60 protein-coding genes (1 of these 60 only partly in view) are annotated in these 56637 nt (G+C 69.7%); 47 read left to right on the top strand and 13 right to left on the bottom strand.

The features are described from left to right. The 16 genes from ACSQ11_RS18055 to ACSQ11_RS17980 all read left to right on the top strand — a co-directional run. On the top strand, positions 1–1073 hold the 3' end of the coding sequence (locus ACSQ11_RS18055) for a LysM peptidoglycan-binding domain-containing protein (protein WP_436008114.1). 2176 nt of this gene lie to the left of the window's left edge; 1073 of the gene's 3249 nt are visible here — the last part of the coding sequence; its start codon lies off the left edge, out of view; it ends in the stop codon at positions 1071–1073. A 611-nt stretch (positions 1074–1684) separates the two neighbouring features. Continuing rightward, on the top strand, positions 1685–2491 hold the full coding sequence (locus ACSQ11_RS18050; protein WP_436008112.1) for a hypothetical protein: 807 nt from the start codon (positions 1685–1687) through the stop codon (positions 2489–2491). A 49-nt stretch (positions 2492–2540) separates the two neighbouring features. Next, positions 2541–2738 carry a hypothetical protein gene (locus ACSQ11_RS18045; RefSeq protein WP_436008110.1) on the top strand — a complete coding sequence of 66 codons (198 nt, stop codon included), beginning with the start codon at positions 2541–2543 and terminating at the stop codon, positions 2736–2738. After that, positions 2735–3577, top strand: coding sequence for a hypothetical protein (locus tag ACSQ11_RS18040; RefSeq protein WP_436008108.1), 843 nt, complete (start codon positions 2735–2737; stop codon positions 3575–3577). The genes ACSQ11_RS18045 and ACSQ11_RS18040 overlap by 4 nt, the downstream gene beginning before the upstream one ends. After that, entirely contained in the window at positions 3574–3867 is a 294-nt protein-coding gene (locus ACSQ11_RS18035) for a hypothetical protein (RefSeq protein WP_436008106.1), read from the top strand. Before ACSQ11_RS18040 ends, ACSQ11_RS18035 begins: the two co-directional genes overlap by 4 nt. Further along, positions 3867–4700: a hypothetical protein gene (locus ACSQ11_RS18030; RefSeq protein ID WP_436008104.1), complete on the top strand. Its 834-nt coding sequence runs from the start codon at positions 3867–3869 to the stop codon at positions 4698–4700. Before ACSQ11_RS18035 ends, ACSQ11_RS18030 begins: the two co-directional genes overlap by 1 nt. 4 nt (positions 4701–4704) lie before the next feature. Further along, complete coding sequence (locus ACSQ11_RS18025; protein ID WP_436008102.1) at positions 4705–6174, top strand: hypothetical protein; 1470 nt, start codon at positions 4705–4707, stop codon at positions 6172–6174. A gap of 32 nt (positions 6175–6206) precedes the next feature. Further along, the gene (locus ACSQ11_RS18020; protein WP_436008100.1) at positions 6207–7712 is read left to right on the top strand and encodes an SCO6880 family protein; all 1506 of its coding nucleotides are present in this window, start codon (positions 6207–6209) and stop codon (positions 7710–7712) included. Between the two features lie 288 nt (positions 7713–8000). Beyond that, positions 8001–9248, top strand: a complete 1248-nt coding sequence (locus ACSQ11_RS18015) for an ATP-binding protein (protein WP_436008098.1) — start codon at positions 8001–8003, stop codon at positions 9246–9248. Positions 9249–9262: 14 nt separating this feature from the next. Beyond that, on the top strand, positions 9263–10834 hold the full coding sequence (locus tag ACSQ11_RS18010) for a peptidoglycan DD-metalloendopeptidase family protein (RefSeq protein ID WP_436008096.1): 1572 nt from the start codon (positions 9263–9265) through the stop codon (positions 10832–10834). A gap of 193 nt (positions 10835–11027) precedes the next feature. Then, positions 11028–11561 carry a TetR/AcrR family transcriptional regulator gene (locus ACSQ11_RS18005; RefSeq protein WP_436008094.1) on the top strand — a complete coding sequence of 178 codons (534 nt, stop codon included), beginning with the start codon at positions 11028–11030 and terminating at the stop codon, positions 11559–11561. Continuing rightward, positions 11558–11923: a DMT family transporter gene (locus tag ACSQ11_RS18000; protein ID WP_436008092.1), complete on the top strand. Its 366-nt coding sequence runs from the start codon at positions 11558–11560 to the stop codon at positions 11921–11923. The genes ACSQ11_RS18005 and ACSQ11_RS18000 overlap by 4 nt, the downstream gene beginning before the upstream one ends. Next, a complete protein-coding gene (locus ACSQ11_RS17995) occupies positions 11923–12243 on the top strand; it encodes a DMT family transporter (protein WP_436008134.1) in 321 nt (106 codons plus the stop codon). Before ACSQ11_RS18000 ends, ACSQ11_RS17995 begins: the two co-directional genes overlap by 1 nt. 284 nt (positions 12244–12527) lie before the next feature. Next, on the top strand, positions 12528–12977 hold the full coding sequence (locus tag ACSQ11_RS17990) for a hypothetical protein (RefSeq protein ID WP_436008090.1): 450 nt from the start codon (positions 12528–12530) through the stop codon (positions 12975–12977). 117 nt (positions 12978–13094) lie between these two features. After that, positions 13095–14459: a type IV secretory system conjugative DNA transfer family protein gene (locus ACSQ11_RS17985; protein WP_436008088.1), complete on the top strand. Its 1365-nt coding sequence runs from the start codon at positions 13095–13097 to the stop codon at positions 14457–14459. Positions 14460–14475: 16 nt separating this feature from the next. Beyond that, positions 14476–15129: a hypothetical protein gene (locus tag ACSQ11_RS17980; RefSeq protein ID WP_436008086.1), complete on the top strand. Its 654-nt coding sequence runs from the start codon at positions 14476–14478 to the stop codon at positions 15127–15129. 19 nt (positions 15130–15148) lie between these two features. Here ACSQ11_RS17980 and ACSQ11_RS17975 read toward each other — a convergent pair whose 3' ends face one another. Together ACSQ11_RS17975 and mobF are read right to left on the bottom strand one after the other, a co-directional pair. Continuing rightward, positions 15149–15811, bottom strand: coding sequence for a hypothetical protein (locus tag ACSQ11_RS17975; RefSeq protein ID WP_436008084.1), 663 nt, complete (start codon positions 15809–15811; stop codon positions 15149–15151). Between the two features lie 67 nt (positions 15812–15878). Further along, a complete protein-coding gene (gene mobF, locus ACSQ11_RS17970) occupies positions 15879–21701 on the bottom strand; it encodes a MobF family relaxase (RefSeq protein WP_436008082.1) in 5823 nt (1940 codons plus the stop codon). A gap of 217 nt (positions 21702–21918) precedes the next feature. On the opposite strand from mobF, the gene ACSQ11_RS17965 reads away from it, so the two are divergent. Both ACSQ11_RS17965 and ACSQ11_RS17960 read left to right on the top strand, forming a co-directional pair. Next, a complete protein-coding gene (locus ACSQ11_RS17965) occupies positions 21919–22272 on the top strand; it encodes a hypothetical protein (RefSeq protein WP_436008080.1) in 354 nt (117 codons plus the stop codon). Between the two features lie 10 nt (positions 22273–22282). After that, positions 22283–22783 (top strand): hypothetical protein, encoded by a 501-nt coding sequence (locus ACSQ11_RS17960; RefSeq protein ID WP_436008078.1) that lies wholly within the window; start codon positions 22283–22285, stop codon positions 22781–22783. 73 nt (positions 22784–22856) lie between these two features. On the opposite strand, the gene ACSQ11_RS17955 is transcribed toward ACSQ11_RS17960, so the two are convergent. Both ACSQ11_RS17955 and ACSQ11_RS17950 read right to left on the bottom strand, forming a co-directional pair. Beyond that, positions 22857–23861 carry a DUF932 domain-containing protein gene (locus ACSQ11_RS17955; RefSeq protein ID WP_436008076.1) on the bottom strand — a complete coding sequence of 335 codons (1005 nt, stop codon included), beginning with the start codon at positions 23859–23861 and terminating at the stop codon, positions 22857–22859. Positions 23862–23932: 71 nt separating this feature from the next. Beyond that, a complete protein-coding gene (locus ACSQ11_RS17950; protein ID WP_436008074.1) occupies positions 23933–25540 on the bottom strand; it encodes a ParB/RepB/Spo0J family partition protein in 1608 nt (535 codons plus the stop codon). Positions 25541–25796: 256 nt separating this feature from the next. Here ACSQ11_RS17950 and ACSQ11_RS17945 point away from each other — a divergent pair, with 256 nt between their 5' ends. The 5 genes from ACSQ11_RS17945 (at position 25797) to ACSQ11_RS17925 (ending at position 31825) form a co-directional block, all read left to right on the top strand. Further along, entirely contained in the window at positions 25797–26234 is a 438-nt protein-coding gene (locus ACSQ11_RS17945) for a hypothetical protein (RefSeq protein WP_436008072.1), read from the top strand. 151 nt (positions 26235–26385) lie between these two features. Next, positions 26386–27504, top strand: a complete 1119-nt coding sequence (locus ACSQ11_RS17940) for a hypothetical protein (protein ID WP_436008070.1) — start codon at positions 26386–26388, stop codon at positions 27502–27504. Between the two features lie 34 nt (positions 27505–27538). Continuing rightward, the gene (locus tag ACSQ11_RS17935) at positions 27539–29002 is read left to right on the top strand and encodes a hypothetical protein (RefSeq protein ID WP_436008068.1); all 1464 of its coding nucleotides are present in this window, start codon (positions 27539–27541) and stop codon (positions 29000–29002) included. Continuing rightward, a complete protein-coding gene (locus ACSQ11_RS17930) occupies positions 28995–30902 on the top strand; it encodes a DEAD/DEAH box helicase (protein ID WP_436008066.1) in 1908 nt (635 codons plus the stop codon). The genes ACSQ11_RS17935 and ACSQ11_RS17930 overlap by 8 nt, the downstream gene beginning before the upstream one ends. A gap of 209 nt (positions 30903–31111) precedes the next feature. Beyond that, positions 31112–31825: a protein NO VEIN domain-containing protein gene (locus tag ACSQ11_RS17925; protein ID WP_436008064.1), complete on the top strand. Its 714-nt coding sequence runs from the start codon at positions 31112–31114 to the stop codon at positions 31823–31825. 22 nt (positions 31826–31847) lie between these two features. Here ACSQ11_RS17925 and ACSQ11_RS17920 read toward each other — a convergent pair whose 3' ends face one another. Beyond that, positions 31848–33671 carry a hypothetical protein gene (locus tag ACSQ11_RS17920; protein ID WP_436008062.1) on the bottom strand — a complete coding sequence of 608 codons (1824 nt, stop codon included), beginning with the start codon at positions 33669–33671 and terminating at the stop codon, positions 31848–31850. Positions 33672–34360: 689 nt separating this feature from the next. Further along, entirely contained in the window at positions 34361–34831 is a 471-nt protein-coding gene (locus tag ACSQ11_RS17915) for a hypothetical protein (RefSeq protein ID WP_436008060.1), read from the bottom strand. Positions 34832–35022: 191 nt separating this feature from the next. Between ACSQ11_RS17915 and ACSQ11_RS17910 the strand changes: the two genes are divergently transcribed. The 8 genes from ACSQ11_RS17910 (at position 35023) to ACSQ11_RS17875 (ending at position 39102) form a co-directional block, all read left to right on the top strand. Continuing rightward, the gene (locus tag ACSQ11_RS17910) at positions 35023–35346 is read left to right on the top strand and encodes a GntR family transcriptional regulator (protein ID WP_436008058.1); all 324 of its coding nucleotides are present in this window, start codon (positions 35023–35025) and stop codon (positions 35344–35346) included. After that, entirely contained in the window at positions 35343–35627 is a 285-nt protein-coding gene (locus tag ACSQ11_RS17905; protein ID WP_436008056.1) for a hypothetical protein, read from the top strand. The genes ACSQ11_RS17910 and ACSQ11_RS17905 overlap by 4 nt, the downstream gene beginning before the upstream one ends. Continuing rightward, positions 35624–35974, top strand: a complete 351-nt coding sequence (locus ACSQ11_RS17900) for a hypothetical protein (RefSeq protein WP_436008054.1) — start codon at positions 35624–35626, stop codon at positions 35972–35974. Before ACSQ11_RS17905 ends, ACSQ11_RS17900 begins: the two co-directional genes overlap by 4 nt. 123 nt (positions 35975–36097) lie before the next feature. Further along, the gene (locus ACSQ11_RS17895; protein WP_436008052.1) at positions 36098–36574 is read left to right on the top strand and encodes a hypothetical protein; all 477 of its coding nucleotides are present in this window, start codon (positions 36098–36100) and stop codon (positions 36572–36574) included. 102 nt (positions 36575–36676) lie between these two features. After that, entirely contained in the window at positions 36677–36895 is a 219-nt protein-coding gene (locus ACSQ11_RS17890) for a helix-turn-helix domain-containing protein (protein WP_436008050.1), read from the top strand. A gap of 151 nt (positions 36896–37046) precedes the next feature. Then, complete coding sequence (locus ACSQ11_RS17885; protein WP_436008048.1) at positions 37047–37169, top strand: hypothetical protein; 123 nt, start codon at positions 37047–37049, stop codon at positions 37167–37169. Next, positions 37159–37899: a hypothetical protein gene (locus ACSQ11_RS17880; protein WP_436008046.1), complete on the top strand. Its 741-nt coding sequence runs from the start codon at positions 37159–37161 to the stop codon at positions 37897–37899. The genes ACSQ11_RS17885 and ACSQ11_RS17880 overlap by 11 nt, the downstream gene beginning before the upstream one ends. A 54-nt stretch (positions 37900–37953) precedes the next feature. After that, positions 37954–39102, top strand: coding sequence for an ATP-binding protein (locus tag ACSQ11_RS17875; protein WP_436008044.1), 1149 nt, complete (start codon positions 37954–37956; stop codon positions 39100–39102). 20 nt (positions 39103–39122) lie between these two features. Here ACSQ11_RS17875 and ACSQ11_RS17870 read toward each other — a convergent pair whose 3' ends face one another. Both ACSQ11_RS17870 and ACSQ11_RS17865 read right to left on the bottom strand, forming a co-directional pair. After that, positions 39123–39623, bottom strand: coding sequence for a hypothetical protein (locus tag ACSQ11_RS17870; RefSeq protein ID WP_436008042.1), 501 nt, complete (start codon positions 39621–39623; stop codon positions 39123–39125). Between the two features lie 65 nt (positions 39624–39688). Then, positions 39689–40633 (bottom strand): hypothetical protein, encoded by a 945-nt coding sequence (locus ACSQ11_RS17865; RefSeq protein ID WP_436008040.1) that lies wholly within the window; start codon positions 40631–40633, stop codon positions 39689–39691. 241 nt (positions 40634–40874) lie between these two features. On the opposite strand from ACSQ11_RS17865, the gene ACSQ11_RS17860 reads away from it, so the two are divergent. From ACSQ11_RS17860 to ACSQ11_RS17830, 7 genes are all read left to right on the top strand, one after another. Beyond that, entirely contained in the window at positions 40875–41264 is a 390-nt protein-coding gene (locus ACSQ11_RS17860) for a hypothetical protein (protein ID WP_436008038.1), read from the top strand. Next, a complete protein-coding gene (locus tag ACSQ11_RS17855; protein ID WP_436008036.1) occupies positions 41264–41539 on the top strand; it encodes a hypothetical protein in 276 nt (91 codons plus the stop codon). Before ACSQ11_RS17860 ends, ACSQ11_RS17855 begins: the two co-directional genes overlap by 1 nt. Next, complete coding sequence (locus ACSQ11_RS17850) at positions 41536–42234, top strand: ParB/RepB/Spo0J family partition protein (protein ID WP_436008034.1); 699 nt, start codon at positions 41536–41538, stop codon at positions 42232–42234. Before ACSQ11_RS17855 ends, ACSQ11_RS17850 begins: the two co-directional genes overlap by 4 nt. Positions 42235–42299: 65 nt before the next feature. Then, positions 42300–42503 (top strand): hypothetical protein, encoded by a 204-nt coding sequence (locus ACSQ11_RS17845; RefSeq protein ID WP_436008032.1) that lies wholly within the window; start codon positions 42300–42302, stop codon positions 42501–42503. 135 nt (positions 42504–42638) lie between these two features. Then, positions 42639–43145: a hypothetical protein gene (locus tag ACSQ11_RS17840; protein ID WP_436008030.1), complete on the top strand. Its 507-nt coding sequence runs from the start codon at positions 42639–42641 to the stop codon at positions 43143–43145. A gap of 113 nt (positions 43146–43258) precedes the next feature. Next, on the top strand, positions 43259–43660 hold the full coding sequence (locus tag ACSQ11_RS17835) for a thermonuclease family protein (protein WP_436008028.1): 402 nt from the start codon (positions 43259–43261) through the stop codon (positions 43658–43660). Continuing rightward, positions 43657–43863: a hypothetical protein gene (locus ACSQ11_RS17830; protein ID WP_436008026.1), complete on the top strand. Its 207-nt coding sequence runs from the start codon at positions 43657–43659 to the stop codon at positions 43861–43863. The genes ACSQ11_RS17835 and ACSQ11_RS17830 overlap by 4 nt, the downstream gene beginning before the upstream one ends. An 87-nt stretch (positions 43864–43950) precedes the next feature. Here the strand turns inward: ACSQ11_RS17830 and ACSQ11_RS17825 are convergent, their stop codons facing one another. Continuing rightward, complete coding sequence (locus ACSQ11_RS17825; protein ID WP_436008024.1) at positions 43951–44820, bottom strand: hypothetical protein; 870 nt, start codon at positions 44818–44820, stop codon at positions 43951–43953. Between the two features lie 276 nt (positions 44821–45096). Here ACSQ11_RS17825 and ACSQ11_RS17820 point away from each other — a divergent pair, with 276 nt between their 5' ends. From ACSQ11_RS17820 to ACSQ11_RS17795, 6 genes are all read left to right on the top strand, one after another. Further along, positions 45097–45414, top strand: a complete 318-nt coding sequence (locus tag ACSQ11_RS17820) for a hypothetical protein (protein ID WP_436008022.1) — start codon at positions 45097–45099, stop codon at positions 45412–45414. Further along, a complete protein-coding gene (locus tag ACSQ11_RS17815; protein WP_436008020.1) occupies positions 45411–46901 on the top strand; it encodes a hypothetical protein in 1491 nt (496 codons plus the stop codon). Before ACSQ11_RS17820 ends, ACSQ11_RS17815 begins: the two co-directional genes overlap by 4 nt. A 1202-nt stretch (positions 46902–48103) precedes the next feature. Continuing rightward, the gene (locus ACSQ11_RS17810) at positions 48104–49456 is read left to right on the top strand and encodes a hypothetical protein (protein ID WP_436008018.1); all 1353 of its coding nucleotides are present in this window, start codon (positions 48104–48106) and stop codon (positions 49454–49456) included. A 143-nt stretch (positions 49457–49599) separates the two neighbouring features. After that, on the top strand, positions 49600–50526 hold the full coding sequence (locus ACSQ11_RS17805) for a ParA family protein (protein ID WP_436008016.1): 927 nt from the start codon (positions 49600–49602) through the stop codon (positions 50524–50526). Positions 50527–50878: 352 nt separating this feature from the next. After that, the gene (locus ACSQ11_RS17800; protein WP_436008014.1) at positions 50879–51151 is read left to right on the top strand and encodes a hypothetical protein; all 273 of its coding nucleotides are present in this window, start codon (positions 50879–50881) and stop codon (positions 51149–51151) included. A 68-nt stretch (positions 51152–51219) separates the two neighbouring features. Next, the gene (locus ACSQ11_RS17795) at positions 51220–51657 is read left to right on the top strand and encodes a helix-turn-helix transcriptional regulator (RefSeq protein ID WP_436008132.1); all 438 of its coding nucleotides are present in this window, start codon (positions 51220–51222) and stop codon (positions 51655–51657) included. Between the two features lie 27 nt (positions 51658–51684). Here the strand turns inward: ACSQ11_RS17795 and ACSQ11_RS17790 are convergent, their stop codons facing one another. The 4 genes from ACSQ11_RS17790 to ACSQ11_RS17775 are packed head-to-tail and all read right to left on the bottom strand — an operon-like array spanning position 51685 to position 54292. Continuing rightward, positions 51685–52299 (bottom strand): hypothetical protein, encoded by a 615-nt coding sequence (locus tag ACSQ11_RS17790; RefSeq protein ID WP_436008012.1) that lies wholly within the window; start codon positions 52297–52299, stop codon positions 51685–51687. Beyond that, positions 52286–53386, bottom strand: coding sequence for a DUF6545 domain-containing protein (locus tag ACSQ11_RS17785; protein ID WP_436008010.1), 1101 nt, complete (start codon positions 53384–53386; stop codon positions 52286–52288). Before ACSQ11_RS17785 ends, ACSQ11_RS17790 begins: the two co-directional genes overlap by 14 nt. Then, positions 53383–53826, bottom strand: a complete 444-nt coding sequence (locus ACSQ11_RS17780; protein WP_436008008.1) for an ImmA/IrrE family metallo-endopeptidase — start codon at positions 53824–53826, stop codon at positions 53383–53385. The genes ACSQ11_RS17785 and ACSQ11_RS17780 overlap by 4 nt, the downstream gene beginning before the upstream one ends. 49 nt (positions 53827–53875) lie before the next feature. Beyond that, positions 53876–54292 carry a helix-turn-helix domain-containing protein gene (locus ACSQ11_RS17775; protein WP_436008006.1) on the bottom strand — a complete coding sequence of 139 codons (417 nt, stop codon included), beginning with the start codon at positions 54290–54292 and terminating at the stop codon, positions 53876–53878. 362 nt (positions 54293–54654) lie between these two features. Between ACSQ11_RS17775 and ACSQ11_RS17770 the strand changes: the two genes are divergently transcribed. The 3 genes from ACSQ11_RS17770 to ACSQ11_RS17760 form a co-directional block, all read left to right on the top strand. Then, positions 54655–55236, top strand: a complete 582-nt coding sequence (locus ACSQ11_RS17770) for a hypothetical protein (protein ID WP_436008004.1) — start codon at positions 54655–54657, stop codon at positions 55234–55236. Further along, on the top strand, positions 55230–56159 hold the full coding sequence (locus ACSQ11_RS17765) for a hypothetical protein (protein WP_436008002.1): 930 nt from the start codon (positions 55230–55232) through the stop codon (positions 56157–56159). Before ACSQ11_RS17770 ends, ACSQ11_RS17765 begins: the two co-directional genes overlap by 7 nt. A gap of 130 nt (positions 56160–56289) precedes the next feature. Beyond that, positions 56290–56637: SAF domain-containing protein (locus tag ACSQ11_RS17760; protein WP_436008000.1), on the top strand; the 348-nt coding region annotated here is incomplete at its 3' end.

Here is a 56637-nt window from a genome sequence, read left to right as displayed (position 1 = left end):
TCGCCGACACCCCCATGCCGGTCGACGAGCGCGCGCACGAAGGCTGGCGGGCATGGTCCGACGAGGCCGGGGCACTGCGTGAAGAGCACACCCGCGCCCGGCACGAGCACGCCGACGAGGCTGCAGCCTCGCTGCTCGAGCACGCCGACGAGGACTACCTGCGCACCGGAGCGACCACGTCCGACGACCTCGAGGCGTTGGCCCCCAAGGTTCCCGAGCGGGTTCGCGCCGCCGTGGCCGAGGCGGACCCCACCCTCGACGAGGACCTCGAGCTGTGGTGGTCCCAGGACTGTCCGCTGCCCAGGCTGACCCTGCTGGGCCCGGTGGGAGCACGAACCCGCGGCACCCCGGTCACCAAGCGCAAGCCGTACTACACCGAGATGCTCGCCTTCCTGGCCACACGCGCGCACGGCGCCACCCCGGAGGAGTTGGCCGAGGCCTTCAGCATCACCCCCGCGAAGGCCCGCGACTACGTTCGCATCGTGCGCGACTGGTTGGGCACCAACCCCCGCACGGGCGAGGCCCACCTTCCCGACGCGCGCAAGGCACCCGCAGCGATCGCCCGAGGCGTCGGGGTCTACCAGGTCCTCGACGTGCTGGTCGACGCCGATCTGTTCAGGCGGCTGCGCGTGCGCGGGGAGTCCCGCGGTCCCGCCGGTGTCGACGACCTCCGCGCCGCCCTACGACTGGTCCAAGGCCGGCCCTTCGACCGGCTGCGCGATGGCGGGTGGGCGTTCCTGTCCGAGGGCGACCGGCTCGACCAGCACATGATCTGCGCCGTCGTCGACGTCGCCCACTTGGTCACCACCTACAGCCTCCAGTCCGGCGACACACGCCAGGCCCGGCTGGCCGCTGAGACCGCAGCTCTCGCCGCACCACACGAGGAGATCCCCAGGCTCGATTTGGCTGCCGTCGCCGACGCTGAAGGGCACCCCGGCGAGGCCGACCGGATCCTGCGCGACGAGGTGTGCAACCGCACCGACGACGACGACGCTCCACCGGAACTGTCGGAGCGGACGAAGCAGGTCATCGCCACTCGCGACTGGCACGAGCGGACCCGCAAGGCCAGCTAACCCTTTCCCCCGAAGCCGAGCAGCCCCGGGCCTCCTCCCCCCTAGGCCGGGGCTGCTCCCTTGCCCGGGCCTGGCTTCGACGCGGCTTTACGCCGGGCGGACCAACGACTGGTCCACCCACTGCTGCACGGTGGTCACTCCTCCGCCCGGCTCGTCGACGACGTAGACGACCCATGCCCGCCAGGTCGAGCCAACCCGGCGCCACTCCACCACCAATCCCGGATGTGGGCCGGGTGCCTCTGAGGGGCCCTGCACCCAGCAATGCCGGCGAGCGGACGAGGCGCCGCCGCCGGCGACGGGTCGCTCGGCGAGCGGAACGCCAGCGCGGCGCGGTGGGGGAGGAGGGGTGGGCTGCACACCTCCAGAGTGTGCGCGAAACGGCCGACATTGCGGGCCTCCGGGGCGAGGAACGCATGCGCGCGGGCACCAATCGCAAGGCCTCCGCTCAAAAACTTCGACGAGTTGGGGTACGTCGCATCGCCGCAGGTCAGAGGGTTGTCCCCCGTCCAAGGCCGGACGTACCCCCTCCCGCCCGGCGCCGCACGGTGACAAGGGCGGGGACGACCAGTCGAGACCTTCCTGCCGTGTCCACACGGCGAAAGGAACTCGAGATGAGCGTCGCAACACACCTGGGTCTGGCCGACCCCGACAGCGAGGTCCTGGCCCTGGCCAGGCAGCGATGGCAGCAATGGCAGCTGCGCCACAGCGCCCTCGGTGCCATCGAGGAACTGGACGACCTTCCGTTCTGGCTGCGGGAGGCCGACTGGGACGCAGCCGACCAGGTCCTGCTCGCCCTGGCCGAGCTGTCCGCTCCGGACGGGGGCGACGACGTCGCCGCGACGGGCGTCCTCACGTGGGTGCTGCTGCCCGGAGCCAGCCTGTTGGCGTTCAGGCTCAGCAGGGTCAGCCGGCGGATCGACGAGACCGTCGCGGCCCAACTGTGGGTCGAGGCCAGGACCTTTCCCTGGCAGCGCGGGCACAAGGTGGCCGCCAACATTCTGATGAACACCCGCAAGGGAGTGATGCGCGATCTGGGGATCGGCGACGCAGGGGACCCCACCGGGACGCGAACCATCCCCTTCCCGCCCGCGGCGGAGGTGTGGACCGAGGCGGCCCACTGCGTTCACCCGGGCGGGCCCACGGCCGAGCAGGAGCTGGACGACATCCTCGAGGTCGCGACGAGTCGCGGGGCACTGACCCCGGACGACGGCGACCTGTTGCTGAGCCTCGCCCACGCCGCCGACGTCGCGAACCCCGCCCGGTCCGGGCGCGGGCACGCCGGACTGATGGCCCCCGCCGCCTCGGATGCGGTCGCCGCGGAGCGAGGTGTGTCCTCACGGACGGTGCGCCGCCGCGCCGCCCGGTCGGTGAAGGCCCTTCGCGTCGTCTGCGGCACCCAGCAGCGTGCCTCCGCCTGACATGTCCACCAGCGAGCCTCGACCGGCTTACGGCGACGAGGTGATGACGATGACCGACGAAACGGAGCTCAACCGGCTGATGGCCGTGGCCGGCAGCGAAGGCGAAGCCCTCGCCGCCCTGGCCGGGTGCGTCGACCGACTGAACCAGGTGCACGCCGCACGAGTAGCCCTGGCGCGGCTCGACGCTCCCAGCCTGCGGGCCGCCCTCGAGGCGCGGCGCACCGCGCTCGAGGAGGGGACCCGATGACCACACCCACCGCCCACGCGACGCCCTCGAGGGCCGCGGTGAGCGTCCAAGAGCTCAAGCGGGCATGGCGCTCCGTGCAGGCCGGCGACTTCCGCCCCCGTCAGCGACCCGGAGCCGTGGACGGCCACGAGACCACGCCCCACGGCTGGCACCCCGACGAGCCCGTGCTGCCCGTCGTCGGCTGCGCGGGGTCTGTCGGAGCGACCACGCTGGCGCTGGCCTTGGCCACCCGCGCGCCGGGCGCCACCCGGATCGTCGAGTGCTGCACCGCCACCGCTTCCGGACTGGCACCAGCCTCCACCGCGGAACTGGGCCAGCACGCCACCGGCTGGTCACAAGGAACACGAGGCGACGTCCTCCTCGAGCGCGGCAGCGACATCCTCGTCAGCCCAGACGAAGTGCCCACCCCCACCGACCCCACCGCAGCGCTCACGCTGACCGTCCTCGACGTCGGATGGGAGCTCGGGCAGGTACTGGCCAGCCCCAACTGGCTGGCGGACCAGCTGCTCCACTCCGAGCACGTGGTCGTGGCCACCACGGCCACCATCCCCGGCCTGCGGCGGCTCGAGGGGGCGCTGGCGCTGCTGGCCGGACGTCGAGTCCTGGGTGCCGTGCTCGGCCCCACCAGACGCAAGTGGCCCCGCGGCCTCGAGCACAGCCTCGGCGCCCTGACACGACAACTCGACCAGCGCGGGGACCTGCACCAGGTGCCCCTCGACCGGGCCCTCGCCGTGCGCGGCCTCGACTCCGAGGCACTGCCCGCCCCGCTGCTCACCGCAGCAGACCAAGTCCTCCGCGCCACCGTGGCCGGAGTCACCACGAAGGGAAACCCGTCATGAACGCACTCACCCGCCAGCTCGTCACCCTCCCGCAGGTGTGCCCCGTCGCACCGCCGGGAGCGCAGCGCTACGCCGACCAGCTCATGGGATACGTCCTGTGGGGCACGATCATCCTGTTCGTCCTCGGCGTCGTCATCGGCATCGGCGCCATCGTCGCCGGCCGCATCTTCGGGATGCCGCACGCATCCAAGGCCGGGATCGTCGGCGTCGTCGTCGTCTTCCTCGCGGTGATCGGCTACCTGGTCCTTCCCGGCATCGTTCGCGCCATGACCGGGGCCGGGTGCGTCTGATGACCCGGGCCGGGCAGACCACCGCCGACGGCGGGTGGGGACGCTCCCGACTCCTGGCCACCTTGGCAGCGGGTGTCGCGGCGGCCCTGCTATTCGTGGTCGGCCTCGGCCTCGCGCTCTACTACGGCCTGCGGAGCGGGGACACGCAGCCCACGACACAGCGTGTGGCCACGAAGGTTTCCCCCACCGGCACCGGGCCGGCATACCGCGACCAGGCCGCTGCCGCCCCCATGCTGCAGGTCACCCCGGACGACGCCCGGCAGGGCGTCCCCGCGGCCATCGCCGGCCCGGTCATCGAGGTGCCACCGGCCACCGCGGCGGGGCCGGTGCAGGTGCCGACCGGCTTCCCACACACTCCCGAGGGAGCGGTCGGTCAGCTGGCCGCGATCGAGACGACGGTCCTGCAGGGAATGTCCATCCCCCAGACCAATCAGGTCTATGAGCAGTGGGCTATGGCCGGCGGGTCCGGCGTTGCCGAGTGGGCCCTGACCAAGAACGTCCAGAACTTCCTCGCCAGCGCCGGGCAGGGACAGACCAAGGACCCGACGGTCACCGTCACCGCCACCCCGGCCGCCGCCCAAGTGAAGGCCAGTGACGGAGCCGACTGGGTGCTCGCCTGCGTCCTCCTCGACGTGCGCGCCATCATCACGGCCGAAGCCCGCATCGGATACGGCTACTGCGAACGCATGCAGTGGCAGCCCGCCGGGCAGGGCGGCCGCTGGATGATCGCCCCCGGCGCAGCAGCCGCAGCCGCCCCCTCGACCTGGCCAGGCACCGAGATCGCCTTCAAGGCTGGCTGGCGCACCTGGGTCACCAGCAACGGAGCGGACTAGCGCGATGGACTTCCTCAACCCGTTCACCTACCTCGGCTCGGCAGCCGGCAAGGTCGTGGCCGACGGCTGGACCGCAGCCATGCTCGGACTCTGGAACGCCGGACTCTGGCTGCTCAAGCTCGTCCTCACGCTCGTCGACGCGTTCACCGTCCCCGACCTCAGCGAAGGCGGACCGGGCGCGCAGGTCTACCAGATGACGTTCTGGATCGCCCTGGCCCTCATGCTGCTGCTGACCATGGTCCAGCTGGCCGTGACCGCCGCTCGACGCGATGGCAAGTCCATGGCGCGGGTGCTGGTCGGGACCGGCCAGTTCGTCATGGTCTGGGCCGCCTGGATCGCCCTGGCCGTCCTCGTCGTCGCCGCCTGCGGGGGCCTCACCCGCGCCCTGATGGACAAGCTGCTGCACATCGACAAGTGGGCCCAGTTCGAACCCTTGGGCACCCAGATCTCGACGGAGGACATCAGCGACGGGACCATCGCCACCGTCTTGGGCTTCATGGGGATCTTCCTCGTCTTCGCCGCCATCGGGCACCTGCTGGTCATGCTCACCCGAGCCGGCGCCCTCATGGTCTTGGCCACGACGACCCCGATCGCCGCCGGCGGACTGGTCAGCGACGCCGGACAGAGCTGGTTCTGGAAGAGCCTGCGGTGGTTCATCGCCGCGGCGTTCACACCGGTCGTGATGATCCTCGTGCTCGGCATCGGGGTGCAGATGACGTCCGGGGTCGCCACCGGCATGACCGACGACCTGCAGAAGGCCATCGGGACCGCCGTTCCCGGCGTCATCCTGATCTGCATCGGCTGCTTCAGCCCGCTCGCCCTGTTCAAGCTCCTGGCGTTCGTGGACCCCGGCACCAGTTCCGGGTCCGCCCTGCGGGCCGGCCTCGCCGCCCAAGGAGGCCTCGGCGGCCTGCTCAGCGGCAGTGGCCAGGGCGACGCGGGCTCCTCCGCTGCCTCGACGACCGACGCCAACGGCCGCTCCCAGGCCGAGGCCTCGGGTGAGGACTCCACCAGTGCACGGTTCAACGCCGGCGCGCGTGGACTCATGGGACAGGTGGGGGGCGCGCTCGGGCAGGCCGTCGGCGCCGGCATGGGCGCCATGGAAAGCATCGGGTCCCGGGGTGCCGCCATCGGCGCCGACCTGACCAACCAGATGGGTGTCGGGCACAACAACTACGTCCCTGACTTCAGCAAGACCAAGAGCCAGTCCGGGCGCGGTCAGGGCGGCGGCAACAAGGCCGAGGACGACAACCCCGAGATCAACGGCAGCGGACCAAGCACCAGCCCCGACACCGGTGTTCCGACCCCACCGATCCCGCACCCCCCAACCCCCCAGCTGCCACAGGGCCCGACCCCGGGCGCACCGGGCGGATCCCCAGCAGGCGGATCCGGCCCGGGCGCACCCGGTGCCGCCGCCGGTGGTGAGGCCGGCGGTGCCGCCGCTGCGGGTGCCGTGCCGATCGTCCCGGTCTGACCCAACCCAACCGAACCACAAGGAGAGACGACATGTCAGCCATCTACAGCGACTACAGCCGGGCGAGGATCGGGTGGTTCTTCGGCCTGTCCGGGTGGCAACTGGCGGTGGTCGCGCTGTCGACGATGCCGGTGTTCTGGTCCATTCAGGCCGGGACGTGGATCTCCGCCGGGTTGTTCCTGGCGCTCTGGGTGGCGATCACCCTGGTCACGGTGACCCCGGTCCGGGGCCGATCCACCTTCGGTTGGGTGTCGGCCTCGCTGGCCTTCGCCACGGGCGGGCTCGCCGGGTGGACCCGGTTCCGGTCCAAGGCGGGACGGGGGCAGGCCGACTCGCTCGACGAGGTCGACCTGCCAGGTGCGCTCCATGCCATCCAGGTGCACGACGGCCCGCCGCACGGGGCATCCTTCGCGCGCATCGCGATCATCCAGGACCACAGCGCGCGGACGTGGGCCGTGACCGCGGCCGTCGTGCACCCCGGCATCGGGCTCCAGGAGCTCGAGGACCGGCGTCGCCAGGGCAGGGGCCTGAGCGAACTGCTCGACATGGCGTCGCAGACCGAGCTGATCGACGAGATCCTGCTCCTGGTCCGCACCGTGCCCGAGGACGGCGCGGAACGGGACCAGTGGCTCACGCGTCACCGCCGCTCTACTGGGTCGGCGGGCGTACGTCAGATCAATGACGAACTGCAGCAGACCCTCACCCGGGCCAGCGTGCGCACCGAGGCGTTCGTGACCGTCGTCATCCCGGAGGGTCGGCTCGGCAAGCAGGCCAAGGAGTCCGGCGGCGGCCTCGAGGGACGCGCCCGGGTGATCTACGGCGTGCTCGGCGAGATCGAGGCTCAGCTGCGCGGAGGCATGGGCATGACCAGCGTGAAGTGGCTCACCAGCCCCGAACTCGCGCTGGCGTCCCGGACCGGGTTCGCCCCCGGAGACCGGGCCGGGATCATCGACGCGTTGGGCGCCCGACAGAGCGACCCCGAGGTGAACGCCGACGTCCCGTGGGCGATGGCCGGACCGTCCGGGGCCGACCCGGTAGCCCGGCACTACAGCCACGACGCGTGGAACAGCATCAGCTCCACCCTCAAGCTCCCCGTCAAGGGCGCAGCGATGGGTGCCCTGCTTCCGGTCCTCACCCCAACCGAGCCGGGGGAGCGCCGCTCCTTCCTCGTGGCCTACCCGATCCTGAGCCAGTCCGCTGCGGGTCGCCAAAGCGCCACAAGCGAGTGGGCGGCCGACATCGGCGAGGAGCTGCGCGCCAAGGCCAAGATGAAGCAGAACGCCAAGGCCAGGGACGAGGCCGAGAAGGTGCGACGACTGGACACCAAACTGGCCCGCGGCAACTCCCTGACCCGCCCCTACGCGGTGTGCACGGTCACCGTTCCCAAGACCGCGAGGGTCTCGGAGTTCGGCCGCCGCCTCGACGCCTCCGTCCGCCGGGCCGGGTTCGCGCCGCTGCGCCTTGATCTCGCCCAGGACGTCGCCTTCGCCGCGTCGACAGTGCCCCTAGGGGTCAGCCTCACCCGGAAGGCGGGCTGAGCCATGGGTATGTCAGCCCGCACTCCTGCCGACCGGAACGCCGGCGGGCGCAACGTCTCCCGGCTCCTGGCCGACTTCGGTCACGACCTGCCCTCGGCGCCGACGTCGACGGCGGCCGCGAAAGAGGCCCGACTGTTCCGGCACGCGCCACGGCGCGGACCGCGACGGGCCGGGGCCGGCTGGTCACCGGCCTCCGCTCCCGTCTCGAGCTGGCGCATGACCTCCGATCAGACGCCCGTTCTGTGGCCGTTCATCTCGACCCCAGGCTTGCCACCTACCGGCGCCCAGATGGGGATCGACATGCTTTCCGGCGGCGCGTTCTACGCTGACCCCAACGGCTGGGTCCTCGACGACGACGTCCCGGTCACCAACCCCAACATCTTCAGCTTCGGCAAACCCGGCCGCGGCAAGTCCGCCACCACGAAGGCGTTCTGCCTGCGGATGACCGACTTCGGCTACCGGATCCTGGTCCTGGGCGACCCCAAGGACGAGTACGAAGGGCTCTGCAAGTTCTTCGGGGTCGAACCGTTCGCGATCGGGCCAGGGCTCCCCACCCGCATCAACCCCCTGGCCTTCGGCCCGCTGCTGGCCGGCTGGGATCAGCTGGACGCCACCGAGGCACAAGCGCGCGCCGCCGTCGTCTTCGGGCGGTGGCTGACGCTGGTCCGTGGCCTGGTCGGCAGCCAGCGGATCGGGGACCAGCGGGTGCCATTCGGCCCGAGCGACGAGGTCGTGGTCAAGGCCGCCCTGCAGAAGCTGACGGGCTACACCCTGGGGCAGACCCAACTGACCGAGACGACGATCCCCCAGCTGTGGAACCTGCTCAACAACCCCACCGACGACCTGATCGAGGAGTGCCGGTACGCGGGGGAGCGGCACTTCCTCGACGACACCCGGCTGCTGCGTGACGCCTTGGGCCAGCTCGTCAGCGGCGCACTGGCCGGGCTGTTCGACGACCACACCACCATCGACGTCGACTGGGCCGCCCCCATCCAGTCGCTGAGCCTGTCCCGGCTCGAGCCATTGGGCGACGAAGCGATCGGAATCGCCCTCACCTGCCTCAACTCCTGGGGACGAGGCATGCGGGAAATGGCGGCCTCCGGAGACCTACGCGTGGTCGTGCGCGACGAGTCCTGGAAACAACTGAGGCTGGGTCCCGAGGCGGTCAAGTCCTTCGACGCCGACCTTCGCCTGTCCCGACGAGACGGCGACGTCCAGTTCGCCGTCGCGCACAAGCCGTCGGACCTGCTGTCTGCCGGCGACACCGGCTCCCAGGCGGCCACGATCGCCAAGGACCTGCTGCACCTGGCCGACGTCAAGGTCCTACACGGGCAGGATCTCGGGGTCGCACGCGAGCTGGAGAGCATGCTCGGGCTGGGGCCGATGGCACAGGACCTGGTGACCGGCTGGGCGATGCAGGGCAAGGGCCGGGCCCTGTGGTGCGTGGGCGAGCAGCACTACAAGGTGCAGACCGTCCTCCACCCGGTCGAGCTAAACCTCACCTTCACCAACCAAGCGCTCACCGGCGCGGCCTGACGGGCACGATTGCCGTGAAGAAGATCGCTCTCACCCTCATCCCGGTCCTCGTCCTGGTCCTCGGGCTGCCACTGGCGATCGCCCTGATCGTGATGACGGTAAGTGCGCCAGCGGCGGCCGAGCAGCTGCGCACCATTGCCTGCGGCGGACTCACCCCGGTCACCGGCGCCTGGCGGCCGCCCTTCGCCCAGGCCTACACCGTGGGCCGACGCGGCTTCGGCCAAGAGTTCCACCCGATCTACCACGAGTGGCGAATGCACACCGGCCAGGACCTGGTGTCACAGCCCGGACCGGGCCCCGTCGTGGCCATCGGCGCCGGACGAGTCGCATTCGCCGGCACGAAGGGCGGGTACGGCAACGTCGTCGACGTCCAACACATCGACGACACCACGGGGCAGACCGTGCTGAGCCGCTACGCCCACCTCGCGTCGCTGAGCGTGAGGACTGGAGCCCAGATCGCCAGCGGCCAGCAGCTCGGCGTCGAAGGCTCCACGGGAGCCAGCACCGGCAACCACCTGCACCTCGAGATCCACGTCGCCGGCACGCCCGTCGACCCCGTGGCCTGGATGCTGGCCCACGGCGCCCCACTCAACGGCCAGGCGGTGGCCAGCTGGACCCCCCCGCCGGGAGAGCCGGTCCAAGAGGGCGGCCTCGGCTTCCCGCTGCCACCTGCCGGAACGCCACGGCAGGCATCCCTGATAAACCCCCCGCAGCCCATCCCGGCTGACATCAAGAGCCTCTATGTCGCCGCCGCCGACCGCTACAAGATCCCGTGGACCCTGCTCGCCGGGATCGGCATGGAGGAGACCGCACACGGCCGGAACAACACCACCAGCTCCGCCGGCGCCCAAGGCCTCATGCAGTTCATGCCCGCCACCTGGGCGACGATGGGCGTCGACGGCGATGGGGACGGTCGGGCGGTCATCACCAATGACGCCGACAGCGCCATGTCGGCCGCGAACTACCTCACCAAGTCCGGCGTCGCCAACGGCCCGGCCGGGGTGAGGTCGGCCATCTTCGCCTACAACCACGCCGACTGGTACGTCAACGACGTCCTTTTCTATGCCGCCGCCTACGGTGGCGGCACCGTCCTAGGCAGCACCACCGAGTGCGACCCAGGCCAAGGCAACCCCAACCTGCCGCCGCTGACCAACGACCGACTTCGGGTCGTCCTCACGTGGGCCACCAGTCAGGTCGGCGATCGCTACATCATGGGAGCCAACGGACCCGACGCATGGGACTGTTCCTCATTCACTCAGGCCGCCTACGCACAGATCGGTGTCACGACCCCCAGAACCGCTGGGGCACAACGAGACTGGCTCGCCGCCGGCAACGGATTCCGAGTGGATCCACAACAAGCCAGGCCGGGCGACCTGATCTTCTACGACTCCTACCTGGGCCCAAACACCATCGGCCACGTCGCCATCGTCTTCGACCCCAGCAAGCAGAGCACTGTCGAGGCGATGAACAGTGAACGCGGCGTCACCTACGGCAGCTACGCCGGCAAGGCGGCCACCAAGACGATTTTCCAGATCTGGCGGGTCGGCAACATCTCCGATCAGCCGACCCGGCCGGTCGTCGTCTGATGATGAGAAGAAAGGTTGTCGAGATGCAGTGCATCTTGCAAACAGCTCGACTGTTGCGGCAATAACGCTGCATACGTCACCGGGTTCGCAGTGGGACCGGGTGGCGCAAGCAAGGGGTGTGTCGCCGGTACGTCCGGCTACCGCTCGTATCGAGCGATTTGGCAACCTACCAACCGGTTGGTAGCCTGTAGAGGTGCCGACGACTCGTGAGCAGATCCTCGATGCCACCATCGAGCTACTGCGCGACGGCCGCAACGTCAGCCTGGACGCAGTCGCCGCGGATGTCGGTCTGACAAAGGCCGGTTTGATCCACCACTTCCGGTTCAAGCAGGACCTGATGTTGGGCGTCATCGAACACGTCGCCGACAGGTGGATCGAGGCACTGCAGGCCGAGGTGGGCGACGCTGCTGGGGCATCGGCGACGAGCCGCATCGGTGCCTATGCGCGGCTGGCCTTGCAGCGCCAGCACGACGAGGCCGACATCGCCATGCTGGCCGACACCCGGCTGCGCGGGGCTCTGACCGAGCGCTGGGTCGAGCAGATGCGCCCGTGGATACAACTCGACGACGTTCCGCCGGGTCCCGAGCGCGCGGCGCTGACCACCGTGCGCCTGATCGCGGATGGGGTCTGGTTCGACGACGCCGCGAACGTCTTCCCGGTCGACCTGGCCGACCGGCCCGCCATCCAAGCTCTCATCGACATCCTCTTGGAAAGGTCCCTCCCATGACCCGTTGGTTGTTCTTGGCTGCCGCGATCCTGTCCGAGACGACGGGGTCGCTCTCCCTCAAGGCGGCCACCGAGAATCCCGCCTGGTACGCCTTGGTGGCAGCTGGATTCGTGGCCGCGTTCGCCTGCTTGGCCGGCGCACTCCGCAACGGCATGCCCCTCGGTGTCGGCTACGGCATCTGGGGCGCCAGCGGCGTTGCCCTCACCGCGCTGCTCGCCGCGCTCATCTTCGACGAGCCACTCACCGCGCTCATGCTCGGCGGCATCGCCGCGGTCATCGCTGGAGTGCTCTGCGTCGAGCTCGGCTCCCATAGCGACAATCACCCCGCAGCCAGCGCCGCCCCGGAAGGACCTTCACTGTGATCGCCTACCTCAGCCTCGCCGGCGCGGTCGTCTGCGAAGTCGTCGCCACCCTGTGCCTGCGGATGGCCTCGACCGGCCGGCGGATCTGGTACGCCCCTGTCGCGGTCGGCTACCTGATCGCCTTCGTCATGCTCAGCATCACCCTCAACGAGGGTCTCGGGCTCGGCGTCGCCTACGGCATCTGGGCCGCCGCCGGCGTCGCCCTCACCGCGATCGCCAGCAAGTACCTCTTCGGCGAACCGTTCACCAAGGTCATGGCTGGCGGGATCGCCCTGATCATCGCCGGCGTCCTCATGATCGAACTCGGCGCCGCACACTGACGTGCACGGGGTGGCCCTCGAAGAGATGGGCGAGCAAGCGGTCGCCGCACATCGACACTCAAGCGGCCCTTCATCTAGACACCTTGGCGTCCAGCGGGGACTCTGCACGATCGCCGCCGCGACACCGAGTTGTGCAAAGTAGCCCGGTACAAGCTCGTGCAGTCTTTCCTGCATCCCGACAGATGATGAGTGAGTGAGTGTGTGCAGCACTCGGATTGCTCCCACGAACGTGGCCACCACATGACCCCCGCGCGGCTTTGGGTGAGCAGAAGGGAGCCACCAATATGCAGCGCGCACGCCGAACCAACCCCTACCCGTTCACCTGGGAGATACCCGTCGCGACGGTCGTCGCGGCCGCGCTCCTGCTGATCCTCGGGATCCACGCGGGCCGCGCGGGCGCCAACCTGGTCGCCGGCGCGGGCCTGACCCTGCCGTCCCGGGAGACGCTGTTCACCAGCGTGCCCGCGACCCTGGGAGGTGACGCCGGCGCCGGGCTGTCGTCACCTCCGTCTCAGCTGGCCGGGCCACTCGCGGTTCGAGTGTGGGTATCCCTCGTCGAGGCGGTGCTCCTCACGCTGACCCTGTGGGGGATCAAGGCCGGCATGGACCGGTGGGGGCCCGGCCGAATCCAGGGGATGGCCACCAGGGAGGAAGCCGAGCGGCTCCTCGGACGAAGCCGGCTGCGCAAGTCGGCGGCCGTGGTCCGTCCCGATCTCTACGGGAAGCGACGCTGAATCATGGGACTGCGCACAGGACACTCGTTTCGTCCCGAGCAGGTCGGGTGGCGACTCGGTAGGGGACAGGCGCCACGAGGCGGCGAACTGTGGGTGCCGTGGGACCGGACCGCCGGCGTGATCGGCCCGCAGGGCAGCGGCAAGACGCTCGACCTGCTCATCCCGGCGCTGCTGCGAGCCCCAGGGGCCGCGTTGGTGACGCTCACCAAGGTCGACGACCTGCTGCTCAGCTTCGGCTCTCGGCAGGCACCGGGGCCAGGAGAAAGTGAACCTCGGCCGTGCGTCGTGCTCGATCCCTTCGGTCTGGCTACAGGGTTGCCGGAGCTCGTGTGGGACCCGATCGACGGCTGCGTCGACCCGATGGTCGCCGAGCGACGAGCCAAGGCGTTCACGGCGGGCACCGTCAAGGGTGCCGTCGCAGGAGGGCACGCTGACGACGCAGCCCGCTTCTATGCCGCCGAGGCGGCCAAGGTGATCCAGGCGTACTTCCATGCCGCGGCCCTGACCGGGCGCGACCTCGAGCACGTGCTCAGGTGGGTGGCCAACCCGCTCAGCGCCACCGACCCCACAGAGATCCTGCGGGAACATCCGCACGCCGCCCCGTTCTGGCACGGGCTCTTGCACGGGGCTCTGCATGGCGACGACCGGACCGCCGGCAACACGATCACCACGGTGCAGCAGGCCTTGAGCCTGTTCTTCCAGGAGCCCATCCGCAGACGCTGCGTCCCCGGCTCCGGCCGCCCAGCCACCGACATCAGCGAGGTGATCCGCCGTGGCGGCACGATCTACCTGCTCGGACGAGAAGACCCGTACGCCAGCGCCTCACCACTGATGACGGCCGTCGCCGAGCACGTCCTCGACGCCGCCCTCGTCGCCGCGAACTCCTCGCCGTGGGGACGCTTGTGCCCGCCGATGCTGGCATGCCTCGACGAGCTGCCCTCGACCGCGCCGCTCCCCACGCTGCGCACACGGATGGCCAACGAGCGCGCCTTGGGCATCTCGTTCATCTGGGCCGCGCAGACCCGGCCTCAGCTGTCGGCAATCTTCGGGGACCAGGAGGCGCGCACCCTCCTCGGCCTGACGAACAACCTGATCCTGTTCGGCGGCTCCAAGGACGTGGCATTCAACCAGGAGATCTCCGACCTGCTCGGACCCGTACGGATCTCGCGGACCAGCTGGCAGTCCGGGCAGATGGGCGGGCGCACCACCACCGCCGAAGACATCCCCATCCTCACCGGCGCCGAGGTGCGGCAACTGAAGGAACGCCAGGCGCTGGTGGTGTCGGAGAACGGCAAACCGATGATCGCTCGACTCACCCGATGCATCGACGGTCGAGACGGTCGCGCCCTGCTGAACCAGCAGGAACACGCACGCTCCCAGATCGGTCAGACCCGCAGCTCGACCACCGTCTCCGCAGAGGCCCGCCGCACCGCCGCGCTCGTCGAGGCGCGCCGCCGCGGCCTGTCCAACGACGTGAACTAGAGGGAGGGATCCGCAGATGAAGCCCGTGACCAACGAGAACCCCGGCCCGGGGCCGATGGTGACCGACTTCCCGCACCCGGGCCGCCTCCTCGAGCAGGCATACCGGGAGCTCGACCTGGCCATCAACGGGACCGACGAGCAACGCAAGGCCCTCGGGAACCTCAAGATGCTTCCCCGCCCCTGGGACCCGGACAGCCTCACCCGCGCCCCGCTGCGCCGTGAACTGTGGACCTGGCTCGAGGCGTTCACCAGCTGGCTCAACACCGAGTACGTGTGGGACGTCGCAGGCGTGGTCCCACACTGCTGGCCACAGCACCCCCACTTGGTGCGCGAACTCGCCGTCCTCGCCGACCAACGGCGCCGAGCAGCCCTTTCGCTCGGCAGCGACGCACTGGAGGAGTGGCATCGCTACGCCCTGCCCGCGTTCGTCGAACGCATGCGGCAGCGGGTCAAGAACCACTGCGACGACGGGCACCCGCAGTGGCCCGCCAAGGGCCGCCACTCGCGTCACCTCGCGGAGCCGGCCACCGTACAGCGCGCGGAGGCCTTCGACCGCGACATCGCCGCACACCGGCCCCCTGAGGGCGGTCCGGAGAGTACGGGGCCACGACTTCGAGTCGTCGACGGCCAGACGATCGACACCGGCACCGGCGAGATCGTCGAGGAGTAGACCGCCGTTCGCCAGGGCCTCACCGGACCGGCGCCGGCACTCGCGCGGCCGTCCACCTGAATCGGCCGCCCCGGGACCGTGGGTCGACCAGCGAGAAGTCGTGCCACGAAAGCGAGTACCGCCCGCCCAGCTGACGACGATTCGCCTCGTATCCGTTGCCCCACTCCAAGAGACCCGACAGCACCTGGCCCTCGTGGATCCGGAACGCGGCGTCGTTCCCCTTGCCTTGGCGACCGGGGTCCCACAGGCGCGGCTCATTGGTCAGCATGATCGCGACGCCGGCAACCCTCGAGGTTGCCGCGAACCTCTCAAGCCGATAGATGTCGTGCACGTAGTGAAGGCGTGCCAAGTCGGTCGCGGCGTGGTCCCGTAGGGCGAATGCCTCGTCGACGACAACACCGGCCCAGGCCCGCGTGAAGTACTTGAGCTCGACCGCGGTCGCTGCACCGTCGGGACCCCTCACGAGCAGGTCGAGATACTCCCGCGCCCGACCGCTGCGTGGCTGGGGCACCTCCAGGCGACACTGAGCGGCCGGCTTCAGCTCGGCCAGCGTCTGGGCGAGGGCGAACTGAAAGTCGGCCTCGCTGTGGAAGATTGGCCGGCGCTGCGCGACCTCGGCCATGAGCAGCTCGAGCGGGACGCCGCCCACCAACCGCGGCTGATGGTGGCTCGTGCCCGACATGGGCTCAGGGTGGCACGAGAGCCACGGCGGTCGACACCCCAGACCGTGCCGCCCTCGCCGTGCGAACTCAGCGCCGGGGCGGCCGCGGCCGCTGGCGGGACTTGTCCGTCAGCGCGCCGCGATCCTGCTCCCGTGCGCCGGGGCGGGCCGGGCCCGGCGTTGCTGGCATCGTGGTCGGTGCCACGTCGATCGGCAACGCCGCCACGAGTCGGTAGCGCAGCTCTTGAGCCGGCAGGTCCGTCAGTGGCTCGGCGGCGACGAGGCGGCGCACGGTGGCAGGGACGTCGTGACCATCCTGGTGAGCAAGCTGCATCATGGCGGCGAGGGCCGGCCAGTCGGCCTGGACCGTCAGTCGGGGATCGACCTCGGCCGCCAGAGCCGCCCACCGGCCGGAGGGTGCCCCCTGGGTCGCGGCCGCCATGCGGGCCTTGACGTCAGCGATCGCGTCGAGGCGAGCCCGGGCGGCCGCTCTCGGGTCGCGGTTCCATGCTTGGACACCAGCCGCGAGGCGAGACCGGGCCTGCGCCGAGGGAATGCCCAGCCGTGCGGCGACCCCGTCGATCTGGCCGTTCCAGTCCTCTGCGGGACGGGCCGCCACCACCAGCGCAGCCTCGCGCAGGGCATCCGCGCCGGCCAGATTCCTGAGGCGCTCCTCGAGGAGGACGTCGCCGAGCGGGAGTGCCGTGGACAAGGCCGCCTCGAGGGCGGGGGCCCCGTCGCGGGCGAGCACGTCGGCCGGGTCCAGCCCGTCGGGGAACGCGGCCGAGGCGGGGTCGAGGGCGTGCTGGGTGAGCAGCCAGTAGTCCCGTTCGGCGGCTACTCGCCCGGCCAGGTCCGCGTCTGTGGCGACGATGACGGGTCGGCCTAGATGGGCGGTCTGGCTGGCCTGCTCATCGGTGAGGGACGTGCCCAGCGGGGCGAGTCCGACGTGGCGCCCGCCGGTGGCGATGGTGACTGCCCAGGCGTCGAGAGGCCCCTCGACGAGGACGAGGGTCGCGTCCGCGACGGGCAGCTCGGGCGCGAGGCCGAAGACCTGCGCCCCCTTGTGGAACAAGGGAGTGTCGGCGGTGTTGAGGTACTTCGGTCCCGCGTTGTCGTCGTCGCCCAGGGAAGGGTGGCGGCGGCCCACGAAGCCGAGGACCTCCCCTTGGTGCAGGATCGGCATGACGGCCCGGTCCCGGAACCGGTCGATGAGGCGACCCGTCCGTGCCAGGGTTGCGACGCCGGTCTCGGTCATCTCCTCGTCCGTGACACCGAGTCGTCGCAGGTGGGTGACCAGGCTGACCCACCCGGCGGGGGCATAACCGGGCCGGAGGCCGGGCGTGCTCTCAGGATCGACGCCCAAGCGGTCGGTCAGGTACCCCTGCGCCCAGCTGCCTGGGTAGTGGTCGGAGAAGTAGGCCAGTGCGAGGCGGTTGACCTCGAGCATGCGTGTGGCCGGCACCGGCGCGAAGTCGAGGTCGGCAGCCCTGGTCACCTGCAGCTCAACTTCGGCGTCGCTCGGCGCCAGCGGAGCCATCCCCGATCGCAGGATGGCCTCGAGTTGCAGCTGCCCGTCGATGCTCAGCTCCAGCTCCTCGCCGAGGGCCGGCTCCTCGTCGAACACGTCGTCGAGGACGTCCAACGTCCCACCTCGCGCGGCGAGGTCGGCGTCGACTGGGCCGCGCGCTGAACCCCACGCTTCGGGGGCCATCGGGTGCGGCTCCCCAGGGTCGACGTCCCACAGGTCGGCCGGTGCAGCGTCGTCGGGGTGGGGGAAATCGACGTCCTCATCGGTCGGCGGTGGGTCGGTCAGGACGGACAGGCGCCAGACCATGGCCTGGGCGGGGTCGATGTCGCTGGCGTCGTTGACCGCGAGGCCCATGAGCTGCTCCAGCGGCCACCCGCGCTGGAGCGCGTGGTCGATGGAGCTGACCAGGGCGGGCCACCAGCTGCTGGCCCGCATCTGCTCCACGCCACTGTCACCGATCTTGGCGGCCAGCGCGGGCACCCAGTCGGAAGTGAGGGTGTGCCCTCGGTCGATCTCCTGGGCGACTGCCGGGGCAATGTGCCGGCTGAGACGCCACCACAGCGCCGCGGCCGCATGGTCGTCGGGCAGCGACCCCTGACGCAGCGCGGTCGCCAGCAAGGGTCTGGTGTTCAGGCCGGCGCGGGACATGGCGGCGAGACGTTCGGCCAGCAGCGGGGCGAAGTCGTCGCGGGCCGCCGCGGGGGCGACGTGGTGCAGCAGGTCGCCCCACTCCTGCAGGGCAGGGGTGCGGTCGCCCGCCACGGCCGTGTTCAGTCGTTGCTGCCACCGGGCCGGTGCCTTCTGCAGCTGGGGGGCGCCGGTGGGTCGACGGTCCTCCTCCTCCACCTGCATGGCGGCTCGCCACACGGCGACCTGGCCGAGAGTGGTCGGGTCTGGCCGGGCGGCCCCTTGGCTTGCCCAGGTCGGTGTGGGCGCGGATTCGGCGTCGACCCGGACCTGCTCGGCCAGGTCCGTGACCAAGGCTGCGCGCTGCCGCAGGTAGGGGCCCCAGTGCGAGTGCTCGTCCAGGCCGGTGGGGATGGCCGGGATCCAGGGCAGCGGCCCGCGGCCTGCGTTGCGCAGGCCGGTGTCGTCCAGCCGCCAGTCCAGGACCGCGGCGCGGTCGCCGGCTGTGTCGAGCTCGCGGCCGTCGACGGCCTGCGCCAAGGCGTGTGAGGGGTCGGGTCCGGTGGCGGCGAGCAGGATCAGGTGGGCCCGCAGCGTGGGCCACGCCGCCTCCGTGGTCAGGCCCGGAACGAGGGTCTCGGCCGCACTCTCGAGCCCGTCGAGGGTGGCCTGGTCGAGGAGGTCCTCGGCGGCGACGTACAGCGCGTCGGTGTAGCGGGTCGCGGCCTCGCCGAGCCGGGTGGCCGGTGCCGCGGCTTGGCGGGCCAGGGTGGTCGCCGACAGGGGGGAGTCGTCGCGTGCCAGGACTCGCTCGAGCAAGTCGGTCGCCGTCGGTGGGGTGATGCTGTCTGGACGGATGGCGTTGTGCGGGTCGCCGTCGCTGACGACCTCGAGGTAGACGTGGTTGGCGAGTCGGCCGCGGGTCAGCATCGTGTACAGCTGCTGGCGGGACTCGCCGCCGGTCGCGAGTCCGTGGACCGTGTCGACCGACACGCCCTGGGCGGTGTGGACGGTGGCGGCGTAGCCGAGCTCCGTTGAGGTGGCCACGTAGTCGGCCGGGAGGTCGATCACCCGTCCGCTGCGGGTGTGCTGGACGGTCATGGCCCCTGTGCCGGCGCCTGGCTCGGCGACGCTCATCACCGTCCAACGGTCACCGTTCTTGACCCAGTCCGAAGCGGTGACCCGGAGTCGTCTGTCGTTGGCTCGGGTGATGACGAGGTCGCCGACGGAAGCCTGGTTGCCGTCGGCCAGTGGCACGCTCCTGCCCGGGCACTCGGGCCCGTGGGCCTGCTCGAGACGGTGCGCCCGGGCGCGCTGGTTCAGGTCGGATACCAGGTCGCGTGTGGGCGCGAGCATGATCGCGTCGAGGCCGGCGGCCCGGTCGGCTTCCCAGGCGGTGAAGACGTCTTCGGTCATGGTGGCCAGGTCACCGACGTGGACGCGGCTGTTGTCGAGGTAGAAGCCCAGCGCGTCGGGTTGGCCGTCGCGCAGAGCAAGGGAGGCAGCTCCTTCAGCGGGGTCGGTGAACCGCATGAGCTCGGTCAGACGCAGGGCGCCATGGGTGACGTCGAGGTCACGCAGGACACCGCCGGCGCCGATCGCTGCGAGTTGTTGGTCGTCGCCGATGAGGCGAACGCTGGCGCCGCGTGAGGTGATCCACTCGACGGCAGTGTCGAGGGAGAGGGTGTCGGCCATGCCCGCCTCGTCGATGACCACCAGCGTGTCCGGGCCGATCTGGGCGGCCCAGTCGGGCAGATCCCCCGCGGCGAGGTCGTGGGTGAGCTTGGCGAGTGTGTCGGTGTGCACCGACCCGGCGACGTCGATCTGATCGCGCAGCGCGGCGGCCGCGGCCGCCGAGGGGGCGAGTCCGATGAGGACTCCGCCGCCGTTTTCCCATGCCCTGGCCAGCGCCCTCATGGCAGTGGTCTTTCCCGCTCCGGCCGGGGCGATCGCCAGCTGCAGCCGCGCGCCGGAGGTTGCCATGCCGCGCACCAGAGCGACCTGCCCGGCGTTGAGGGTGACCCCGTTGGCGGCGGACTCCAGAAGGGCGAGGTCGACCGCCTCGACGGAGACCGAGCGGCCGCCCCCGCGGGCCGCCGCGGTGACGATGCGCTGCTCGGCCGCGAGGACACGCGCCGAGGTGTAGTGCTCGGCGCCGTGCACGGTGTAGACGCTCTCGTCGTCGCGTCGACGCAGCTGCGCGGGCTCGGTGACACCGTCCCCGTCGGGGGTGAGGCGCACCGAGTGCTGGCTGAGTGCCTCGTCGACCAGGAGGCCCACGACCCGGTCGACGTCGTCGATCGTCAGGTCCGCAGAGCGTGCCCGGCGCAGTGCTTCGGCCCGCACGTGCCAGACCTGCCAGGTGCTGCGGCGGGCCTCGAGGGTGGTCACGATTTGTTCCGCGGTGGTCTCCATCCACTCCGAATCAACCCGAGTGGCCGCGCCCGCAGGTGGTGCCATGGCCGCCTGGACCATGGAGGCGATCGCGTCCTCGCCGCCGAGAACCTCGAGCGCTTGCTCATGCCACTCCCGCCGCTGCTCGGCCAGGCTGCGCGGCTCCTTCTTCGCCTCCCTGGTCTCCAAGGTGGCCTGCTGCGCCAGTTGGATGGACTCGACCTCGGTGGGTGGGCGTCCGTGGGCGCTCTGGAACTGTTGCGCGAGCACCGCGCGGCGTGCCTCGATGCTGGCCCGGCGGGCCGACCAGCGCTCGTTCAGGCGGGGGTCGACCCCGACCACTTCACGCACCGGGCGCTTACGCGCGTCGTGGTTTGGCCGCTCCTCGAAGCGGAGCCCGACGTCGGCCCGCAGGTGCTTCTCCAGTGAGGTGTTGTACTGCTCGGACGCTGAGACGTTGGCCTTGTACAGCACACGGCCGTCGATGCTGAGCCATCGGCCATCGTCGGTCTGCACCTTGTTCGCGACCGCCACGTGGGTGTGCAGGTCCGGGTCGCCGGCACGGGAGTCGCGGTGGGTGAAAGCGGTGGCGACCATGCCTTGCACGTTGACTTGCCGGACGCCGTTGGTGCCCAATCGGGTGAACAGGGCGTGCTCTTCGAGGAACTGCAGCGCGTCCTTGACCGCGGCCTGGTGTGCGCGTTCGATCCGGGCCGCGGTGGCCGGATCGGCGATCGCCCACAGGGTGCTGACGCTCTTGACCGGCGAGAACGTCAGGTCATACCCGGCCACCGCCGTGGTGCGTGGCCGGGAGTGCTTGGCGATCGTGGCGGCGATCTCCCGGGCGTCGTCCGGGTCGCGTCCGTGCTCGGTGCGGAAGAACTCGACGGCGACTTCAGTCCGGATGCGTGCCCGCTCCTCGACGGAAACGGCTACGTCGCGGACTGCGCGACCACCGACTCCGCGGTCGAGGTTCAGCTCGGCGATGCGCTGGGCGACCTCGAGGCGGAACGCGGACACATCACCGCTGTAGACCTTGTAGGGCACCCCAAGGCGGGTCGCCGCCCGAAGGTCCTGGTCGGTCAGGGCGGGGCCTTGCAGCTCGTCGCGGCGCTGCTGGGCGAGAGGGTGGTGACCCGAGCCGAACAGGGCCTGCATCTGCTCGGCAGTGACGGCGTCCCCGACCGACAGACCCTCAATGCCGGCCATCCCGGAGCCGACCCATTGGCCCGGTGCCTCGCCCTTGGCGGTGTAGTAGCTCGCCAGCCCGGTGTGACCCTTTTCGGTGACGTCCTGAGCCGCGACCTGGCGAGTCAGGTAGTCATACCCGCTCCCGGCCGTGAGCTTATGGATCGACATCGTCACACCAGTAGGAAGCCTCCAGAGGAGGCCCTGATGGTCAGTAGTTGTCGCTTCAACGACCGGGAATGCATGAGGTGTGTGGCACTCGGCGGTTGGGGGTTTCGACGGGGGTACGTCGGTTCTCGGGGGTTGTCGGCGGTCGGGTGTCCACTCGGGGGAGTGGCCGCGGCCTTAGTGGGTGACAGATTCGGAGACTCGGAAGGGGTCGGACGCGATGAGTGAGACGCAGGAGAAGCCAGTCAGGGGCCAGGTGCAGAGTGCGCGACAGGTGGCCCGGCGCGCTGCACTGGATGCGCAGGCCAAGATGCGCGAGCAGCGCGTCGAGCGGGAGAAGCGGCTCAGTGCTCGCGGGGTCGACGTGATGGTCGCGCTCGGGGAGCGGGACGACATGGTGCGACGCTGCGAGCAGCGAGCGGGCGAGGCGCTCCGCGCGATGACCACCGACGAGGGCCTCGGCTTGGACGAGGCCCTGCAGTGGTGTGGCGAGGGGCTGAGCCGTCGGGAGGCGGCGCGGCTGTGCGCGCTGGCGGACGAGGCCGCGCCGGGGCCTGAGGACTCCGGCGACTGAGGCGTGCACCGTGGGTGGTCGGCGGCTGGACGAGGAAGGCCTCGCGCTGCTCGATGGGGCGTTGGGGGATGCGGCCACGGTGGCGCGGCGGGAACGCAAGATTGTCCGCGTCGCGGGCAGTGAGTGCTGGTGGTGGACGGGTGCGATCAGTGGCAAGGGTCATGGCAGGTTCTGGTTCTCGACCGGCCGCGTGATCGTCGCGCACCGCTTCGGCTTCGCGCAGGTGTACGGCGTCGAGGCCTTGGCCGCGACGGAGGTGCTCGGTCACCGGTGCGACAACCCGCTGTGCCAGCGGGTGCACCCCGAGCACGTGGTGGCGTCGACCTACGTCGAGAACCGGCGTGAGTGGGCCATCCGCCGTGCGCTGACGGGTTCGCCACTGGGCGATCCACGAGGCGCACGGCGACGAGCGTTGGAGCTGCGCAACATGGCGCGCGAGGATCCGCAGCTGGTCGCGGCCGATCTGAGACGGCTGCGGCGGATCTTCGGCGAGCAGTTGCCGCTGTGGTGACCTGACCCGGCATTTTGGTCAGGGCACGGAGCGCGGCTCGTGGCCGGGGCGCTCCGGGCCCTGCGCTGGTGGGTTAGGCGGCGGTCAACGCGTCCCAGGCGGCGCGCTTGACGTTGGTCGGCCCCTCGGTCGTGAGCAGCCGCTGGGCGCGGGCGGCGTCGGGCGCGACCTTGGTGCGGACCGGGGCGAAGTGGTCGACGTACTCGACCACCGCTTGGTAGCCGGCCCACGCAGTGCCCCTGATGCCGGCCTGTGTCTCCGCGTCATGGAACAGCCGGCTGAGGGTGGCGAGACGGTCGCCCGATGCCCGGCGGACTCGAGGCGGGGCATCGTCGGAGGCGGTGCCGAACGTGGCGCGGATCAGGTCGAAGAACTGCGCGTCGGTCATCTCCCGCTCGAGGAGGCGGTCTGCCTCGGCTTGGAAGGCCTCGGCGTAGGCGAACGTCAGGCCCAGCGCGTCACGGGCGGCCTGCACAGCGGCCTTGGCGTTGCTGGTGTGGCGGATGCTCCAGCTCGACACGTGGTCGCGCAGGGCGGCGGCCTGTGTGTTGGCGCAGACCACCCGCACCGGGGTGACGACGAGCCGGAAGGCACTCGACCCGTCGTGGCTGTTCAGGGCTGCGATGTTCAGGTCGACGCGGTCCGTGCCACCGACGAACAGGGACTCAGGAAGCCGCATGGTGACGAACACGTGACGGCCCCCGCGCAGCGAACCGGCCGTGTCGAAGACGGCCCCGGACTGGTCGGCCAGCAGGTTGAGGAACTCGGCGTGCTCCTCGTTCTGCAGCGGCCGGTAGCCGGACCCGACTACGCCCAACGCCTCGGGCGCGTGCGTGAAGGGGTTGGTGCGCACCGTGGCGAACGCCGGGACGTCGAGGGTGGTGACGCCGTCCTCGTCCATCACGTTGGCTGTGAGTGGGACCTTGCGGACGTTCCATCCGCCCAGGTGCCCCAGCCGCATCGCCTCCTCGGCGGTGAAGGCGTGACCGGCGACGGTCGTCCCGAGCCGGTGCCACGCGTCCTGCCGGGCGAAGACGGCGGCCGCGCGGTCGCCGTGAGTCTCGATCTGGTGAGTCATGGGGTGGGTCTCCTTGCCGGTTGGTGTGGGTGGGGCGCGGGCTTGCCGGTGGGCAGCCCGCGCCCCGGGGGTCAGGCAGCGGGGGTGGCCGTGTCCGTGTCGACGTCGGCCTCGGCCGTGGGCGCGACGTCGGCCTCGGCCGTGGGCGCGACGTCGACCTCGGCGGCGCTGGCGTCGCCGGTCGGCTCCGTGGTCTCGCCGACAGGGGAGGCGGCGGCTGCCTTGGGGCGGTTGCGGCGGGCGGGCTTGGGCTTGACCAGCCCGGCCGCGCGCTTCTCGACGTCGGACAGGTCGTACCCGTTCGCGGCGATGAACGTCAGGTAGTCGGCCGTCGCGGGCATGACACGTCGCCACGACTGGCGGTCGGTGCCCTTCTCCAGACTCGCGAGCAGTCGGCACAGTGCGATCACCTGGGCGCGGCTCTCGGTCGCCTTCTCGATGAGCGCGGACCAGCCGTTGCCGTAGCCGTAGCCCTCGTGCTTCAGACCGAACCACTCGGCCGCCAACTTCGACCCACCGATGTCGGCCACGACCTCGGCGTGCTCGGTGACCACGCGGGCGATGAAGGCCGACGACCCCTTGGGGGCGGTCTTGCGGGCGGCGAACGTGGCCAGCCAGTCGCGGCGGACCGGCTCGGCGGTGTCCCACGCCTTGTTGGAGTCGATCACGTCCCGGCGCTCCGCTCGGGCCTGCTCGCGCTGCTCGGGGCTCATGTCGGCCGCCTTCGGCTTGGACGAGGCGCTCCCGTGGTTGTACAGGTCGACGTGGCCAGCGCCGCGCCAGTCGGTGCAGACGTACTCGGGTTCGGCCTGCCGGACGCGAACCTCCTTGCCCTTCTCGTTCTTCTCCCAGCCGATGCTGATCCGCAGGTAGGCGGCGTGGCCGGGGCACTTGGCGTGGGTGGCCTTGTTGTAGGCGCGTCCGCCCTCCTTGGCAGCGAGGCGGTGCAGCGCGGCGGTGGTCTTGTCGTCGTAGGACGGGCGGTCGACGACGGGCACGCCCTTGCCGGTCAGCTTCTCGGTCATGGCGGCGATCGCGGCGGCGTCCTCGCGCTCGTCGCGCAGGCGCTGTGCTGCGTGGTCGAACCCGTGGCCCTCCTTGGCGGCGAGCATGAGTGCCTTGACGGCCTCGGCGTCGTCCTCGAACTCGGCGAGGGTCGCGGCCTGATCGAGGGTGAGGTAGTCCCAGCGCTGAGCCGCCTTCTCGGCCAACTCGCTGCCTGCGACGACGAGGGCCGCGTCGACCTCGGCACGGGGGCGGGCGGTGCGCCGCTTGATCTGCGCGGCGGTGAGGCCGAACGCGGCCAGCTGCTTGACGCCCGCGATCCGGTCGGAGGTCGTCATGCCGGTGCGGTGGTCGTTCTCGGCCATCTGGTGCACGATCCGGTCGGCGTCCTCGGGCCGGTCGACGACCACGGCGGGGATGCTCGCCCGCTTGGCCTCGACGGCGGCGAGGGTGCGGCGCTGGCCGCGCAGGACGACGAACTGGCCCTCGTCGTTGTAGTGGCCGATCACGGGCTCCAGCACTCCGAGTTCACGGATGCTTGCCACGAATTCGGCGGTGAGGTGTGCCTCGCTGCGGACGTTGAGGCCGACGACCGCCGTGGCGGGATCGACCTGCACGAGGGTGATCTGCTCGGCGGCCGGGGCCTCCGGGGTGGGTGTGGCGTTGGTGTCCATCGGTGTTGCTCCTTGTCGAATAGAACGAACTGACATGCGCTATTCTCGTCGCGTCCAAGGGCGAGTCGCAGAGCGTGCGGCGAGCCTGTGGACAACGCGCCGTGGGACAGAGGACTGTGGAAATGTGGCCCTTCGTCAGGTGCCGTGTCAGGGCGCTCTGCCCCGTCCTCCACCCGGTCCGGGCCAGGTGGACCGGATGTCGCGAGGGACCGGGAATGACGAGCGGGTGGGTGTTAGGAAATCGAGGAGGAGTGCCGTGGTGGAGACGGTTGGGGAGACGATCTCGACGGGTGCCTATTGGGACCCGGACACCTGGCAACTGGCCCGAGCGGCATACGTGGCGGACCTGGACAACGACCCTGATGCTCCGGGCGCCTTCATCGGCTGGATCCACCGGGCCATCGAGCAGCACGTCGCGCGCGGGGTCCGGGGGCGCGAACGCCTACGGCTCGAGGGGGAGCTGGCGCCTGTCGGCCGCGGCCGGGGCTTCAACCGGCACCACCCGTTGCGCGCTGACACCAGGGCCGCGCTCGAGCTCGCGATCGTCGAGGACCGCCGAGGTTCAGGCGTGCTGCTCAGCCGGTCTGGCTTTCTCCGTGAGGCCGTCCTCGCCGCGATCGACGCCTCGAGGCGCCTTGCAAGTGCCGAACTGGCGCCGATCCCCGGCCGACTGCCCAACCATCCTGTTCGATGACGGTGACGCTCACCCGCAGGAATCCTCCGATCCGTCAGCCCGTGGAGGACACCGAATCGGTGGGTGCCCGGCGGCGGCCTGTGTCCGCGGTTTGATGACCACCCACGGCAAGATTGGCGGCATGGTCCAGGCTGAAAATGAGGGGCGCGAAATGGCACCCGAGCACGAGTCCGCGCTGCTGGCCGCCACCGGGCGAACAGATGTGGTCGACGCGCTGCATTGGATCGCCGAGGGCAGACCGGTATCCGGGGGAGATGGAGCGAGCATCCTTACGGCCGTCGTTGCAGCGGCCGACTCAGGCTTCCGGGGCGCGGATGCTGCGCTCCGGACCGCCGTGAGGTCGGCACTGCGTAGCACGCTCGACACGAGCGCGGACCTCGTCCTGACCGATTCGATTGTGCCTCCGCATCGGTACCAGGCTGTGCTGGCCAACCTTGCTCGCCGAACGCCAAGCGGAACGCTGTCCGACATCACGAGCGCGACCGTGATGGCGGCTCAGGCGGACGACCCGCTAGTCATAGAGACCTTGGGGCTCGCCGCCGGCCTCAGTTGGCGCGATCTTCAGGCGCGCTCCCTAGCGCGCGGCGTCCCGCTCCCAGGCGACTCGCGCGGGGTGTGGAATCCGAGCCAGGTACTCGGGGCCTTTCGCGTCATCGACGACATCATCCGAGCTCGGGTTGAACCGCAACTTACCGGCGCGGTCGCAGCTCGACCCCTTGAGCTCCTACTCGACAGCTCGGAGGGGTGGGATGTGATCGAGAAACTGCGCGTCGACGGAGTCGCCTACGGGACCCTTCTCGCGCAACGCGATGTGGGCAGCGCATGGAGCGCTCACCGAAACCGGAGCAACAACGAGATCAGCAGGCTCATGGTCCGGCGAGTGTTGAGCGCACTCGACGACCACAGCGTCGGCTACTGGTCCACCGAAGGGGACGAGCCCGTAGCGAAGTCATTCCTCGGCGGCCGAGCAGGCGTGGTTGGCAAGCCACCCGGGCAACTCTCCGTCGTCACCCGCCGGTCGGATGGCGGCCCCGGCCTGGCCGTTCTTGTGGCCATCGCAAGAGACGGAGGGACCGCACGGAAGACCGCAGCCACCCTGCTCCAGCTCCCCAAGAGGGTCGCCGTGCCGGCAGTCCTCGTCCTGTTCGGCACCGGATGGGCCGACCGGGGCGAGAGCGACGACCTGGTGCGCGCGTACGGCGGACGCCTATACACAGAGCAAACGCTCGACGGGCTGGCCAGCCTCGCGGCTTGTGTCGGTGCGGACTGAGATGCTGGGACCGAACGTCGCACAGGAGAGGTATATGGGCCAGCCAATCACGACCGCCACTCGGGAGAGCTCTATCCAGGCCGCCGTCGACGCGGCCAAGCAGGCCGTCGCGAGTGGCGGTGGGACGGCCGAAGAGTTGCGGTGGAAGGGAGGCAAACTAGTCCTCCCCGCGGCCACCGTCGACCTGGACGTCGTCCTCCTGAGCCCTCACAGCCACCGGATCAAGGCGCAGCTCCAGTCACTGCCGCAGAGCGAGCAGGATCTCGTCGCCGCCGATCCCTATGGCCCGCAGGCCCAGAGCCTGATCGCCCATCTGCTCCGGGAAACTCCGGGCTTCGAACGCATCAAGAACGCCCTGGCCAACGACGGCCAGCTGTATGCCGGCGTCCTCACGACAGGCGGCGTTCTCGTCAACGCCAATACCCGCGCCGTTGCCCTTCGGGACCTGCGCGAGCAGTACATCAAGGTGGTCATCCTTCCAGCCGACGCCGGCCCGAAGGAGATCACCGAGCTTGAGCTCCAGTTGCAGATGGAGCAGGAGGTCAAGCAGGACTACAGCTTTACCAGCCAGCTGCTCTTCATCGAGGACCTCATCAACAGCGGCAACTACACCACCCTGGAAGTCGGCCGCGCGCTCCGCCCCTCACTGACCACCAGCAAGAAGGACACCAAGGCGGCAGTCGACCTGGTCGAGGGAGAACTTCGCTTGCTCGGCCTCATCCGCGAGATCGTGAGCGCGAGCGGTGGTGTCCTGAACTTCCTGTACTTCGACGATCAGCGACAGGCGCTGATCGAGATCGACCAGGACTACCAGCGCTTGAAGAGCAACAAGCCAGAAGAGGCGGGCCGCGTTCGTGACGCGCAGCTGGCGGCGATGATCGCCGGGGTTGATTACCGCCGGCTCCGAGAGATCGACTCGAACCTCCTCGACAACTACGTGGTTCCGGCGCTCGGCGAGTCCACGACCCTGGCCCCGCACATCGACACCTTGCTCACCGTTGACGGGACGGGCAGGGCACCAGGCGCAACCGCCGCGCCCGCGGGCGTCAGCGAGTTCTTCGGTGACGACGAGGAGGAGGCCACGCCCGGCGTGCCACCCACCGCGACCAACCACAGCAAGCCCAGTCTTTCTGGCGTGTACACGTTGCTGGCCCAGACGAAGCCCGACGAGGACATCACCCTGCTGAGTCCGGGAGCGTCCGACGACGACAGCGTCAGCCTCCCCAGGGTGGTGGTCGCCACGGAGCTGTTCAGCGGCCTGACGACGGCGATCGAGAACAAGAAGCGCGACGCTCGTCAGATCGATGACCTAACGGCTCCGATGGTGCACCTCAAGGAGGCAGCACGAGTCCTGGACAAGGCCGCGAAGGCGTACGCCGACGTCAAGGACCGGGCAGGCTTCAAGCGCCCGGACTTCGAGGCCGCGGTGCAGGAGTACGAGAGGGCGGCCGCGGCCTTCCAGTCCGTCGTGTCGCCGAGCGAGGAATCGGGTGACTGAACAAGCCGTCTCCGCCAGCGCCGCGCCGGTGCCCTCCCTCGGATTGGCTCTGACCGGGAACCCGCCGACAGTGCAAGCCACCCGTCTTGGCGACGTGCCTCAGGGGTTCTGGCTGCAGCTACTGGGCGAGTGGGGTTCCGACGGCGATCGCCCCGGTGAGCGGGTGCTCCTTCCGCTCGAACGGCTGCTGAGCAACATGGCGTGGCTGCGCATGGCCTGCCAGCGCTACGGCGTCGGAATCGTCTCAACCCCGGACCTCGACAGCATCCTGCAGCAGACACGTGCTCAACGACGGTTGTTGCAGTCCGCCCTCGCCACACCGCAGCCGCTGGACCACGCCGCGGTGGCCGGGAGGCTCACAGGGACGCGGTTCTCACGCCAACTCCGCACCTTCCAGATCCGCGATCTCGGACGCCTGCTGGGGCTCGCAAACGGCGCCAACTTCTCTGTGCCAGGAGCAGGCAAGACCACCGTCGCGTACGCCGTCTACGAGAGCGAACGCGCCGCCGGGCGGGTTGAACAGATGCTCGTCGTCGCGCCCCTCTCGGCGTTCGACGCATGGCAGAACGAGGTCGACGACTGCTTTCCCGAGGGACAGCGCCCAGTCGTGGCTCCCCTCGTCGATCAGCCACCGCGCGATGCCGAGGTGCTCGTCGTCAACTACCACCGCCTCGACAGTCGGTACGACACGGTCGCCGAGTGGGTGAGCCGCAAGCCCACCTTGGTCCTCCTCGATGAGGCTCACCGCATGAAGCGCGGATGGGATGGAACGTTCGGCAGCGCGTGTCTGAGCATCGCCTTCCTCGCTGCACGCCGAGACATCCTCACGGGAACGCCGGCCCCGCAGAGTCCGCAGGACCTCATCGCGCTCATGGACTACTTGTGGCCGGGACAGGGCCGAAAGATCCTGCCCACCGACGCGCTCGTGTCGCCGCCTCCGCCGGACGCTGGCGCCTTGGTAGCCGATGCGATCGGACCCCTGTTCGCCCGGACTCGCAAGAGTGAGCTGGGCTTGGACCAGCCAACGATGCGGGTCGTGGAGGTAGGTCTCGATCCCCTTCAGGCAGAGATCTACAACGCTCTGAGGGACCGCTACGTGGGCGCCTTCGACGTCTCCATGACGGATCGCGCCAACTTCGCGAACATGGGCGACATAGTGATGTACCTCCTCGAGGCTGCCACGAACCCCCAACTGCTCACGGCGGGCTCAAGCTCCGAGGACGTCATGACCTTCCGGCACCCGCCGCTCGACGTTCCGCCTGGCAGCGCGCTATGGGATCTGCTGCAGCGGTACAACCAGTACGAAACGCCGGCGAAGTTCCGACAGCTGGCCGAGATGATCGAGGCCAACGCTTCCCAAGGGCGTAAGACGCTGATCTGGAGCAACTTCGTGAGGAATCTCCAGGCGCTCGAGCGGATGCTGGCGGTCTATCAGCCGGCGCTGATCTACGGAGGGATCCCCTCCGAGTTCGCGGACCCCAACGCCACCCGAACCAGGGAAGGGGAACTGGCCCGCTTCAGGACCGATCCCGCATGCGCCGTGCTCCTGGCCAACCCGGCCGCGATGAGCGAGGGCGTCAGTCTGCATCAGGTCTGCCATGACGCCATCTACCTCGACCGAACCTTCAACGCGGGCCAGTATCTCCAGAGCATCGACCGAATCCACCGGCTGGGACTCGCACCCGGGCAGGAAACCCGGATCACGTTCCTGCTCACCACCGGCACCATCGACGAGGTCATCGATTCAAGGATCAGAGAGAAGGCCGAGCGCCTCGGGGAAATGCTCGACGACCCGGACCTCAGCACCATGGCACTGCCGTCTGACGAGGACTACGGACCAGCTCTGGACTCGACAGCCGACATGGTGGCCCTCTTCGCCCACCTCCGCGGGGACCCGTGAACGACGCTGCCCACGAGAACCGACCCGCACGGTCGACGCCGACGGCCTACCAACTTCAGGCTGCGGTCCTGGCAGGCCGCGTCCTAGACCAGGCTGGAAACAGCGAAACCTCCCTAGCCGCCAGCTACGACCAGCTCGCCACGGGGGGCCTCTACCGTTCGCAGGACCTGCAAGCGGGACACGCTCTGCTTCAACGGGCACACCTTGTGATGGTCGACGACACCAGCCACGTGCCTACGCAGACGCTGCTCAGTCTGTGCGGCCTACCCGACGATGTCGCAGCCGAGCTGCTTCTCCAGGAACTGATGGTCGAGGAACCGCCGCTGTGGTTGTACGCGGCGGTCGTCGACGACGAGGTCCGGTGGGAAAACGTCCCCGAGGCCGACCAAGAGGCCCTCCAACAGCTGCTCGAGGATGCGACTCGCCGAGAGGCGCTCCTGATGAGTGTCGGGCGCACCTTGGATGCCGCCCAGCTGGCGGAGCAGGGAGCTCAAGGCGAAGAGTACGTAGTTGAACTCTGCCGGAAGCACCTGTGTGAATTGGATCGGCCCGACCTGGCAACCGCGGTGAACAGGGTCAGCCTTCGCAGCGACGAACTGGGCTATGACGTCACCAGCCCCGACACCACCGGACACCGACACCGCATCGAGGTCAAGACGACCAGCAGCGCATCGGTGGGACGGGTGGAGTTCTTCCTCTCACGTAACGAGGCCACAGTCGGCGCGAGAGACCCGGGCTGGTCTCTCGTGGCCGTACGACGGAACCGTGACGACAGCTTGGAACTCATCGGATGGTGCTCCTCGCTGAGCCTCGTCCAGCATCTCCCACGCGATGTCTCTGGCCAGGGCCGTTGGGCGAGCGTTCGGCTCAGCATCGCCATCACCGATTTTCAGCCTGGGCTCCCGCTGGACGCACACAGCTGAGGTGCGTGCGGTTCCGTTCCGGCTACTTGGTGGCGGTGCCATTCGCTCGGCGGACCCGGCGGGGCTGTAGGAACTCCGCGGAGGAAGCTCCCTCGTAGAACTCCTCCTGCCAGTTGCCGTCCAGGTCACCCACCGCCAAGACGTACTCGGCGATGATGCCGAGGAACTCTTCCTCGGCGGTGTCGCCCACAGCGGGTCGGTACTTGGTGACCGGGATACCGGACACCGGCACCAGGTCCAGCATCAGGTCCAGGGTGCACGCGCGGACGTTCCGCTTCGCGTGATCCGTCTCGTTCTCGCTGTGAACGATCGTGCAGCCGGCGGCCCGGAGTCCCGCGCTCTGTAGAGCCTCTAGGAGCTGCGCCCAGGCTTGAGGGTCGCGATTCGCGTAGCTGAAGATCAGGTGCCCGTCGTCGCGCAGCAGCCGCGCGGACTCCCGGAAGATCGAGCAAAGCAGTGTGGTGTAGCTGCCAGCCGCGACGAGCTGCCCTGTGGCCCGGTTCACGACGGCATCGCCGCCCGAGTCCGCAGGGGTCAGGCCCGCCCATGCCTGCAAGGGCTGCGAGAGCTCCCCGTATTGGACATCGTCGTGGTACGGCGGGTCGGTCAGGACCAGGTCAACGGAACCTGTGGGCAGGAGTTGCCGCTGGGAACTCCCGACGACCACCAAGACGTCGGGACGGTCGAGCGATTGACCGTCCACATCCCGTCCGAGCAGGGCCGACACAGTGGGTGTGCTGGCCGCGATCGGGCCCGCGACTTGCAGCCCGCCGCCGGTGCGTTCCTTGAGCCACTCGGCAGCCTTGACGAGTTGCACGAGTCTCCGCAAGGTGGTGCCGCGTCCACTCGTTGTGGTGCCCCACGCGTTCGGCTCCACCGGAAGCGTCGTGAAGTTGAACCGGTGGCCCGCCATCGACTCGTAGCTCTTGAGGTAGTACCGATCCCAGCGGGACAGGTGGCCGGCCATCTCCGTGGACCCGATGATGGCGAGCTTCAGCGCGGCGACCACGGCGTCATCTGGCGAGCAACTAGGTGCGAGTTCGAGAAGCCTCTCCACCATCGCTCGCTGGCGGCGCGGGTAGAGGTCCTCCCAGCGACGGAATCCGTGACGCCTGAGGACCGCGGTCTCCTGACCCTCCGGGATGGCGCCGAGCTGCATCCGTGGGTCCGCATGCTCGGCCTGGGCCGCGGCCAGCTCTCCCGAAGTCGGTAGTGAGAGTTCGCGTCGCCCACCGCCGGCTCGCTCGACCAGCACCACCTCCCACGTTAGTCCCGTTGCCTTCGCTCGATCCTCGAGTCGGTCTTGGTGGCCACAAGGGCACGTGATGACGCGTCGGGGTGTGTATGCATGCGCCGGATCTGTCAGCTCGCCGCAGGTTGAGCACGCAGCGACCACGTCGCGACGCCCCTTGAACAGGTGGCCGTTTCGGCACGCAAGAAAGGCCTCGGGGAGATTCCTCTCGACGCGACTTGTGAGACTGACGAGTGCGTGCGGGTAGATGCGCTGGCTCCGGCCGCAGGCCGTGCAGGGAGCAACGGCCACCCGGAAGGTGTGACTCACGAGCGCCGGAGCCCCGTCCGACAGAACGGTGCCATAGGCCGCTTGTGCACTTGTCAGCACCCGCTGGGTTAAGGCTGCGACGCCCTCTCTGAGGGCTTCTGGATCTGGCAAGGCCAGCATCGACGCCAGTCCCTGCGCTGCCCAAGGGTTCAGGTCTTGGGCGTACACGGAGTGTCCGCGCATCACGGCGGCCAACGGAATGATGCCGCCGCCGGCGAAGGGGTCGCTGACGACCATCCGCCCAGGGCGGTCCGCACTGACCGCGTCGAGGATCGCGCCGTTCACGGCCTCGGTACGCCGAGCCCACCAGCGGTAGGTACTGACAGGTGGTAGGTGCACCTCACGGTTCCGGACCTCACGGCGCACCTTCGAACTCACCGCCGCGGCGTCAAAATGCCTGAGGGGGCTGCGAATCGTGGTGTCGGGCTGTCTGGGGGTGGATCCGCGCAGCGCCGGCGCCGTAGAGCGTGGCCGGGCCGAAGACCGCACCATCAGTGGCCGACCTTCCCGCGGTGGTTCCGAACGCTCGCAGGCGCCCCAGCGTAGTTGCAGCCGGAACGATTGCACCGTTCCCAGGTCCCCGACTGCACTGCGTCGGCGGTAACCGAGTGGTCGGCGTCGTATCCGTGCCCGCGAAGCAATCGCGCAACGGAGCCGTCATACCTGGCGGCGAGCAGCGCCGCTTCGGCGACTTTGTCGTGGCCGCGAGCGAAGAATGCACCGAGCGCGACTTCCTCTCCGCACCCACACCAGCAAGTGCCAGTCGGAAGCAGGCGCGGATGCTCGGCTGCACTCACTCGAGTCACCTTCCCGGATGGAGGATCGGATCCTTGATCGGCGTTCTAGAAACCATATCAAGATCAAGTCGGCCCCCGTGTAACGCTCGCGCGTGTCGGTACGCACCAGTTGGGCGCCAACTCGACCCCGATGGGCTCCTCGCCGCGGCCCTCCAGTGGCACGCAGACAGCGCGTCGCTAGTCGCTCGACGCCTCAGGGTGCGACTGCGCTGCGCAGAGAGTCGCGCCCGCGATCTCGAGTAATCCGCGAAGGGCGGCTGGCCGGTTTCCTGTCAAGGCGTAGAGGACGGCCGCCTCATCCGAGCCGCCGTGAACGTACGCATCGAAGACCTGGAGCGCGATCGCGCGGCCGTCATCGACCTCCGCCCACCATCCCTCGTGGATGGCGACAGCTGGGAGCCTGTCGAACGGGAACGGCACCGCAAAGGGGTACCGGCGCCCCAGGATCGCAGTGGTGGTGCGCAGGAACGCCTCCGCCGCGCGGTCGTCGGTGGCGTGAAGGACGACAGCCTCCCACTGCTCGACCGGAGCGATGTCGGTCAACGCCATCGGTACCGAGACATCAAGGTCGACGCGCTCGAGGAAGAGCTCGATGCGCTCCACAAGATCAGTCGTCAGGTCAGGTACGTCTGGCACGAGGTCCTCCATGTGGATGCTGGGCTGGCTCGGTCTGAGGCTCAGGGGTCCACGGACGATACCGATCGACTACGACACCAACCCGGGGCGATCTTCACGCGCGCGGCGTCGGTTCAGGGGCGCTTCGTAAGTGTGCCGATAACTGAGATTATGTCAATAATCCCTCGACTCACTCCATACAAATAGTATGATAGAGTGAGTGTATGGCCACCAGTCGCTACCAGGCAATCGCCGACACGCTCCGAGAGCGCATCGCCGCCGGCACCTACCCCGTCGGCAGCCGGCTCCCGAGCATCGTCGAGCTCCAGCGCGAGTTCGACGTGCCAGGCCTCAACACGATCCGCGACGCCCAGCAGGTTCTCGTCCGCGAGCAGCTGCTGCGCACCGAGCAGGGCGTCGGAGCGTTCGTCATCGCCCAGTCCAGCCCCACCACCGACCACCGCAGCCTGGTGGCCAGTCTCAAGTCCGCTCGGGCCGACCTGGACAGGGCGATCGCCTACCTCGAGGACCAGGAGGGCTCATCATGAGCACCGACGTCGACCGACTCGCCGACCATCTGATCAAGGCGTTGAGCGTCAAGGACGTTCGCGCCGACCGCTTCACCACAGGCCCCGGCACCGCCGGCGTCAACATCTGGGGCGAGACCGGGCGATACCCGATCACCTCGGTCACGATCAGCGACTCCGGCCGCTTCCACGACTACGCGTGGGGGTCGAAGTATGAGCACACACTGCCGATCGACACCACGTCCGAGGACGTCGCGGCCGCGATCGTCGCCACCCTGCCACGGCCCGAGGAGGCATCATGAGCACACAGCCGGAAGCGCCGAGGGACCACCCCACGCTGGCCCAGTACCCCGACTCCCCCACCGCAAACGTCCGCGACGACGACGGTGTGCTCTGGCGGGTACCGATCGATCGCGGCCGCGACGAAGCAGTCATCGTCCCGGTCGAGGACCTCGTCCAGGCTCGCGGCGCCGTCGCACGCCTGAAGGCGATGATCGAACAGGGGGCCGGCGACGACTACCAGACCGAGCTCACCGGGCGGGTGATCCGAGGCACCAGCAACGAGGAGGCCCCCCACACCCGGGCCGACGTAGTCGCCTACCTCGACGGCCTCGGCCGGCGCCTGAGTGGGTCCCTCCCCCACTGGTGACGACACACGTCGCCACGCCCGGTGCGCTGAGGCGTCAACACATGTTGACACCAGCGGCGACCGTCAACTACGGTTGACGGCATGGGATGGTCAGTAGACGGAGCACCGGATCACGAGGGCTGGGTGGCGAACGTCCTGGACGACGGCCGAGCCACCGGGACCACCACCAGCGGCGGGGTGATTCCTCGGGAAGTGCTCGCCGCCGATCGGGAGGCCGGCTACGAGATACGCCGCTTCGACGTCACCGGCCACGAGGAAGTGGTGGTCCCGTGGGATCGGGTCACGACCTGGCAGATTCACTGCGAGTGTGGCTGGACGGGCCCGACGAAGCCGGCCTACGCAACCGACGCCAACGGATGGCGCGACTGCCCCGAGGCCCTGGAAGAGGAGTTCTTCCTGCCGCCGTGGCGTGAGCACGTGGCACCCTTCACCGCCCTCGGCGACCTCGAGCAGCTCGTCGACGAGCTGCGCTCGATCGAGGACCGCGCGGCCGCCGCGGTGAGTGCGGCTCGCCGACACGGGGCGAGCTGGTCCCAGATCGGACGCGCAGCCGGCCTGACCAGGCAAGGCGCTCAGCAGCGTTGGGGCACCACCCCATGAACCTCGCCGCGACTGCCCGGCGGCATCTCAACGACCAGGGCGACGGGTAAGGCCCCGGTGGTCTACCCAACCCGGCCAACGCTCAGGGTGTTGCCTCAGTTCATGGGCACTTCCGGAGTGAGGCAAACCCGCGAACAGCGCGACCAGCTGGTCGGGTTCGTTGCCGAGCAATACGCCGCAGGAAGATCACTACGCGAACTTGGGGAACTGACAGGCCGCACGCAAACAGCCATCCGGCGAGCCCTCGACGAGGCGGGGGTGCCTCGCCGAGGGCCAGGCGCGCAGCGCGTTCACGAGCGGCGGCAAGGCCGTCGGGACTGATCTGCTCTAACCCGCTTCGCAGCCCGGACGGATGGGTGGAGTTGTGAAGACTTCTCGTCGACGTGACCGCCCGCAGCTCTGGCCGGCGCTTTAGGGGGTGAGAGGGCGCCGGGGTGGCCGACGCCCGGCGACAACCGCGTGGAGAAGCTTCATGGACGACAACCAGGCCGAGCTGCACAGGATCCGCACCCATCTGGAGCAGGCCATGCAGGCGCTCGGCCGCCTCGAGGAGCTCGCCGGCGACGTCCGCGCAGGAGACGGCGATGACGACTGACGCGCAGGTGGCCGACGACGTGATCGGTGGTTTGGCGGCGGCTCGAGGAAACCTCCAGCACGTGTGGCGGGGCGTCGAGGAGCTGCAGGTGGCCGCCCGAGGCGCTGAGCGCGCCCTCGACGACGTCGAGTGTGAGACCGCAGCCGCTCGCATGGCGGACGACGGCTGGCGAGGGACCGCCTACCTCGAGACCGCCGGCGCTCAGATGGACGTTGTCAGGAAGCGCTGCGCCGACAGCTCCTCGCTGGCTGCAGAGCTCATCGAGCGGCTTGAGGCCGCCAAGAGTCACCTGACCTGGGCGCGACAGCGCCTCGAGGCGTTTTCCCTGGCTCAGCACTCCCCCACGGTGGCCGAACTTCGGACCCAGGTGGAGGAGCTCACATCCGTGGTCGACCTGGCTACCCCTCTCGCGCAGGCCGTGCAGAGCCACATGCACGGGGCGGCGGCGACCGCCGTGGCCGCCACCACAGCCCGCGAAGCCTACGAGAATCACCAGCAAGCGACGCTGCGGGTCGACCGGGGTCTTCACGAGGCCGGTCGCGAGGTCGCCCGAGCGGACGAGGCCGTTCGGCATCTTGACCGCGCCGTCGAGCTCGCCGTTACCGGCGCCGGCCGATCGCTCGGCCGCGCCGAGGGCGTCGCCAACTCCGCGCACGATCGCCTCCGAGCAGCCCAACGCCGGACAGCCGAGACACTTCCACCGGTGGGCCGATCCGCCCCTAGCAGGTAGTCGCTACATTTTGCTATATCGGGCTCAGATTGCTAGATCCGCTATACTCCGCTCATGGCTCGGCAAGTCAACCCGTACCGCCCGGGCTTCGCCCAGCACCCAGTCCTGCTCGCGGGACGGGGTGCGGTGCTTGCCGGTGCGAGGGAAGCCCTCGACGTCGCAGCTCTCGACGGGCGGATGCCGCGGCCGCTGATCTTGGTCGGAGTCCGCGGCGTCGGCAAGACGGTTGCCCTCAACGAGATCTCCAACCTGGCGGCCGCCGAACACAGCTGGGTGGGCGTCCACGTCGAGGTCAAGCCGCGGACGAGTTTCCTCGCCGAACTCGTCGATCGCCTCGCGGCCGCCGAACAGCTACTGACCCAGACGCCGCCCGCGGGGCGGATGCAGCTCACCGAGGCGCGCGTGAAGGCCGGCGCCTTCGGAGTCGGCGGCGAGGCCGGCTTCACCCGCACCTCGGGACGTCCGCCGGCGGACGTCGTCGAGACAGCCCTGGCAGAGACGACGTCCGCGGCGATCGAGCGCGCGTCCGGGCTCGTGCTGACCCTCGACGAGGTCCACCTCGCCACCCGTGAGGACCTCGCCACGCTCACCGCAGCCCTTCAGCGGCACGTCCCGGATGGATGGCCGATCGTCGTCGCCGTAGCCGGCCTGCCGAGCTTGCGCGACCCTCGGTCATCGGTCACCTACCTCGAGCGCGGCGAGTGGCACGAGCTGGGGCCGCTCGGTCCGAGCGACACCCTCGAGGCTCTGACGCGACCAGCGAGCCTCGCCGGCAGGCCCATGGACTCGCAGGCCGCAGACCAGCTCGCGGCCGCCAGCGGCGGCTACCCCTACGCCGTGCAGGTCTTCGGTCATCACGCCTGGCGCGCGTCCACCGGATCGGCCACCATCACGGCGGACCATGCCGGGCAGGCGACCACGGCGGCCCAGGCGGATCTGGCCGGGGGGCTCTACGCCGGTCGCTGGCACGACGCCAGCCGCAAGCAGCGCGAGTACCTGACCGCGATGGCCGCCCAGCTCGCCGACGAGGGGGCCGTGACCCACGCGGACGTCGCCCGTCGGCTCGGCAAGGCGCCAGCGGCGCTGTCCTACCTGCGCGCTCGTCTGCTGGCGAAGGGAACGATCTTCTCCGATGGTCGTAGTTTGCGCTTCCTGGTGCCTGGCATGGCCACCTGGATCCTCGACACCGAAGAACCGGGCTGACCCTCAGCCCGGCGACGAAGTCAGGTCGCCTCGACGTCGAAGGGCGTCCCGACCCTGGCCGGTGCCGCCCTCCTGCGCGACGATGCCTGCTGCCACGGCGGTACGTAGGGCCGGTGGTCGTGCCGGCGCGCCGCACCCTTGTCGCGGGCGGACTGTAGAGCCGCGCGCACCTTGGCGATCCCGGCTTGGGTGACGGCCGGGTCGTCGGGCGGCGCCTGCGGCTGAGGCGGGTCGCGAGGTATCGGCCGACGTGCGGGGTGCTCCGTCACGAGGGCGAGTTGCGGCCCGGCCTCGTGAGCGGGAGCCAACTTGACGAGGGAGGCCTGCTCGAGTTCGCGGATCGCTCGGAGCAGCTCCCCGCGGGACGTGCCGGATGAAGCGGCGAGGTCGCTGACGCCGTGCCTCTCCTCGCCCGAGCCCAACAGGTGGACCAGCAGGCCCCGTGCGGTGAACGAGAGCCGGTCCGACCCGAAGGCCAGGACGTGGACGACCAGGTCCTCCTCGTCCGGGCGGGTGCTCACGAGGTTCAGCGAACATCCTGACCGGCTCCGCGTCAACGAGTTGGCCCAAGACCGGCCGCCCGAGCTCAGGCCCCGACCGCTCGCCCCGGGCTCTGGAACGCACGGCCGGATGCGGTGTCGTTGATCTGCTCCAGACGAACGGACCGGCGTAGTCGTGCAGTGCCCTCGAGGTCCCCAGCGACGGACCCAAGGGTCGGGTCCTCGGTGTGTGCCGGCGGGATTCCCGGATCGATCTCGTGACGCTGACGGAGTCGCAGGACCGTCCGACCGGAGACGCCGACGGCGTTGGCGATCTCGCTATCGGAAGATCCTCTGGTGGCCAGGGCGCGTACTGCCTCGACGCGCTCGTCCTGAGTTAGCCGCAGGCTGGTATCGCACGCCATCCCTGCCCTGCCCGTCGCAACCGCGCGGTCGACCGCGACGTGGTCGACCGCGACTGGAGATTCCGGGCCGGCGTCTGGGGCTGCGCGAGGGTCATCGATCGCGTCCTCGTCCCACGCCAGGGGTGGCGCGTAGCCCCTGGAGCGTGCGCGATCGCGACACGCCTGGGAAGGCCCGGGCATCATGCTCAGCCGCTCGTAGACGTCGCGGGTTTGCCGCCACCCCGCCACGCTGATCCAGTCGCGCCCCGTCCGGGTGACGAGCTGTGCTGTGGGCACTCCAGCGGCCTCCAGATCCGTCTTGCGCCATCCGATGGCCATGAGCGCCTGAACTCGCCGCGTGGCGCCGATGCTGGGCACGTTGCCGGTCGCCTGGTCGAACACGTCGGCAAGGCTCAGCCTCGCGACACGTTCGGCGGTCTGGCGCTGCACGAGGTCGTGGCGCCCGGCGACGAGCTGGCCGACCGCGGTGTCGCTGAGGCCGGCCGCCCGGGCGATGGCGCGGAGGGGGACGTGCGCCTCGACAAGATCCCGGAGCCGTGCCCGGGTTGCGTCGGCAGGCACGTAACGGCGGTGACCCCGGGCCCGCTCGCGGGTGTAGGCGACCTCCCAGGCCTTGTTGTAGCTCATCTGGCGACTCCCGACGTGTGCAGCCCCCTGCAGGTGTTCACCGCCCAAAGCCCGCGCAGGTGCCGGTGGTGGACACGGCACCGGGATCGAGATGTCCACCAGGTGATGAGTGGGCCGCCTTGGGAGGCGGAACGGTCCGGAATCCGAGGGTGTATAGCACTATGCAGATGACTCCCGGTGCCTGTATAGTGCTATACAGGCACCGGGAGTCGCCGACATCCGACCGGACACCCTGAAAGAGGTGGGCAAGATGCAGTCATGGACACATGAACAAGCCGCCACGCCAGAGGTGGTGAGGCTGGAACACCAGCGAGTCGCGACCCTGGCATCGGCCGAGATTCTGCGCAGGACCCGGCACCCACAAGCGGCCGAACAGCTACTGGCATCGGCCAACGAGCTGGCGGCGGAGCTGGCAACGGTGAAAGCAGGCGGCGAGTCCCGCCACCGGGTCTGCCTCGTGTGTGGCTGCACCGACGCTCACGCGTGTGAGGGCGGATGCCACTGGGTCTGCGCGGCCGCCGGTGTCGACCTGTGCAGTCGCTGCGTCCCAATCGTCGACCCCAACCACGTCCAGGGCGGCCGCCTGAGCCTCCTGCTCGCCGTGGTGAACCCGGACGAGGCAGGTCTCTGATGCCTTTCGACTCGGTGTACAGCCACAGCAACCCCCGGGTACGCAAACTGAGCGACGCGCAGAAGAGGGAGTCGGTCGAGCTCTACGAGCAGGGATGGATGCTCCGAGAGATCGGCGCCCGGTACGGCGTCAGCGCCGGCGCGATCGGCTACTACGTGGCCCAGAGGACGATCCTGGTCCGGGACCGGACGCCGAAAGCCAAGCAGGAGATGGCGATTCGCCGCCGCGAGCACCGGCGATTGCGCCTCCTCGCAGACTCCGGAGGTGCATCGTGAGCGCGGTTGCCGGCGCCATGCCGGTGATGAGGTTCCAGATGGTGCCCATCAGGGATCTCCGCGCCAACCCGGCCAACGTCCGGGAGCAACTCGAGGAGATCGGTCCGCTGGCCTCCTCGATCCGCACCCAGGGGATCCTCCAGCCGCTCATCGTCAACCGAGTCCGTGGCGCCTACCTGGTCACCGACGGGCACCGCCGCCTAGCGGCCGCAAAGCTGGCCATGGTCCCCGCCGCCCCCTGCCTGGTCACCTCCGGTGCCGGCGCCCGCGACGTGATCGCAACGATGTGCGCGGCCGCGATGCACCAGGAGCTCACTCCCATGGAGCAGGCAAGGGCCTTCGACCGGCTGCGTGCCGAGGGAATGACCACCGCCGAAGTGGCACTGACCACCGGCTACTCCCCCAAGCTGGTCCGCCAACGCCTGCTGTTGCTGAACCTTCCCCAGGAAGCCCAAGACCTCCTCGACGAGGGGACGCTCACCGTCACCGCGGCCGCCGAGCTCGCAGCGACGCTCAGCACCGCCCCGAAGGCATCGGCCGCCTTGCGGGCTCCCAAGCAGAGCTACCTCGGCCGGGCCCACCCGCTGGCCGCGCGACTGAACTGCACTCACCGGGACGTCCGCATCCTGGTCGGCGGGGTGGCGTGTGGTCAGTGTTGGGAGCAGGCAATCGTCGACGACGCCGTGCGGTCGTGACGGTCAGCGACGCAGTGCCGGTCTGTACAGTCGTAGACACCGTGGGTGTCGACGAGGAGTGGACCATGCTGGACGAGTCACTGCCAGAGCTGAAGGCCCTGGCCAAGGCTCGCACCGCCAACGACCGCGCGGACCGCGCGCGGGACCGGACCCGTGACCAGCTGCGCGAGGCCGTCGTGTCCGCCGTGGCCGCAGGAGTCCCTGAGGCCGAGGTCGCCCGGCGGGCCGGGGTCACCCGGATGACCGTCCGGGCCTGGGTCGGAAAGTAGAAAGTAGGCGCTTCACCCAGCCGATGGCGGCCGCCATGTCCACCCGGGGCCATCCCGTCGGCGTTTGGGGATAACACCAGAGCGAACCTCGGGCCGCCGCGATTCGCTCCAACGGGACCCCCTCTGGAGGACGTCATGGCGATCGCCTCGACCAGTGCCCGGCTCACGGCCGGCTTGTCTGATGCGCTGGTCCTGAGCCGACAGCTACACCAAGGCCTGACGGGGTGCCGGCGACGGCTTCACGGGGCGGCTCGGCGTGAGCTCGTCGAGGCAGACCTGCGAGAGCCACAGGAGCTGGCTCAGAAGCTGCTGAACGGGCTGCATGGCGCGGCCATCCTCGCCGGGCTCCTGGTCGCCGCCACGAGCCTCGGCCGCGAGGACGGCCCCGGACTCGAGACACTCGACATCGCGCTGCGGCTCGCCACAGACTCGGCGGCCGCCGCGGCCGCCGCCAGTGCCGCCGCCGCCCACACCCTGTCCTACAAGGCCGCCAACGGCCGCTGCGAGGCCGCGACGATGTGCGACCGATTCCTGCACACCTCGTCCTGCGAGACGGCGACCGTAATCGACCAGCTGGAGTTGGCGATCGGCGCGGTACCGGGCGTGATGAGCGGCCGTCCCCGGCTGAGGTTGGCCCAGTGACCCGGCCACCGAAGAGCCGAGTCCTGCTGACGTTGGCCACAGCGTTGGCGGCAGCCGCGGCACTCACACCGCGACTGCCGGAACTCAGGCCGATGGATGCCGAGATAGCCGTGGTGACACACGTCCTCGATGGAGACACGCTGCGCGCCCAGGACCGGCACGGCAAGGACCTCGGGCGGGTGCGGCTCCTCGGCGTCGACGCGCCCGAACTGGCCCACGACGGCCGACCGGCGCAGTGCTGGGCCGCGAAGGCATCCACGGCCCTGCTCCAGGTGACCCCCGTGGGCTCCGAAATCACGCTGCAGCGCGACACCACTCAACCTGACCGTGACTCCTACGGACGCCTGCTGCGTTACGTGGCCCGGCAAGGCGTCGACGTCCAACGGGACCTCCTGAACGCCGGCGCAGCCCGGTTGCGGCCCTCCTCCCCCGCCCTGCAGCGGCAGCAGGCCTACGTCGCCGCAGCCGGCGAGGCGCAGCAGGACGGGCGTGGTCTGTGGAGCGGGTGCCGGTGACGACGAACCTCAACCAATGGAAGGGAGGTGTCGCTGTGGATGGCGACGACCAAGCCGACGAGAGGACGTCGGAGCGGGCCTCGGTGGCCGAGGAGGTGGCCGCGCAAGATCGCCGCCGCTTGCGAGAGCAGCAACGGCGTCAGGACGACCGCGCCGCTGACGACGTCGTTCGAGAGGAGGTGGAGAGGCAGGTTCGCCGATGAGGCGTGACCAGAAGAATGGGGACGCCGTCGATCAAAGGCCAACAGTCCTGGCGACGGCGTCCCCGCTCTGCGGCCGGCCCCTGGCCCTCAGCTGGCGGACGTAACCAATGCGAGCCGCGGCCGCCGGGCAGGCCCAGACAGCGCATGGACGCGCTCGTGCGTCTGTGGTGAGCTCGAGCAACGCAACAGGAACCGGGACAGCGCCTCGCCCAACCCGGACTGCAGCACCTGGGCATCCCCGATGTCCCGCACGGTGGCCACCCACGCCCGCTCCCAGAAGCCCACCAGGTAGGTGAGCGCGCAACCCACCACGAGCACCACGGCGACCGCACCTTGGTCGGCCATGACCGCCTGGACGGCCGCGACCAGCGCAACAAGGAAGCGGCCCTTCCAAGCCAGCCCAATCAGCGGCAGCCGGCGGAACGGAGCGGCCAGGGCGGACCCGAAGGCCCGGACGAGCTGCCAGGGCAGCGTCCAGAACTCGAGCGCCAGGTCGGAGCGAACCGCGCCGCTGAGGACGACGCCGGCACCGTGCCCCAGGACGGCGGCCGCCTGGTCGACGGGGAGCTGGTTGTCACGCACGGCCCCCACCAGGCCAGCCGTGACAACCACCGTGCGGCGGCCAGCCCCGAAGGCACCGATGGGAATCGCGGCCGGCTGAACGCGCAGCCGAAGGGTTCCCATCGGTACGCCACGCTGGCAGAGCATGGCCACCGCCGGCGCCAAGGCCTCGACCTCGGCAGGGCTGAGGTGCCGTCCACGGCAGAGGACCTTGACCGCCAAGTCCTCGCCGGCCCCCAGAAGCAGCGCGACCATGACGACGAGGCCCGCGACGAATACTCCGAGGCCGACCAGTGGGGGAAGGACCGACCCCACCATGAACGTGAGCAGCACGCTGACCATCACGGCCGGCCCGTATGCCAGCAGCTTCCTAAACGACGTCGCCACCGAGATCACCTCTCCTCGTCCGCATGCACTAGTGCCTACGTCTCGACTGTTGACGATGCTGACCGCCACGAGAGCACCGGTTGGCCTTAGGCCTACGAGAAGCAGTGTCGTCCCCACCTACGACAGGCCCAGCCCGGCTTATCCACAGGCGCGCAAGAGCTCCTGCACTGGCGGCATGGGATCTGAGTGGATGGACCACGACCCACTCTCACGCACAAGGAGACGATCATGATGCACACCGACACCCGACCCGCCAGCCACGACCCCGCGGGATGCCTGGCATCCGTGGCAGCACTTCTGTCGCGGGCCTCCGACCTCACCTGGACCCACGCCCAGGCGGACCCGGCCCTCACCGTGCGCTTCGAGGGCCTCGGACTGGATCTGGCTGCGGCCCACGCCGCGAACCTGCTGCAGGCGGCCGGTGAGGTCGACGTCGACGTCGACGTCGACCTCACCATCGACGCGGACGTCGTCGACGAGCCGCTCGACCTGATCCGCGCGGCCGAGGAGATCCTGCGGCGGTGCCCGATCGAGGACTTCCCGGCCGGCACCTCCCAGCTGGTGGTCGCCGTCTGCGACCTGATCGGAGAACGCTCCACATGACCGACGTCGACCAGCGCAGCATCGGAGAGCTGCTCCTCGAGGCGGATCACACCGCGAGATCCATGCTCGTCGACGCGCGGGACATGGACGCAGCCACGATGCTGCGGACGTGGGGCGAGGTTGTCCAAGCAGCCGCTGAGCTGTGGCGGGCGCTGCCGACGACGACCCCGCCCCTGCCGGGCACAGATCGGCGGGCCCCGGACGCTGCCGACCTCACGATGCAGCGCTTGGATGCCATGACCAACGCCAGACACCGCCGCCGAGAAGCGGGCTGGCCAGGCGACGGGCCCCCGGACGAGCGACACCTGCAGATCGCCGCCACCTTCGCTCGAGCTGAGGATTTGATCTCCCGCCACGCCAACCAGCCCACTGCGCTCAACGACCGCCAGCGGGCCGACCTCAATGCGGCCCGGACGCGGATCATGCACACCCTCTACGTGGGTGCGCACGGCGTGAACGTCGCCGTCGGCCACCACCTGCGCAGACTCGAGGCGAAGGTGGCCATCCACGGGACTCTCCCGGCCGGGGAGTCGCTACGCCAGGTTCGGACGGCATACGAGCACCTAGCCGCGTTCGAACAACTCGCCGGCGCCATCGTCGCCAAGGACTACCCGGGCGCGCTGGCCGGAGAGCATCGCGACCCACCGGCCGCGGGCCGTCTGGCTCAAGCTCTGGCCGATTGGGACGTTGCCGGGCATCGCGCCCTGGTGGACGACCCGCGCACCGCTGACCTGATGCTCGCTGCCCGCACGCAGGCACTGATCCTCACCGGGAGCAGTGCCCTCCTGCGGGCGGCCGCGGCCACGGGATACGTCGGCCAGGCGCCCCTGCACGATCGCTTCGAGCCAGCGATCGTCGCCACCCAGGAGCGCTGGGAGACCCTCGCCGTGACGATGGCGGCACTGACCGCGCCCCTCGAGCGGCGCACGAACCCTGATCTGACCGCGGCGAGCCTGGAGGTGCGCGCTGCACTGCGGGAACTACTCCTCGACGGGGCCACAACAGCGGTGCCGGCGGTGATCGCCCAGCGCACCGACCTCGGCCGCATCCCGGGCACCCTGGGACAAGCTCTGGCCGCCAACCTGGACCTGGCCCACGTGACCAACGAGGCCCTGCACGACCGCCAACTGACCGGCGCTGCGCGAGGAATCCACGACATGGCGACCGCCATCTGGCGCGACGAGTCACAGCATCCCAACATGATCGACGACAGCCCAATGCGGGCCGCCGTAACACCCCAAGACCTACTGGCCAACCGAGCCATCCCCTTCCCCAACGCCGTCCGCAGTGAGCTCGTAGGCACCACCAGCGCGCTAGTCGACGCCTCCGCAGCCGCCATGAGCGCCAGCGCCCAGCTGGGAAGCAGAGTGCCCACGCTCCCCCGCTACGGTGAGCGCTCCCCGAGCCTGGGTAAGGCGGCTCAGGATCGCGCTGCAGGCCTCGGAACCGCGCCGGCGAATCTCGCAGGCCCACGGTGTGAGCGCTAAGGCAGGAGACAACACGCCCGGCGTTCTGGAATGCCCCACCTTGCAGGGGATCGCTGCTTAGATCGCCACATGGCCAGAAGCAACGCCGACCGCTCTCCAGACCGGCGGGTGAACGTGATCTTCCGAACGTCACATGAGGGACGAGAGCGCTTGAAGCGGCGGGCATCCGAGCACGGGGTCTCGGTGCAGACCTATCTCGAAGCACTGGCCTTCGATCTCCCGCTTGGCAAGGATCGCCCGAGCGGACCCAGCCCGCAGGGGGAGCTCCCCTTGACTGGCTGAACGCGTCGGGGCAGTGCCCCGAAATGACTCAAGCCGCCGTTGGCGCGGCGGCTTGTAGTCCGAATTTGAGGATCTTTGCGAGGGATCCTTCAGCACTCACTCTGACCTGAGGAGGTGGCTTTCTGCTGCCCACTGTAGCAACGACCGGCGACAGTGCAATCATTTCGCGGGCTGGTCGCACGGTCCGGCGTGTCTCTGGCTTGGCGATCACACTCGACCACGAGCTCTTCGTCCCTGACCGCTGGTTCGCGATCGACTCCGAGAACCGGCGCGTGCCGGACGTGGTCGTCGCGTCCCTCGAGGCAGGGATGGACCTCGTCGGCCGCGGCGCGATCGCGACGATCGTCGGCCGGCTCCGCGAGGATGTCGTTGTCGTCGACGTCGACCTCGCCGGCGTACGTGGCGACGGGGTATGCGAGGCGATCGCTTCGTGGTGTGCGCAGGAGGGCCTGTGGCACCTGGTGCGGCCCTCAGGAGGCGCCCAAGGGCGTGGCCACGTGTTCGTGGCCCACAACGGACGCATCGAGGCGCTGGCAGCGCTCGTGGAGCGCCTCAGAGCCTCCTACCGGGTCGGTCGGCCCGCCATCGACCTGCGGACCGCGGTGCGTCCCCTGTCGGCCCCGCACCGCGGCGGCGCTCACACAGCCCCTCACGGGTCACTGAGAGCCGCCCTCGAGGCGCTCCAGCAACTCCCGTGGCGTGCTGGCTCGCCCACCGGCAGGTCCTCGGGTCAGGTAGCACGCAGTGGACGGCCACGGCCCCCAGAAGCCGCGATGACCCCACGACGTCGACGTGAGGCGCGTGACCTGCCCGAGCCCTGGGCCGCGTTCCTGGCCACGGGCGAACGCCCCTCCCTTCGTGACCCCGCACCCGGAGCCCCCGCGCACACCAGGTCGACCTGGGAGGCGATCTGCACGGGCATGATGCTGCGGGCGGGCTGGTCGGCCGAGCAGGCGTGGACGGCGATCCAGGCCGCCCACCCGGCCGCGATGGATCACGCACGCGCCTCCAGAGCGCGCTGGGTTCGCTGGGTGTGGAACCGGGCCGTCCTCGACGACGACGCCTTCTCCCCCACCCCGGCCTGCAGCGGGCCGACAGCCGCGGCCATCGCTGCTGCGGACGCTCAGCTCGAGGGACTCGCGTGGAGCCTCCCGCCGCGACAGCGACCCGCGCTGCTGATGGTCGGCCGCGCCGTCCTCGCGCGCATGCAACGCACCGACGCGACCCGAGTGCCAGTCCCGGAACGGAACCTCGTCCTGGACACCGGCCTGACCGACCGCAAGACCATCCGCGCCCAACTGCGCCTCCTCGACAGCGGCGGCGTCGGCCGGCTCCACAAGGACGCCTTCACCCCCAGCACCAAACGGGACAGCAGCAGCTATGAGTTCGAGATCCCTTCGAATCCGGCTGGGGTGTCGCAAATCCCCCCACCTAGTCTTCACACCCCCTCCCCGCCACGCCTCCCCCTGGACCTGCCACGTGCCTCGCCCCAGCTGCTCACCGCACTGCTGTCACTCGAGGAGCCGGCAGAACTCGAAGAGGTACTGCAAAAGGGGCTGCTGACCAACTCCCCCACCAGTGAACCCAGCCCCAGCCAGGTGCGGACCGGAAAGGCCGCTCTCGCAGCGTTGGTGCGAGCTGGTCTGGCCTGGTGTACGGAGGGCGGGCAGTGGGTCGCGCGCGCCGGCTCCCCCACGACGACATCGGCAGGCGAGGGCCCGCGGCGCGCCCAGCTCGAGGCGACCATCGCCGCGGAACGGGCGGCCTACCGGGCGCCGCGGCCGGGGGCTTGGAGCGTCGCGCGCGCCGCGGCCCTGAAAGCCCAGGACGCCAAGGAGAAGGCGTGGTGGGCCAGCCTCGACGCCCAGGACCGATCGCGCCGGCGCACTGCATGGCAGCAAAGGTTCGCGGCCCTCAGCGTCGCCGAGCAGGGCGCCGTCAAGGCGCAACTCGCTGGGCGCGACCACGGCCGCGGAGTGGATCTGGCGGAGCGCCACGACGACTGGCTCGACCACCAGTCCATGGACCGATACCTGGCCCGGTCCATGGAGCGGCAGGCCTGGTTCCACTCGCTGGCCCCACCTCTGCAGGTCGCGTACGCCACCGCGTGGCAACAGCACCGCAGCGCCTTCCACATCCCTCGAGGCACTCCCCTGGCTCAGTCACGCCGTGAGCACGCCGACGCCCTCGCTCCAGCAGGTCGAGCCACACGGGACGCCGAGTTCTTGGCGACGCAGCTGACGCTCGTTCCGGGCACCGAGGAGACCGGATGAGTAACATACATACGCACCTACATACAGAGGTAGGGCAGAAGACACAGACGGCGACAGCGACACAAGCAAGGAAAGAGAGTCAGCGCAAGCAATAGCGCGTGTCGCGCGCGGCAATGAAGACGCGGTGAGATAGGAATGCCGGTATGGATCAGTGGACGGAATCGCTTCGGCGGGTAGTGCTTGTGGCCAATCGGAAGGGCGGCGTACTCAAGTCGTCGCTATGTCGGTCGGTAGCGGCGGTGGCCGCCTCGAACGGGTACCGGGTCCTCGTCGTCGACGGCGACCCCCAAGGGAACCTCTCCGAGATCGACTTCGCTCTCGACACCGACCGCGGACGCTCGTTGGCTATGGCAATGCAATACGGCGTGAGCTTGCAGGTGATGTCCGCGGCGGGCATCGACGTGGTGTGTGGGGGAGCGGAGCTGCAGGGCGCCCTCGGCGCGGCACTGACCCCCGGATCCGAGGTGGGCCTCGAGGGCAACCTGCGCGGCGCGCTCGGGGAGCTCTGCGCGACGAACGCATATGACCTGGTCCTCATCGACTCCGGTCCGGGCGACACCCGACTGCTGGACGCCTACCTGCACGCCAGCCGGTGGCTAGTCGTACCCACCATCAGCGACGAAGCGAGTTTCGCCGGAGTCGACAAGATGGGTGCGCGGTATGCCGCGGCAAAGCAGGGTGGCGCCGAGGTGGAGTTCCTCGGCGCCGTGCTCACCAAGGTCAACCATCAGGCGACAGCCCGCAACAGCGCGATCCGTCAGGAATTGGCAGACGCACTCGGTGACGCTGCGGAGCCGTTCACCGCGATGATCCGCTACAACGACGCCAACGCCATCGACGCCCGCCGGCACGGGCTGAGCGCCCAAGAGGTCGCGGCCGAGGCCGTCAGCCAACGCAAGTCGAGGCTGGCCCAGTTGCGGGAACGAGCCCGCGGTGAGCACCGACGCGACACCGGGGACCAGGACGCCTGGTGGTCCCGTAGCTCCGGCGCGGCTCTGGCGGGGGACTATGAGGCACTCACGCGAGAGATCCTGACCCGAATCAGCACGCGGGAGGCCGTCCATGCCTAAGCGCGTCCGCTCCAACGCCTTCGACGTCAGCCGCACCGACCGCGACGAGGCGGAGGTCACGAGCCCGCCCCTGTCTGACCTGCTGCCGCGGGTGACACCCACGGCCGTGCCGAGCCCCGTTCCCTCGACGTCTTCACCCGCGCCCGCGGAAAGCGACGGCCCACCGCCCACGGCCGCCCCTGCCGGCGAAGCGCGCCGATCGGCGCCCACGGAGAGGCCCCGTGGCGCCGGCGGCCGCGCAAGGGCGTCGACGAGCAGGATCACGGCCACGCCCGCACGAGTGCCGGTCGAGCTCTACACAAGGGCCGAGGCGCTGGTGAAGGGCCCTGGCAAGCCCTCATGGGGGCAACTCGTGTCCTGGACCTGTCAGCGGCATGCCGACGACGTCGTCGCCGCCGTGCTCGACCAGCTGCGCCCCGCCGAGGGGCTGGTGCCGCGCGGCCAGAACAAGCGCGGGCGGGGGACCACGCAGATCACGGCCCGCTTCACCCTCGAGGAGCAGCAGGCGTTCGATGCGACGCTTCAGCAGGCTCAGAAGCAGGTCGACGCCGGATCCCTTCCGGCGGGCAGCCGAGCCACGGCGACGGCCGTGGTGATCGCCGCCCTCGAGGTCGCCTCGGCCTGAACCGGAGGAGTTGGGTTAGCTCGCCCGCTCTGGTCGCCCGCTCCGGAGGGCCAATAGGGTGCCCCGTGATGGAACCCGACTTGCTGGTAGACGCTCAGGCGCTGCGGCACGCCCGGGTCAGGGCCGGCTTCACGCAGCATGAGCTGGCGCGGCTGGTCGGCGTGGCCGGTGGAGAGCGGGTCTCCCGGTGGGAGCGTGGCGCATCCGCCCCACGCCCGGAGGTGCTCCACCGGATTGCCGCAGCTGTCGACGTTCCCGTCGAGGACCTCCTCGTCCCCGTTCAGGGAGCACCTGACCTGCGGCGACTTCGCCTGCTTGCCGGGTTGAGCGCACGCCAAGTAGCCGAGCAGGCCCACCTGTCGCTTCCGACCTACGCGCGGTGGGAGGCCGGCAGGATCGACCGAATGCCACCCACGGCCGCGCTTGAAGGACTGGCGGCCGCGCTGAGCGTGAGCGTCGATGACGCCACGGCCGCCCTGACCGTTGCGCGGCGCGGATCCGCTTAGCAGCGGCGAGGGGGCCGGCTGGGTGCCCTATCGGAGCAGGCCGTAGACCACACCCGCGACGACGCTGCCGATCACCGCGCCGCCGACCAGTTGCGCCATGCTGTGCCGTCCGTCGCGCCACCGCGCCCACGCCAGGAGCGGGAGGAACAGCGCAGCGACCAGACCCGCCACGTTGTTCTCGATCGCCAAGACGGCCACGGCGCCGGCCGCGACCGCCAGGTGCATTGACGCCTTCCACACCAGGGTGGTCAGGGCCATCGCGACCAGGCCACAGATCATCGCCAGGATCAGCCAGACCAGCGGCTTCGGTGCGCCGGCCACGTAGAGCACGACGAGAGCGATGGTGACCGCAGTGGCTGCTGAGGCCATCAGGACGGGCCGCTGGGAGCGCTGCACGACCTGCCGATCACTGGCCGTGCCTTTGCGCAGCGCGCGGTACAGGATCAGGTAGGGGACCCCGACGACGAGCACGAGGGCGGCCAGCCACCACGCAGCAGCGGCCGGGAGGCTGTCGGCGTACTTGACGGACAGGTAGGCCATGAGCGCGAGCACGACGTTGGCCGGAGTGAGGGCACCAGCGATCCACCGCGCGGCGGGCGTGGTCTGGGCGTCCGCCAGCCTTGCTAGGTCACGGTCGTCCAAGCTGGGCCGCATCGGCCTCTCCTCGCTGTTGTCGGGTGGCCTCGAGCGCGTCGCTCAGGCTGATGAGGGGTTCTGGCCATGGTGACCCGTTGAGCTGCGCCAGCGCGTCTTTGGCCGTCAGGTGTCCGCCGGGGACCGGGGGAGAGGCGATGGCGCGGGCGAGCTCGTGCAGGGTGCCCGGCGACTCCACGTGGTGCTCCTCGAGCCCGTCGGAGATCTCGATGAGGCGACGTTGGGCACCGAGCCTCGGGTCGAGGAACTGGCGCACCCGATCCTGTCGCAGGGGCAGGTGAACGTGCGGATGCTGGTTGAGGATGGCTTTCCAAAGAGGGTTTAGGCGCAGCGTGAGCCGGCGTGCAGCGAGCCGGTGGGAGATGGCCGGCGTCACGGGGAGGGCAAGCAGACCGATCGCAAAGAGCGTGAGCGGGATGGGGAACATGACCGTGGCCAGCCGGTCGAGCAGGGGGGTGGGGCGATCGAGAACCTGGGTGGCCGTGCTGTGGGCGGTCCAGGTCAGCAAGACCGCGCAGCCTGCCCAGGCCGAGGCGCCAATTAGCGCGATGGCCGCGGCCGCGGGCGGGTCACTGTCACGCGCGGCCCGGAAGCTGCGGCGGGCGTAGCGGGCGAGGTCGACCTGGAACCAGGCGAGGTACAGGTAGATCGTCACCGCGTAGACGAGGCTGGCCGGGCGTCGCGGTGCGTCGGCGAGGTCGGGGAACTCCACCGCGTGGATCGGGGCGGCGACCCACGCGATCACTGACACCAGCCCTGTCACCGCGGCACCGGCATAGATGGCGCGACGACGCGCCTTTGGGGCGTCCGGCTCCCGTGTCTCCAAGAGGTAGAGCTGGGCCGAGGCAACGGCGACGCACAGGGCAAGCCTGCTGCCCAAATTGGTGGCGTTGGGGAGTCCCAGCCACTCGTCGAGACGCACCCGGTTGAAGTGGCCGGTGGTAGCGACGGCGAGGGCCCCGACACCGAGGGCCAAGGCGGTCCGCCAGGCGGCCGGCTTCGTCCGAGCCAGGTAGGTCCGGTACGCGGCCGCGCTCCACAGGGCGACGACGGTGAGGATCTCCGGGACGGTCATCGCAGCCGGGACGACAGGCGCGAAGAGGCTTCCCAGTCGCCCGCCCGGGCGAGGTCCTCGAGCGCGGCCGAGAGAGCCGTCCCGACTTGCTCGGCGTCGGCCTCCTGGCGGTTGGTATAGCCGGTGCGCTGGAGGACCTTCCGGGTGGTCTCAAGGGGCAGCGTCGGGGCGAGAGCGTGCATCAGCTCAGGGGTGAGGCTGTCGTGCAATGCGGGCTCGTGCCCGAGCAGGATGTGGCCGACCTCATGGCAGAGGATCGCGCGTCGACGTGTGGGGGAGGCGGTCGTCGGGACGAGCAGGTAGTCCCGATCCGTCATCGGGATCCAGGCGCCAGAAGGCGCGTTACCGGACAGGGCCACCGGTAGCACGACGACGGCCCGTTCCCGCTTCCGAGCCAACGCGGCGATTAGGTCGTCGACGGTCGCGCCCTGGCCCAGCAAGGCGCGACCCTCACGGACGGCTCTGCGATGCCGCAGTCTGGCGGTCGAGCTAGTCGCCTTCACGACGCTGGCCTTCGATGCGGTTGACCTCCCGGATGGCGGCTAGTAGCTGCACGACCCCCTCCGGGCTCAGATCACTGCCCCGGAGCCGAAGCCCGCCGGTGCGGCGGAGCTGCGACAGCGTCTCGAGCTCCTGGTTCACGCGCCGCTCCTCGTCCTGGTCGAAGAAGTAGCCGACCGGGACGCCGAACACCTCGGCGATCCCGCCCAGGAGCCGGGCAGACGGGTTGTCCCGCCTCCCGTTGCGCAGGTTGCTCAGGTGCTGGATCGTGACTGCCACGCCGCGCTCACCCAGTTCGCGCACCACGACCTCGTTGGTGTACCACCCGCGGCCGGCGTCTTGGGGGATCGTCTTGAACAGGTACTGAAGTTTGCCGGCGAGGTCGGGGATGCCCGCAGAGTCCATACCCGGATCGTACGCGGAGCTGGAACCGACTGATATGCCTGTGGGCATATTTGTCAGTTCCAAGAACGCATGGTATGCGTCAATGGGTTACCCTCCGAGGGTGGCAAGGCCCGCTCAGGTACCTCGGGATCGGCTCAGCCAGGCCGTGCATGTCGTGGCTGGCTTGGGGGCGCGCGGCCGCAAGGGCAAGGGGCGGGGGAGGTCAGGGGGTCGAAGCCATGTCGAACGAAACTTCGGCTCTCCGGCGCCCCGCCTCGCCGAAACGAGAGAAACGCACTAGTCTTGATGTATCAACTTGGGCGATTAGTGTCCCCTAGCGGGGCCGATCAAGGCCTTAGCCCAATGAGATCGAGGAGACGAAGATGACGACCCGAAGCCGAAGCCGAAGCCGCGCCGCCGGGCCGGCCGTCATGCTGGCTGCTCTGGTTCTGACCTCGGGCTGCAACAACTCCGACCCGACACCCACGCCGTCGGGAACGACCACCTCATCGAGCCCGTCGCCGTCGACCAGCACGACGACGACCACGACACCACTGACCGCCGCGGAAAGGGACCTCCAGGCGGCGGCGGGGACGATCGGTCGGTACTGGGCTGTCCTCGACGAGCTCGCCGCCGACCCCAAGAAGAGTCTCAACCTCGTGGCCACCGTTGCCCGCGATCAGGCCGCGAGCCAGTCGCGGGTTGAGCTGGGGACTCTTCAGGCCCGAGGGTGGAAGCAGGTGGGGCAGTCGGTCGTCGAGTCGGCGAAGGCGACGACAACGGATGGCAAGACCTTCTCGGTCACAGCATGCATCGATGTCTCGAAGGTCAATGTCGTCGACGAGGCGGGCAAGTCTGTCGTGCGCGCGGGGCGCCCAGATCGGCAGCAGTACACCTACGGGGTCATCAAGGCATCACAGGGGTTCTTCGTCACCGTTGACACGCTAAAGGGGAAGCCATGCTGAAGAGGTCAGCGATTATCGCTGCGGCCGTCGTGGCCGTGCTGCTGGGGGGAACAGCGCGGGTGTGGGCGGCTGATCCTCCGATCAGCTGCCCACCGGGGACAGAGCCTTCACCGAGGACGGGGGAGTGCATCATCATCGTCACGCCGCCTGACGGCCCCGGCGATCCAGACGACCCGGGGGACGGGGGTGACGAACCCGTGGTGGTGCAGAAGTGCATCAACAGTCTCATCACGCCTGCCGCCGAGGTTCCGTGCTCCTCCGACGCCGGCTGGTGGTCGAACAGCCAGAACGCCTACTGCAAAGCGAGGGTGCCTCAGCCACCGTTCAGTGACCCTGCGTGGGAAGGGCACACCAACGGGCAGATCTACGAATGCCTCAGACCTGTCGGGGTCGGCCCAGTCTCGGGTGTCGTCTTCTGGGTTTGGCTGGCTACACCGCCTGGTGGAGCACCGCCAGACCCGCGGGTTCTCGCACAGCAGGCCATCGCGCGGATGAACCTGCGGGCGATCAACATCGGCATAGTGCCCGAGCCGCAGGCCGGGAGTATCGGGCTCATTGGAATGCCGACGTGGATGTGGGCGCAGAACCCGGGCGCGACGACTTGGGGTCCTCAGACGGAGTCGGCGTCAGCTGGCGGCTTCACCGTGACCGCGACCGCGAAGGCACAGCGCACGGTCTGGACCATGGGCGACGGGAGCACGGTCACGTGCACCGGTCCGGGCACGCCGTATGCCGCGTCCTACGGCAAGCAGTCCTCACCGACCTGCGGGCACACATACACCCGGCAAGGCACCTACACGGTGCGGGCGACGACGTACTGGGTCGTCACTTGGGCCGGGATCGGTCAGACAGGCACGATTCCGCTCAACTTCACCGACACGACCACCATCACCATGGGCGAGGCCCAGGTGCTCAGCAACTGAGCCGACCTCGAGGGGGAAGCAGATGACCACAACAACCAGCCAGGCGACCGATTCGTCAGCAGTGAGTGACGGAAAGGGCGCACGACCAGATCGGCGCCGAAGGGGGAAGGAAGGCGCCTCCGTCCCGGCCGTGCCCGTCGTGCCCGCGCCGAAACTGCGCCGACGCCCGGTTCTCGTTGCTGCGTCCGTCGCGGCCGTGTGCCTCGGTGCGTTGCTAGGGGTGTGGACTTGGTCCTCTACCAGCAACACCCACGAGGTGGTCGCGCTGCGACAGGACGTCACGCGCGGGGAGACGATCACCCAGAGTGACCTGGTGGCGGTCCAGGTCGGCCTGGACCCCTCTCTCAAGACCATCCCCGGCGACCGCCTGTCGAGCCTGGTGGGCCAGCGCGCGGCAATGGACATGGCCGCCGGCAGCTTGGTCACGGCTGCGGCCGTGACCAAGGCGGTCCTTCCGAGTGAGGGCATGTCCATCGTC

Source organism: Knoellia sp. LjRoot47 (genome assembly GCF_964253435.1).
Lineage (GTDB): Bacteria > Actinomycetota > Actinomycetes > Actinomycetales > Dermatophilaceae > Knoellia.
The sequence above is the reverse complement of the archived record's forward strand: the minus strand, read 5'-3'. Positions and strand labels throughout refer to the sequence as shown.

Coding starts and splice junctions, on each gene's coding strand:
- ACSQ11_RS18050 (WP_436008112.1), top strand. CDS start 1,685: ATGAGCGTCGCAACACACCTGGGTCTGGCCGACCCCGACAGCGAGGTC.
- ACSQ11_RS18045 (WP_436008110.1), top strand. CDS start 2,541: ATGACCGACGAAACGGAGCTCAACCGGCTGATGGCCGTGGCCGGCAGC.
- ACSQ11_RS18040 (WP_436008108.1), top strand. CDS start 2,735: ATGACCACACCCACCGCCCACGCGACGCCCTCGAGGGCCGCGGTGAGC.
- ACSQ11_RS18035 (WP_436008106.1), top strand. CDS start 3,574: ATGAACGCACTCACCCGCCAGCTCGTCACCCTCCCGCAGGTGTGCCCC.
- ACSQ11_RS18030 (WP_436008104.1), top strand. CDS start 3,867: ATGACCCGGGCCGGGCAGACCACCGCCGACGGCGGGTGGGGACGCTCC.
- ACSQ11_RS18025 (WP_436008102.1), top strand. CDS start 4,705: ATGGACTTCCTCAACCCGTTCACCTACCTCGGCTCGGCAGCCGGCAAG.
- ACSQ11_RS18020 (WP_436008100.1), top strand. CDS start 6,207: ATGTCAGCCATCTACAGCGACTACAGCCGGGCGAGGATCGGGTGGTTC.
- ACSQ11_RS18015 (WP_436008098.1), top strand. CDS start 8,001: ATGGGGATCGACATGCTTTCCGGCGGCGCGTTCTACGCTGACCCCAAC.
- ACSQ11_RS18000 (WP_436008092.1), top strand. CDS start 11,558: ATGACCCGTTGGTTGTTCTTGGCTGCCGCGATCCTGTCCGAGACGACG.
- ACSQ11_RS17990 (WP_436008090.1), top strand. CDS start 12,528: ATGCAGCGCGCACGCCGAACCAACCCCTACCCGTTCACCTGGGAGATA.
- ACSQ11_RS17980 (WP_436008086.1), top strand. CDS start 14,476: ATGAAGCCCGTGACCAACGAGAACCCCGGCCCGGGGCCGATGGTGACC.
- ACSQ11_RS17975 (WP_436008084.1), bottom strand. CDS start 15,811: ATGTCGGGCACGAGCCACCATCAGCCGCGGTTGGTGGGCGGCGTCCCG.
- mobF (WP_436008082.1), bottom strand. CDS start 21,701: ATGTCGATCCATAAGCTCACGGCCGGGAGCGGGTATGACTACCTGACT.
- ACSQ11_RS17965 (WP_436008080.1), top strand. CDS start 21,919: ATGAGTGAGACGCAGGAGAAGCCAGTCAGGGGCCAGGTGCAGAGTGCG.
- ACSQ11_RS17955 (WP_436008076.1), bottom strand. CDS start 23,861: ATGACTCACCAGATCGAGACTCACGGCGACCGCGCGGCCGCCGTCTTC.
- ACSQ11_RS17950 (WP_436008074.1), bottom strand. CDS start 25,540: ATGGACACCAACGCCACACCCACCCCGGAGGCCCCGGCCGCCGAGCAG.
- ACSQ11_RS17940 (WP_436008070.1), top strand. CDS start 26,386: ATGGCACCCGAGCACGAGTCCGCGCTGCTGGCCGCCACCGGGCGAACA.
- ACSQ11_RS17935 (WP_436008068.1), top strand. CDS start 27,539: ATGGGCCAGCCAATCACGACCGCCACTCGGGAGAGCTCTATCCAGGCC.
- ACSQ11_RS17925 (WP_436008064.1), top strand. CDS start 31,112: ATGGTCGACGACACCAGCCACGTGCCTACGCAGACGCTGCTCAGTCTG.
- ACSQ11_RS17915 (WP_436008060.1), bottom strand. CDS start 34,831: ATGGAGGACCTCGTGCCAGACGTACCTGACCTGACGACTGATCTTGTG.
- ACSQ11_RS17910 (WP_436008058.1), top strand. CDS start 35,023: ATGGCCACCAGTCGCTACCAGGCAATCGCCGACACGCTCCGAGAGCGC.
- ACSQ11_RS17905 (WP_436008056.1), top strand. CDS start 35,343: ATGAGCACCGACGTCGACCGACTCGCCGACCATCTGATCAAGGCGTTG.
- ACSQ11_RS17900 (WP_436008054.1), top strand. CDS start 35,624: ATGAGCACACAGCCGGAAGCGCCGAGGGACCACCCCACGCTGGCCCAG.
- ACSQ11_RS17890 (WP_436008050.1), top strand. CDS start 36,677: ATGGGCACTTCCGGAGTGAGGCAAACCCGCGAACAGCGCGACCAGCTG.
- ACSQ11_RS17885 (WP_436008048.1), top strand. CDS start 37,047: ATGGACGACAACCAGGCCGAGCTGCACAGGATCCGCACCCATCTGGAG.
- ACSQ11_RS17880 (WP_436008046.1), top strand. CDS start 37,159: ATGACGACTGACGCGCAGGTGGCCGACGACGTGATCGGTGGTTTGGCG.
- ACSQ11_RS17875 (WP_436008044.1), top strand. CDS start 37,954: ATGGCTCGGCAAGTCAACCCGTACCGCCCGGGCTTCGCCCAGCACCCA.
- ACSQ11_RS17865 (WP_436008040.1), bottom strand. CDS start 40,633: ATGAGCTACAACAAGGCCTGGGAGGTCGCCTACACCCGCGAGCGGGCC.
- ACSQ11_RS17855 (WP_436008036.1), top strand. CDS start 41,264: ATGCCTTTCGACTCGGTGTACAGCCACAGCAACCCCCGGGTACGCAAA.
- ACSQ11_RS17845 (WP_436008032.1), top strand. CDS start 42,300: ATGCTGGACGAGTCACTGCCAGAGCTGAAGGCCCTGGCCAAGGCTCGC.
- ACSQ11_RS17840 (WP_436008030.1), top strand. CDS start 42,639: ATGGCGATCGCCTCGACCAGTGCCCGGCTCACGGCCGGCTTGTCTGAT.
- ACSQ11_RS17815 (WP_436008020.1), top strand. CDS start 45,411: ATGACCGACGTCGACCAGCGCAGCATCGGAGAGCTGCTCCTCGAGGCG.
- ACSQ11_RS17810 (WP_436008018.1), top strand. CDS start 48,104: ATGATGCTGCGGGCGGGCTGGTCGGCCGAGCAGGCGTGGACGGCGATC.
- ACSQ11_RS17805 (WP_436008016.1), top strand. CDS start 49,600: ATGGATCAGTGGACGGAATCGCTTCGGCGGGTAGTGCTTGTGGCCAAT.
- ACSQ11_RS17795 (WP_436008132.1), top strand. CDS start 51,220: ATGGAACCCGACTTGCTGGTAGACGCTCAGGCGCTGCGGCACGCCCGG.
- ACSQ11_RS17785 (WP_436008010.1), bottom strand. CDS start 53,386: ATGACCGTCCCGGAGATCCTCACCGTCGTCGCCCTGTGGAGCGCGGCC.
- ACSQ11_RS17775 (WP_436008006.1), bottom strand. CDS start 54,292: ATGGACTCTGCGGGCATCCCCGACCTCGCCGGCAAACTTCAGTACCTG.
- ACSQ11_RS17770 (WP_436008004.1), top strand. CDS start 54,655: ATGACGACCCGAAGCCGAAGCCGAAGCCGCGCCGCCGGGCCGGCCGTC.
- ACSQ11_RS17765 (WP_436008002.1), top strand. CDS start 55,230: ATGCTGAAGAGGTCAGCGATTATCGCTGCGGCCGTCGTGGCCGTGCTG.